Here is a 57,671-nt window from a genome sequence, read left to right as displayed (position 1 = left end):
ATTGGCAATGAAACCGGATATGTCACTTCCTGCACTGGTAAAAGATTCGACCATTACCCTTAATTGTTCAGGAGTCGCTCCGGCAGCAAAAACTGGAATGACATTATATCCATTTGATTCAAAATATTCCATTATTGCATTGCACGGATGTAATTGTTGGGATGAAATATACATAGTACTTTCCAAAATACCGATTGTACGATTATTTTCAGGCTTGAAAAAAGTATTCATATACTCATCTAAAGAATACCATTTATCCCTATATATTCCATATAGTTTAGAATCTCTAAAGGCAGGTTCCTTGTATGGAATATCCATACCAAAATAATTTAATACATATAAAATCTGATTTTTTAAATTATCCTTATCATGAATGTCTTTATAAAGAACCATCTGATTAAACATCTCATTGAAATCTGAACCATAATTTTTTATTGCCTGTTCTACATCAGTATAGGTAGTTCCTCTTTTTGTACTTTGGAAATAGGCTATTAACTCTTCATTAGAAAATGAATTAAAAATTTTATTATAATTTAATGTGGACTGTTTAATTAATTCGATAGAAGAAGATTCAGAATTCAAATTACCAACAGGAGGTTCCAAAATAAAGAACATTTTTTTATTGGATAAAGTAGAATCTTTACTTAAAACACTGGTTAAAACTGCATCAACATCGGCACTAATCCATTCTCCAACAAATGCATCGCAATCATATAACAGCCGGGCGAATTCAGTTTCATCCATTTCTTTAACCTGATAACCGCTTCTTACAACTAAATTTACATTTTTTAAATCATATTCATCATACAATTCTTTACATGCAGCATCTAAAATATTAGTTCCAGGATTATCACTGACAAGAAAGATAGTTAAATTATCGGATGATGAAAGTTTTTCATTATTTAAATTAGCATTATCACTGCATAGGTTATTATTATCATCAGAAATTCCATTTAACTGATAATCATCATTTGTTTGAACCTCAATAACATTAGCGGAATTAGAATTTAATTCTAAATTTGTTTCATTATCATTTTGAGCAAAAACCATTTGCGACGAAACAAATATTAGTCCGATAATGATGAAAATCAAAACAATTTTTTTATTAATTTTGAACATTCTACCACATCAAATAAATATTAATAAAAAATTTATTGATAATTATTAATAAATATATGTAAAGTATTAAAAAACCCCATAAGGGAGTAATAATTAATTATCATGACAACTTCAACAATTTCCCTCTTTTGATAACAATAATGACAAATTTAAAAAAAAAATTGAAAAATAGAGACATAAATCCCTATTTTTTAACAGTTATTTTAACTTTTTTCACTGATTTATTAAAGTATTTTGTAGCTTTGAAAGTAATTGTAGCATCAAATTTACCTTTTTTAGTTAATTTAGTTATTTTAAATGTAGCTTTACCTTTAGAAGTAGTAGTCGCTTTGTATGTCTTACCGTTGACCTTTAGGGTGAGTGTTACTTTTTTCATCACTGCACCTTTATTGTTCTTTAAGGTAACAGTGTATTTTTTAGTTTTAACACTTAATTTGTAGGTTTTCTTTGAAGCAGATAATTTAACACTAGCTTTTTTAACTACAACTTTACTGCTGGCAGATGATTTAGCATGAGTGATATTACCATCGAAAGAAACAGTAGCAGTATAAGTTTTAGGAACTAACTTTGACGGGACATTCAAAATAACTTGACCATTTTTATCAGTAATAACCTCTTTTTTAACACCATTTAAGTCAACAGTAACCTTAGCATTGGCAATTGCATTTCCATCAGTATCGTTTAAGGTGGCAACTGTCTTTTTATTATTTGTATTGTAGACTACTGTTATTTCATTAGGAGTAATTTGAGTAGGTATTTTCTCAACTACAAGATTTATAGTCATAGATGATTCCTTATGAGTTTGATTGGCTTTAAATGAAATAACAATTCCATAGGTATCTGGAATCAAACCGGCTGAAATAGGCAAAGTAATTTTACCACCATTATCTGTAGTTAAAACAGTTGAATCACCATTGAAAACAACATTTAGCTCCGCATTAGGAATAACATTACCATTAGCATCACTTAAACTAACAATTAAAGAAGCATTCGTATTATAAGGGATTGTCAAATCAGATGCATTAATTTGAGTAGGGACCTTTTCAACAATTACTTTAATATCTTTAGATGATTTTATGTAATTATCATCACCCAAATATGAAATACTTACATCATATGAATTCGGAAGTAATGTGGAAGGAATAGCTAAACTAACTTGACCATCTTTATCTGTAGTTAAAACAGTTGAATTACCATTGAAAACAACATTTAGCTCTGCATTAGGAATAACATTACCATTTCCATTATCTAAACCGATAACTAACGAACTATCACTATCATAAAATACTGTTAAATCAGATGCGACAACCTGACTTTGAGATTTTTGAGTAGTTACAATTATCTGCTGTAAGGCCAGTATTGTATCATTTTTAGCTACAAATGAAACTTCATTAGTATTTTTTATAGTGTTGGAAATATCTAAAGTGTATAACTCTGTACTAAATTCATTGCCTTTCCAAACATTTTCATAGAGTTTACCATTGAAAACAATATCTCCATCCCTATCTTGAGCATTAGCTGCAAAGACATGTAATTTAGCAACATCCTTGATAAAATCAACGTTTATTGTTGAATCAATGTGAACTAATCTATTAGAATCACTTGAAAGTAAATCTGCGCCGTTAGAAATATAAATATTTTTAATTAGTGTGCTGCCTGTAGTATTGTACATGTAAATTAATGTAGATGGATAAACCTTTGGAGTAGGTTGAGCCTTATTTAATTCAAATGTGTTTTCACCATTTTTCAAAAGACCTGTTACATCATAAACCACTAAACCATGACCATATTTGCCGTATTTGTCCAAATTATTCTGATCCCTATACAACTGAAGAGCTGCAACATTATTGCCATTGAATTTAACATTGAACATGTCATTTTCCTGTATAAGGTTTATATTAGCTGAACTGTAAGGAACATAAACTAAAGCTTTGACAACACTGGATTTACTATCTAAGTTAACATTCCAAACATCATTACGTTTAATATCAAAATCGCCAAGATAAGATGAATCATCCTTAACATCAACAACAATATCCCCATTTACTGTTATATTTAAAAATGAGTCAATGCCACCGACAGGATAAGCCAAATCTTTACCTAAATACCCGTTATACAAAATAGGAAGAACAACAGAAGATGAATTTATTAAATTACCATTAGATGACACCTCAACAGTGTAATTGACTTTTTTATTTTCAGCTCCATTAACCGTGAACTCATCAACTGGCCTAATAGTAGGATCAACAAATGTAAAATTATTTAATCCATAAACTAAATCAATTTCACATTCATCTACAACTTTTCCATCAGCCAACAATCTGGCAATTACCTTATTATTCTTAACAGCATCGAGATTTACGGTTATGTAGTTGTTTGTACCTGCATAGCAAGTATTTGGATATTCACTTTCTAAAGAAATTCCTAACTCCTCTAAATTTTTTTCAAGAACCATAATTTGCTGCAATGCTATTATTCTATATCCTGTTGATACGAATGAAACAGAATTGCTATCCTTTAGACTATCAGTAACGTCTAAAGAGTATACTTCATAAGAAGAACTTGTTGCATTCCAAATATTTTTGTATTTTTCACCATTGAATATTAAATCTCCCTCATCAGACTGTGGACCCGCTGCAAAAACATAAAGAGTTGCATTTGAAGTTAATTTTGAATTAACATTGATTGATGTATCTGTATGCACTGTTCTTTCTGCAACATTACTTGAAATGGCTTCCAGTAAATCTGCACCATTATAGATATAAATTTCTTTAATGGAACTGCTTCCAGTAGTATTATACATATAAATCAGTGCACTTGGATAAACTGCAGGGGTATCAAACTCCTTATTTAGTTTCAAGTAATTTTTTCCATTTCTAATTAAATCAGTCACATCATAAACTAATACACCATAACCTGAATAATAGCTTCTGCCTAAATTACTTTGATCTCTATAAAATGCAATCGGAATAACATTTACATCATTGAATGCAACTTTAAACATATTCTCATCTTCAGGATAAGATTTGGAATTGAATTCATAGTAAGGTATGTAAATAAATGATTTTACAATATTTGAATTTGCATCCAAATTAACATCCCAAACTTCAGTCCTGTTAAGAACATTTGCACTTATATAATTTGAATAATTTTGAGGAGCAATAACAATATCTCCATTAACAGTAATATTTAAGAAAGAATTAATTCCCTCTGTAGGATAAGCCAAATCCTTACCTAAATTACCATTATACAAAATAGGAATACTGATTGAAGAAGAATTAAGAATATTACCTTTTGATAAAACTTGAACAGTATAATTAACTTTTTTATTTTCAGCACCGTTTACAGTTGATTCATCAACTTGTCTGATAGTCGGGTCAGTTAACAATAAAGTATTGATTCCTTCATTTAAATTCTTTTCAGTTTTATTAACAATTTTACCATCGGCCAAAAGTCTAATAACATAATTTCCTTCTTTAGCAGTAATTTTAATGGTTAAAGTATTGTTTGTACCTGCATAAGCAGAAGGAATTTCATTAAATTCAGGTGTTAATGAAATCTGAACAGTATCATCATATTTTGGAATATCCTGAATTAACAAGATAGATATTAAATTCTTAAAAGAAGGACCATAAGCTCCTCCAATTGCTTTATAACCTAATTCCAAAGTGCCCGGTTCAACATAATTACTTACATCCCATTTATGATATTGATAATATGCACCGTTTATATACTCATCAGCATCATTTTCAGAAAAGAAGGGCATGCCATTGATTAAATAAAATGCGTCAGTACTCGAAGCGGCTACATTAATTAGAGTAGACTGCTTTTCACTAAAATCAAGATCTCCTATATTTTCAAATTTATGGGATATGCCATTTTGAACATCATTTGTCCATGCTTGACCTGCATTTAACCAATAATAAATTTCATCACTATCACCATCATCCCAAGCAACAAATAATGATATCAATTTAATTCTACCATCAAAACTTTTCCCGGCCATAGGATAAGAAAGAACATCGACAGATACTGAAGTTCCATTCAATCCCTGAAGTAAATCTGTTACATTATAAAAAATCATGTAATCAGAATACACTTTGGTAATATGGTCATTAATAATATAAACAGTAGGGTCATCCTGTTGATTGCCGGTGAATGTTAAGTTCTCACAACCTAATGTTACTGTTGAATCAGTAGTTAAAGTAACGTTAGAATGCAATCCATAAACATCAGAATTTCCACTTCCGGAATAAATATTGACATAAATATAAGCAGATTTAATATTAGTTGCAGAAGAAGGAATTTTATAAGTTATTTTTCCTTTATTACCATTAACCGCATCAGAAGGTGCCCATGGATGAATATTTGTAAAATCTACACCTCCAGAGACAACACCTGTTTCAATATTTGGCATTGGATCTTTACTCATATCAGACATTAACTCTTCATTTGTACTTGACAATACATCTTGTAATTCTTGATCAAAAGTATCTGAATCTATACTCCCTCCGTCAAGATTAAAATCACTTGTTGCAGTATCATTGGCCATGGATTCCATGACATTTTCAGCCGAAATTGATTCAATGCTTAAAAAAATCAATGAAATCAATAATAAAACCAAAACAATTTTTTTATATTTCATTTAATCACCAATTATTTCCCTAAATTAAAAAAGAAGTAAATTTATACTTCCAAAAATCTTTATCTTTTAATAGTTATTTTTTTATTTAAAACATCCTTTCCATAAGTAATTTTATATGTATAACTTTTACCAACTTTAAGATTTTTTACCATTGACTTTTTAATTTTCCAAATTGCTACACCTTTCTTATTTGTTTTGATTTTGTAAATTTTTCCTCTAAATTTAACTTTTATTTTCTTATATTTAAGATATTTTCCATTAACTTTCTTCAAGGAAATTTTTACATTTAAACCGCTATGTTTTTTTACTTTTTTGTTATATGCTTTTATAACATGTTTAATTTTAACTTTATTGGATACGCTTACATCCTTATATTTTGCCTTAATGATATATGTTTTAACTTTAATATTGGTTTTAAGTTTTAATTTTGCATATCCGTTGCTATCTGTTTTAACTGTGGTTTTTTTACCGTTGTATGTGATAGTAACACTTTCACCAGCACCCACAGATTTGCCATCTTTAGTTATGCGAACTCTGTAATATTTACTATTTGAATAGGTAACGGAAATATTTTTGTTCTTTGTAATTTTATATACCGGAACTTTCACATTTAAAGTAATAGATTTTAACACTTTAGAGTATTTACCATCACCGGTGTATATAACAGTTACATTATGATTGCCTTCAGATAAATTAAGAACATTAACACTGGCAAATCCATTATTTAAACTGGCATTATATTTCTTTCCATCAACATAAACTTCAAGAGATCCACCGGCATCATCAGGCAAGTTAATTGAGTATGTTATTGAATCAGTCTCTGTATTCTCAGGAATAGTTAAAACATTATTATAACTGTTTGAATTGATAGTTAAATTAGCTGTTTTTGTTATAGAATCATACTTATCATCACCAGTGTATGTAAGATTTACGCTATAATTTCCGGGAGCCAATCCAAGAAGTATAACTGATGCACTGCCATTTTCAACTGGAACAGAATACTGCATACCATCAATATCAACCAATAAATAACCTGTAGCATCTTCAGGTAAAGAGATACTGAATATACCATCATTAGAAGTTTCAGGGACAGTTACATTTACTTCCCTCTTATCAGAATCATGTGTTTTTGTCACATCAAAGGAATTTTCATCAACGGCAGGCATGTAATTTTCATCACCATCATAACTTACTATATATGAATGAGTACCTTCCTCCAAGTCAGACACATAGAATATTGCACAACCATCATTTAAATTTTCGCCGGATGAAACAATTCTGCCATCTACTGAAAGTGATACTCTGCCCTCAGCATCATGCGGAGCATTTACAGTAATAGTAACAGTTCCACCAACAGTATTGTTTTCAGATGCAACTGATGTGAATTCAGGAGTTGCCCTTTCAACATTGAATGTAATTTCATCACTAGAACCAGAAATATTTTCATTTCCAACAATGGTAGCACTGACAGTATAATTGCCGGCAATTAATTGTTTTAAAACAATTTTACCATCAGTAAGTATGAAATCAACAATGCCCATATTATTTTTAACGCAAATGATTGATTTGCCATTATTTTCTGTGTAAGTTATATTAACGCTGCCCATATATTTAAGGGATTCATTGACCGGATCAATTTTAACACTGGAATTAAGAGGATTAACAGTAAAATTAAAGAGTTTGAAAGCAGATTCAATATTATCATTGCCTTCATAAGATACATTTACATTATTGTAAGAACCCACAGACAGACCTTCAATAACACCTAAACCTGCATTATTAGCATCGACAACTATAACAAGAGAGTCATCGTTAACTTTAATGGTGTAATTACCGGAAGTTCCATTGATTAAAACATTAACTCTGCCCAGATAATTTGTTTGACCAAACTCAACAGTGAAGTTAACAGGTTGCTTTAAAATTTCAAATTCATTTTGAATTGTAGCTTCTTCAAAGATTTCGTTGCCTGAGAACCTTACAGCAGCATTATATTTACCTGCATTCATTTCCTTGAATGTTCCTTCTCCAAAACCATCAACAACACTTACTTCAAGATTATTATCGCCAATGATAATATTATAAATGCCCTCTACATTAGATAGGATATTAAAAGTTACAATGCCCGGATAGTATTCATCAATAACAACAACATCAACAATCATATCAACAGATTTTTTATTAACTGTCACATCAACACTAGCACTAGAAGCAACATAATTATCATTACCGGCAAAAGAAACAGTAATAACAGCACTACCAGCATTCATAGCAACAATCCTACCATCTTCAACAACAGCTACAGAAGAATTACTACTAACATAAGACAATTCCCCAACATCAGGACTCAAAACAGCACCAATATCAAAAGTATCACCAATAGACAGAGAAACATCATCACTAACCACAGAAATATTAGTAACAACCTTATTAACAACCACATCAACATTAGCACTAGAAGCAACATAATTATCATTACCAGCAAAAGAAACAGTAATAACAGCACTACCAGCATTCATAGCAACAATCCTACCATCTTCAACAACAGCAACAGTCTCATTACTACTAACATAAGACAATTCACCAACATCAGGACTCAAAACAGCACCAATATCAAAAGTATCACCAATAGACAAAGAAACATCATCACTAACCACATCAATCCAGGTAGCTTTCATATCAACAGCAACATTTATAATAGTTTTGGATGCTAAATACTTGTCATTACCTGCAAATGAAATAGTTACAATAGCACCGCCCTTAGAGCCTGCAATAATCTTACCATTATCAATTATTGCAACTGAAGAATTACTAGTATTATAACTCAGCTCACCGACATTAGGAGTTAAAACAGCACCAATATCAAACACCTCACTAGTATTTAACTCAATGGTTTTATTAACAACATAAATATTAGTAGCAAGTTTATTAACAGTAACAACGACCTCAACAGACTTAGCATTAAACTTATCTGACTCAGCAACACTAACATTCAAAATAGTACTACCACCTTTCAAACCAGAAACAACACCCCCATCAGAAACAGTAGCAACAGACTCATCAGCAATACTATAAGACAAAACACCATCACTATCAGTAGAAACACCAACATCCACAGTACCATCAACATCAACAGATAACGAATCAGAAACAGTAATAGTAGCATCCAACTTATTAACAGTGACATTAACAGTAGTGCTAGATCCTAAATAATTAACATTGCCTGCAAATGAAACATTAATCACAGCATTACCCGCTTTTTTTGCAACAATTTTACCATCTACAACTGTAGCAACAGCATCATTACTGCTACTATAAGTTAATTCACCAACGTTAGAAGGTATTAAAGTAGCGCCTATGTCAAATTCATCATCAATTCCTAATTTGACACTATCATTAACCACATTTATTGAAGTGTTACCCTTATTTCTTTCAACAACTAAAACTTGTTCGTAAGCGACTGTTGTTGATGAATCAACACTTGTAACGAACCATGCTTCATTATCAGTTTCAATAAAACTGGTTACATTAAAAACATATGGACGGCAATCGTTAGCTGTATGGCCATTAAATGGATTAACTACAACTCCATTATTAAATGTTAAATTATCTTTTGCACTAGATGAACCTGTAAATACATACAATGTGGCATCAACTAAATTATCTACATTGATGTCATTATAGAAAACAACAGTCTTGAGTAAATCATCATAACCAAAATAATTGTAATTAGGATAATATACATCACAAATATCTGAGAAATATACGTCTTTTACAGAATTACTGCCGGAAACATTATATAACACATATAATGTAGATGGGTACAATGCACAATTACCAGTTTTAGTAATAATAAAACTATTTTCTTCATTCACTTTGTAGTAATCTGTTACATCAAAGACCAATAGACCATAATTATATGCGCCCCATCCGCCGAGATTACCTCTATCCTTTTCATAGCTAATCTCTGTACCTATAAGATTTGCCTCATTGAATTTTAAATTCCAGCCATTAGGATAATATGATGTATCCCAGTTATAGTTAAAGTATAAAAAGACTTTTACGATTTCAGCGTCCTGCGGTGTTTGAACATTCCAGGTTTCGGTTCTCTCTCTTGAAAACTGATCACAATAAACACTTACATCCTGTGTTGCAATAATAAGGTCTCCTGAAATTGTGTAATTCCTATTGATTATATTATCATGACCGCCATACACATAAGTTTTGTTGAAATAACCGTCATAAGCAAGAATTTTATCAACACTTAAACTAGAGGCTACATCTTCACCCCTCATTAAATTAAATGAGAATTTAATTTTATTATTTTCAGCTTCTGGCCATACGGTTTGTTCGGTTATTGGGCGGATTGTAGGGTCAGTTACTAAAATTTGTGAATTTCCACTAACTAACGAATCAATATTATAACTAGCTATCAACTCACTTGATTCATTTGAATAAACTTCAAGAACTAAACCCCCAACATTTCCATTTTCTGCATTATCTAATATAATAGTGAAAGTATTGTTAACGGCAGGATAAATACCATCTTTCCATTGGGTTTTAACATCGGTGATTGAAACTCTTGGAAGTGTCTCTTTTACAGAGAATTTAACTTCATTTTTAATGCCTAAAACATCAATAGTGATTACTGCATCACCAATTTCAGTAGCATCATATATAGATACAGAAGTAGCGACTAAATCAGCCATAGGAGCAATATTACCTATATTGCATCCAAGAATTACCGGTAATTCAACTACATTGTTTTCTAAAGTAGTAGTTACTGTTACCAAATCACCTCTGTAAACCTTATCTTGCCCAATTTTAGAGGATAAAACTAAGTATGAATTTACATCAGCATTTGTGTATTCCAAATCTTTCGGATTTATACTTCTAGTACTTTCATCGTTTCCCCACCAGTTATTTTTTAAAGTAGTAGTGCCAGAATTAACCCATACACTTTTTTTACCATCCAATAAAATAGAATTAGTAACTGTTAGCCTTCCTGAACCATATTCATAGATTGATTTCCCATTTTTATCTGAAGTTTCAAAGCTATTTCCATAAAATATAGATTTATCAATCATCACAGTATTATAAGAGCAAATTGCTGCACCTAATCCGCTGCTACCTGAAACAAGGTTGTTTTTAAATGTTGAAGTGGAAATATTTAATAAAACATTATTATTTTCAGCATTAATAGCGCCACCCAAATAGAATGCATTATTATTTTCAAAATAAGACTCAGTGATAGAAGTTGTACTTGATTTTAAATTGATTGCTCCACCATATGATGAACCGGTGCCTGCAGTATTATTAATGAATTCACAATTACCAATAGTTAATGTAGCACCATTAACATTCAAAGCGCCTCCACGTTTATTACTAGTACTACTCGCATTTCCATTAATAAATATTAAATTAGATAATTTAACAATGAAATCGCCAATATTGAATATTCTACCATTATTATTGGCATCTATAACAACATTATCTCCCATTCCTATAATATTTACATTTTTATTAACTGTTACACCGTCAACACCAGCATCATCCAAATAATTAATTCCATCTGCAATATAAATTGTTTTACCTTCTCCTACTATTTCTAAAGCGTGTTTAATTGTTTTAACTGCAGTATTCCAGTCGTCACCAGCATTTGTATCTAAACCTCCAGTATAATTAACAAATACTGTTCCAACTTCAGCCAATACATCAAAATTGAAAGTTTCGGCTAATGAATAAATATTGGTGGTTACAGAACCTTCTCCCATTAATGCAGGAGAATATATTGTTGATGCCTCACCATTTACAAGTTCTGTTTTTACAGGATTAACATTACCATTAGCAACAGCGAATGTTAAAGGAACAACATTAGGAAGTGACTCAATGTCTACAGTTTCACCATTTTGATTTTTAGTTAAATCAATATTTATTACTGCATTATCTCCCACATGCAATTCATTGTTATCTGAAGTTATGGTCAATATTAAATAATTATTGTAGGTTATTGCACCGTTCTTGCATAAAGTGCTAAAATCAGGAGTATTTGTTCCCCAATAACAATTATCAAGAGTTAATTGACATTTAGCTGTTTGTTTATCAACAGGACATCCATTTGAATCCCTATTATTGATAAATATACAATAGCTAGCTGCACCTTCATATTTATTTCCGGCAAGATATAATGCTCCGCCTTTCACTGCCTTGTTATCAGCAAATACATTGCCTGTTCCCAACTCAAATCCATTAGAACATATGGCACCATAACCATATTGTCCAGAAGCATCGTTTCCATAGAATAAATTGTTTTTACCTATAATTACCTTAGATTGAGAATATATGGCAGAACCACGACCATTAGCAGTGTTATTGACAAATTTGCAGTTATCTCCAATTTTGAAAATACTGCCTGTACCTTGAATATATAAAACACCGCCAGAATTAGCACTATTATTAATAAAGGTTACATTGTTAACATTATCAATTGATCCATATTTAGTACCGATTGCACCACCATACGGAGCATAAGAATTTGATATTACTGAATTGGATATTATTAATTTTCCGGCAGATATAGGGTTAGTATTTCCTTCATCCTCAATTAAAATGGCGCCACCATATACTTGACCGGAACCTGTAATGTAGGCATTTGTTAAAGTTAACTTATCAATATTTAACGTATTGCCCTTTCCAATAGAAAAAATTCTTTTTGCATTATTGCCTGAAATAATGGAGTTTATACTCTGACCAATGATTGTAACATTTTTGGTTATGGCAATGCCTGTTGTTGGAGTTGAATCACTTAATCTGTAAAGGCCATCTGCAACATGAATAACACCATTTTCATCCACAATACGTATTGCTTTTTCAATTGTTTGAACCGCATTTTCCCAGTTAACACCAGAGTTTGAATCTGATCCTCCAGTTGAATCAAGATAAATAACTTCAGTTGAAATAACATCACTTGCTGATAAGGTATATGTATCCTGAATTCCTAAAACATTAGCAGTGACTGAATTAGACCCTGCAGCTGTGATTGTATACTCACTAGAAGCCAAACCATCCATTATAACTATGCTATATTCATTCAAAACACCATTTACAGCAGTTAAATTAACTGGAAGATTGCATACATCAACTTCACTGCCCTCAGTTGAAACTAACATGACATTAACCGATGCAGTATCGCCTACACCCATTCCGCTAGCGAACATGACAATGTTAAGGTACAAGTAGGAATTTACATCTACATTGATGTATCCTAAGCTTTTCGGATTGGAATTTTTATTGGTGTTTGTGTTTCCCCACCAATTGTTTTCCAAACAAGCTGTGCCCCCATCTACCCATACACTCTTTTCACCATCCAATAAGACAGAATTTGTGATAGTTGTTGTACTTGACTTTAGATAAATTGCCCTACCATCTGTTGAACCTGAACCTGCAACATCATTGGTGAACTTGCAGTTATTAACAGTTAATGTAGCACCATCAACATATAAAGCGCCTCCTCTTTTATCACTGGCGCCAACCACATTAGCATTAATCAATGTTAAATTAGATAAGTTTACTGTACAAGCACCAATATTAAAAATTCTACAATTATTGTTAGCATCAATAATAGCATTTCCACCTAAACCAATAATAGAAATATTTTTATTTACATCTAAACCATTAACGCCAACACCATCTAAATAATTAGTGCCGCTAACATATATTATACCATTTTCTTCAACTTTACTTAAAGCACGACCTATAGTTTTAAAAGCGCTGGAGCTATCAGTTCCTGCATTTCCATCATTACCATTATAATAATCAACATAAACTTCTGTTAAAGATTCAATTTCACTTGCAATTAATAAAACAGTACTGGTTTTATAGGCACCACTACATTCAAACCAGAAATTGGTGTCCATTCCTTTAATAAAATTAGATGAAATATTATTCCACCTAATGTCTTTATAATTAAAAACTCCAGTAGTTGCTGAATCATAATTAGATTCCATATTGTTTATTTTATAGGTATGGGCTGCCTTACTGGTTAAAACAATTTTTCTTAACGAAATGTTATCTGTTTTGCCGGCATAATTTTTTGTATCAAAATCAAAACTGGCAGTACTTAGAGTCCATAATTGACCTGCATGTAACCAGTAAGTATAATTGTCGTTGTCTCCGTCATCATATGCAAACAATAAGCTAATTAATTTTATCCTTCCGTCAAACTCTTTAGACCCATAATTAAAGTTATCAACATTAATTGTTACTTCATCCCCGGAATTCAAGTTGCTGACCTTATCCGTGATATCATAAATCATTTGAAACTCAGCGCCCTGTTTAGTAATATGGCTGTTGATGCCGTAAACATTCGGATCATTTTCTAAATTTTTATCCAAATATAATGATTCGTATCCTAATACTTCCAGCCCGTTAATGGTATTCAAAGTTACATTTGAATAAAGGGCATAAGTATTATCATAACTGCCTGAATAAATATTAACAATTACAATTGCCGATTTAACATTTGTCATGTCTTCAGGAATTGTATAAACTAAATTACCGGATGTAGTAGCAGGATGAATGGCAGTATAATCAACACCTCCTGAAACAACACCAGCATCAACTTGAGGCATTGGTTCAACTATTTGACCATCATCTTTCAATCCTTCATCTTTTACTAAAGACACTGCATCAGTAGTACATCCTTCTTTTTTAAAAATTATATCCCCTTGAGGGTCCATTGATATCATATTATCAGTATACATTTTCAAATCATTAGTAGAATTATCCAAATCATGTGCAAACGTGAATGACATGGATGAAACTAATATAATTAGAAACGTGAATAATAATAACGAATTTTTAATATTTTGTTGCAACACAAAAACCACCAATTGATATTAAAAAATGAATAAAAAAGTAATATTAATAACTAATTATTAATTAATATTATTCATTTAATAAAAAAATATAAATATTTATTAAATTGTATTTTATTTATTAAATAATATATCCTTTTCTATAACTTCATCTATGGTTGTAGAAATAACTTGACTTCTATAAGTTGAGGTTTTGAAAATTTGAGTGTTGGCAGAAATTATTGAGTATTATTTTCTGTTCAATCTTTAACTAATTTTGAACATATTCGATTGATAGGACAATTAAAAGCGATTACAATTCTCCTTTCAATATAATTAAAGAAAAAGATATTAGATTATTAATAAAGAATTATATGGTTGAAGAATTGTCAAATGATGAATTAAAAAGTTTAGAAGAACAGCACGAGAATTTTTAGAAGATAAATCAAAATCAGATGAAGAAAAATTCAAAATTTTATTTCATTGGTGGACTTTAATTCCAGCAAAAAGCAAAATAGACAAAATTCAGGAAAGCTTCCTAACAATCCATTTGCTGTTGATTATTTTATTTTTGATGAGTATAAAAATGTTTTAATTTGTCCCAATAATGAAAAATTGACTCTTAATGGAACATATACGTCTCCACAAGAAAAATGATGGAAAAATAAAATCAAATTAGTCTATTCCAATTATCAAACTTGAAAAAATTATAAATACAAAGGAATATGCTACACAAACAACCACAGAACAATAACAAGATACATTCACAAAGTTACATACAAAGTAAAACGATTAATGTCAAGTAAAGATGGAATAAAAGACTATAAACTACGTTCAAAGACAGTAAAAGCACACAACGGAACTTTCAAAAGAATCTACAACTACGACCACATCCAAATTATTGGTTTAAAAAGAGTACAAAACTTAATATTCACAATAGTAGCTTAATATAACTTAATAAGACTATTCAATCTCATTAAAGAAAATAAAATGGATTTACATTCAGTTATTAATTCAATGCAATTAATATCACAAACTTAAAAAAAATGATAAAAAAATCAAAATGAAGAATGAAAAATGTTCAAAATGAAATAATTTCTGCCAACACTCTTCAAATCGGAAAAAAAACGAATTTTTACTATAAATAATCTGAAACCCTGTCTTTGATAATTTCATATAGACGTGTATCGATTCCTAAAGGATCTGTCAATACGATTTCACTATCGAATTCAATTTTTTCGTCATCATGGTCATAATGGTGGTGAAAATGACCTAATACCACATCTTCATCAAAATCACTTTCAATTCCAAGTAATCCCGGCATATCCAATTTTGTGTGGAGATCGTGAGATTCAAATATCGGAAGCAAAATGATTCTGTCCAAATCATCAACCTGTTCCTTTAATATTTCAAAGCACCGGCTATTGTAGGTTCTGAAACCTTCATGATATATATCAAAATACAATACAATTGTCTTGAAAATTTAGTAAAAAAAATAAAAAAATATACTCTAATACACTGAATTTAAATAAAACACTAAATTAAAACCCAGAAAAAATAAAAAAAAGTATAGTGAGAGCATAATCTCACTATTTGACTGTTAAAGTTACAGTTTTTGTTGCGGCTTCGTATGTAATGTCACCTGCGTAACTGATTTTAGCCTTATATTTGGCCTTTTTATTTAAATTAGTTATTTTGAAGGTGACTTGTCCTTTGGAGTTGGTTTTTCCAGAGAATATTTTACCGTTTACCTGCAGAGTAACTTTCTTACCGGATTTAAGATACACCTTGCCATCAGCAGAAGATCCCACAATAGTCTTAAGAGTTACAGTGTATTTTTTTGTTTTTTACACTTGCTTTATAGGTTTTTGCGCTTGCTTTGATTGTGATTGGTTTTTTATCCAAATCAACGCAGACAACGGCAAATGTACTATTGTAGTTATCATCTCCTCCGAATGAGAATGCCATTGTGTATCTTCCAGCCCTAATCATATCCAGATTATATGGAGTAAAGCTTCCATTTTCATTGGTTGTTCTTTTGTATATTTTGTTGTTTACTCCAAACTGTATTTTAGCACCTTCTATTGGTTTTCCGTTTGCATCAAGCAGTTCTGTAGCATAAGGAATACCTTTTTCACCAGCTTTAGTATCAACCGCATATCCGTTAATTGTTATTGCATTACCCGGAATGTTGAAGTGAGTGTCTGTTTTAACAACAACAGGACCAACCGGAACATTGAATGTCAATGTTAAATTAGTAGGCAGGATTGTTTCATTTCCAGCGTATTTAATTTCAACTTTTGCACCGTTTACTGCATTGATTGTAAATGAACCGTCAGCAGCAGTAGTGGTTGTACCTGCAGTACCGTTTACTACATACGTAATAGGAGCATTTGCAATGACATCACCGTTTTCATCTTTAAGGACAATATTTATGCTTAAATCATCGCCGATAGTTATGTCACTGAATTCAGAAGCAATTGGAATGATTACAGGTTCTTTTTCTACATTAAATGATGCAAGTGTAGTGTTGGAATTGAAGTTTTCATCACCCATATAAGTAGCAACAACAGTATAATCACCAGCAGAAAGGACATCTTCCATTACTGCTTTGCCGTTTAAAACATCAGCATAAACAGTATACTCCTCAGCACCAGTAACTTCAAACTTAACAATACCTGTAGCCTCCTGATTGATATTTCCACACTAAAATATTAAACAATTTAAAGAAAATGCATATTTCTTGGTTATTATAATATAACTTTTAAAAAAAAATGAGTATTGGCAGAAATTATTTGGATATTATTAATATAATAATTATAATACAAAAACAACATTTAATGTTAAAACAGTAAGATATAAAAAAAATAATAGAAATGAATTAATATAATTCAAATCAGAAAAAAGAATTTCTGCTATAAATTATCTGAAACCCTGTCTTTGATAATTTCGTATAGACGTGTATCGATTCCTAAAGGATCTGTCAATACGATTTCACCATCAAATTCAATTTTTTCGTCATCATGGTCATGATCGTGGTGATGATGATGTCCATGACCGTGGTGGTCATGATCGTGGTCATCGTGTCCGTGATGGTGGTGATGATGACCAGATGCTGCTTCTTCATCAAAATCACTTTCAATTCCTAGCAATTGTGGAATATCCCTTTTTGTATGTAATCCATGAGCAACGAATACAGGTACAACAATAATTTTTTCCAAATCGTTTTCTGAAGTTAATTTTTTGATTGTTTCCGGAATGCCCGGTTTTCTGATTTCCATAAATCCATATTCAACAGGCATTTCTGGAAATTCTTCTGCATACATTTCTTTATAAGCTTTAATTACTTCCTCACCATCGTCAAGTCTTGAACCGTGGCTTAAAAGTAAGATTCCTGTTTTTTTATCAGACATATTTTATCATCCGTTAATATGATTATAATTAAATTTTAAGTTAAATTTATTTAAGTTATATTGAAATCAAAATTTTTCAAAAAAATATATGAAAAATTATAATTTTTCATTTACCATTGAAACCAGAATATCTATCAATATATCGTCCGCCTTGATAGGCTCAGGATATAGGATTTCACCATCAAACTCGACCGGAGTCAGGTCATGAGTGTGATCATGTCCATGGTCGTGACCGTGGCTGTGTGAATGTTCATGTTCATGGTCTTCCAAAAATCCTAAAATATGTGGAATATCATGAGTGGTGTGCATACCAGGAGCAATGAATACCGGAATAACAACCAATCTTTCCAAATCATTCTCATCAACCAGTTTATTAATGGATTCTGGAATGCTTGGACCGCATAATTCCATAAAGCCAAAGCTTGACGGTAATTCGCAGGTTTTTTCAAATTTATTATATAATTCAGTTGCAAATTCCTTGTTGTAATTTAGCCTTGAACCGTGGGTAACAAGTAAAATTCCGGTTTTTGCATCATCATCTAATTTTGAATCCTCAAGAGCTTCATTAATTCTCTTATCAATTATATCCAAAAGTTCATCACGAGACCCAATTGAACTTAACAGTTCAATCTCGCCATCGAAATCAACATCGTCTGCTATTGACAAATAATGTTCCGGCGGGTAATTTCCATCAGGACATCTTGGATCAACTTCCAAAGGTTCAAGACCCAATAATTGAGGAATATCGATGTTAGTGTGAATACCAGGAGCCAAAAATACAGGAAGTGCAATGATTTTATCCAAATCATCAACTTGTCCTTTTAATATTTCAACTGCTCCTGCAATAGTAGGCTCGGATACTTTCATGTATCCTATTTCAGTCGCTAATCCTGATTTTTTGATAAATTTTTCTTTAATTTCTGTAAATACTTCCTCTGCATAAGGCAAGGTACTTCCATGACTTACGAGAATGACAGCAGTATTATTTGATAACTTTGAATTTGTATCCATAAGAGATAACTCCGTCTTTTCCATCCTCTCTGATTTTTCTAAATACCATTTCTACATCGTCACCAATTTCAATATCATCAACATCACAATCTACAAGTTGAGTTGTTAATTTTGCACCTTCTTCGAGTTCAATAACAGCTACAGCATAAGGAGCTGCTTTTTTAAAATCGTCAGGAGCTGACCTGATAACTGAAAATGTGTGAATTTTACCTTTTCCACTGAATTGGAACGGTTCAAGATTACCTTTTCTCCTGCAGTTAGGACAAACTACACGAGACGGGAAGAATAATTCCCCACAGGTGGTACATTTAGAACCAATAAGATTATATCTCTGTTGAATATGACGCCATGTTCTTACAGTATCTGACATGTAATTCCTCCATATATTTTCAATATGTATAATATTTAATTAGTAATATAAAAAAGTATTTTTTTTATTACTTATTTTGAGTTTTTTTTTAATAATTATTACTTTTGCACATGTGCATAAAGTCGCACTTTGAAAAAAAATTTATGAATTTAAGTTTAATTTTTAATAATGAAAATCGATTCAAAAGGAAATTTAATACTGGGTACAACTGTTATTTTGATAACAGCATTGTTATTGGTTGCAATTTTTGTTTTTACAACCTTAAATTATATTGAAAATGAAAATATCGATTCAACGGAAAATGACAATTTCAAATATATCGTTGATGACTATAGCGATAATCTGGAAATTTTAGCAAGAGCTTCTATTGAAGATGCCTGCACCAAAGTCTATCGCAGCCTGAAATTACTGAACAGCGAAGACCAAATCAAAAAGAATTTGAATGGAAAACTAACAAAGAAGAACAAGGAATTCGGCGAAAAATACGATGCAAAAATATCTTCTGAGGTTTTGTCCGTTAAACCTACAGACACACCATGGAAAGTATTGTTTAAAGTAAAACTGGGCATTGAAAAGAACTCTAACAGGTTTCATAAAGTTATTGAAAAGAATGTTTCAGTCGAAGGTCTAAGAGACCCATTGCCTCCTGCAAAACTGACTGCGGCATCCGGAATATATGTCGATGGAGACCAAATAAAATACAAAAATGCCCTTGCAAGATACCTTAAGCTTAGAAATCTGGACTCTCCATTTTCTTACCTGTTTGCATCATCTCCGCTGACAATCAAAAAATGCCCATATGATCCATATACTCACCATGGAGATCCCGGAGTATTAAAAGACTGCTTGAAAAAAGGCTATTTTCATGAAAGCAGAGATGGAAGCTGTTATTTATGCAGACTTGAAGGAAAAGGGACATGTCCTCATTATGGATTTGAAGTATTTATTCAAACCCACACACCACTGACGAATGATTCAATTTCCTGTTCGGACCATGTTGTATACCATGACCACTATACAGGACAAAAAATCGACAAGACAGACATGAACAGCCTAATTTTGGACAGTTCCCATAGGAAAAAATACGGGTTGTGGGAAGATGATGGACAATAGAGGAAATATTGTTATAGAAATAGCTATTGTCTTAATTATTATTCTATTCATTAGCGGAATTGTTCTTAATGCATCAGAATTACTGACAAATAAGGCTATAACCTCAGCGGAAAAGGAAAATACTGAAAACCTAATCAATGAATTCACAGACAATTTAATAAATAACCCAGGAATCCCGGATAACTGGGAAAAACACGGCAAAGGAACGCCAGGCCTTGCAATAATCAATGAAGAAGGAGAAATTATTCCAAACAGCATTTCCTATTCCAAATTTATTGCACTTAAAAATAATTATAAAAATCTAGTGGATAAAAAACTGTTCAACTCGAAAATCAAAACATCAATGGAACTGATTCCACAGCAGAGCAGTATTTCAAGTGTAAAAATCGGAGAGAATAATGAAAATGGAGATATATTTGCTGTAAATAGAGCAGTTAAATGCGATTTTTATAAGAGATTTGTCATAAGCGAATTTCAATACGGAGGTAAATGCAATCACAAACACGACCAAAATAAGCACAGCTGCAACTACTTTAAAATATTTAAGGGCAATCTGGAAAAGTCCAACTATTATCTACTCATAAATCCTAAAGACAAGGGCGATTTAAAATACATAATAGATACTACACGGGTTGTCAAACAACGTCCGTGGCAAACACCAGGCTCTGAAAATATCAACCTGAACAGCGAGATTAACTTCTATGACGATACAAGTGCAGTGGTGTTCATCCACTTTAACAGACCAAACGTAAAGGCTGTGCTGGTATCGGTTCCCAAAAATTTCAAAATGTACAATTTAAATTATGACTATTTTAGAACAAATGATTGTAATTTAATTGTAAAGGCATGGTTTTAAATAAGCATGCCCAAAACAAGCAATGATACACCTATCAATGTTAAACTAGAAATTGAATCAGTAATACTTGTTGAAATAGGAATCACAATATTATCAGGATCCAAATTCTTATTGTAGGAAATTGTAGATACATAATATACTAAAAATACCATTATAGTGACTAAAAGTAAACCGGCAATTGTACTTATCAAAAGAATATTTGCAAATCCGACACCTGCGGTTTTAAGAATTACAGATGAGCTTTCGGCTAAAAATCCTATGAACGGGAATACAATAATAGCTAAAATAAAAGAAACTATAAAGTTATGAATTGAATTTCCTTTAGGTATTTTTAGAGGTTCCACCAAACCGGAGTGAAGACCGGAAGACAGTTTAGCACCTAAAATACTGATTAAACTTCCGCATTCTCCTGAGAATAAAGGAAGCAATGTCAGCAAACTTGGATTGGTAAGCAGTGTTTCAACTGAACTGTTAAGAATACCTCCCGCTGAACCTCCTAAAAAGGAACATACAAGCAATACAGGAGTGGACTGTCTTAAAATTGTTTTGGTTTCATAGGATAATTTATAACAGTAGACAAAACTGACTAAAACTCCGATAAGGATAACTGCAAGAATAACATCCTTAACTATGAAATTAATATTCAATAGTGTCAGGATAAAAATTGATGCAATAATAGCGGGCAAAGTCAGCAGATCCCCAAAAGCCGCAATGATTGGGCTGGTAATGTTATCCGGATCCCAGCCATGCTCAAAGCTTTTAAATGAAACCAGCATTGTTATTGGAAGCATAATCAGATTGGAAATTATTCCTGCTATAGTACAAATCAATATGAAATCTATTAACTCCATTGAGGGATAATGGAGCAGCAGACAGAAAATTTTACCAACAATGCCTAAAAATATGGATAAAACTAATGTCAAAACAAAAGATGTGAAAATATTAAAGTTCAATTGCTCTGAAAACTCAAATTGCGGGGATATTATACCAATGTGTAAATTTGATGATAATCTTGAAGCAAAAGAACCGAAAATATTTCCTCTCATACCAATGGCTCCAGGAATAATAACTAAAAGTCCTGGAAATGCTTCAAGGAAAAAGGTCATTTTACCTAATATAATACCGGCTATCAAATCCCCAACTGCACATATTAAAAGAGCGATTAATCCTTCCTTAATAGAACTTTTATGAATTTCATAAAATTCTGAAAAGGCTGATTTGGATAGTGAACTGCGAATCCTCTTCTGTCTGTCTTTCACAAGTATCACTACCTATCATTTAATCACGCTCTTAATTTTCATCTTCTAATTCATCTGGAATATCATCTAAAGAACAGGTTCCTGCTGCAAGTTTTTCAAGCAAGTCAGCTCCTTCATCTGTTCCTTTTAAAATTAATGTATCTTCCGGCAATAGAGTTGTTCTTTTATCCGGACCATAAATCCAGGATACACCTCTTCTAATTGCAATTACTCTCATACCGGTACGATTAACTAAAAGTAAATCTCCTAAAGTATTGTTGGCCAATTCTGATGATTCATCAACAACCACTCTAACAATACTTTTATCGGATTCTTCCATTACCATCTTGAATACTGGATGTGGTTTGAATCCTTTAATAACCAAATCGGCTAAGTCTTTAGCTGCATTAGCTATACTTTCTGCAGCTTCTGCAATTTCAAGTAAAGCTGTTAATTTTTCAGCATCTTCATAAGATCTGGCTGCAACTAATGATTCTTTCTTAATTTCGTAATTCATTGTATTAACTTGATTTTCTAATGTGATAACTTCCTCAGCAGCAGTTTTACTGTTAAATAAAACAGCTGAATAAGCTAAATCGACCATTAGCTCCGACATATTCTTCATTTCGATTAATAAATTTTTGATTGTCAATGAACTCACCTAAAGGTCATTTGGATTATTTTTCAATAAGCATGCTCTTCTAAGCTTTAATAATGTTTTTTTCTTAGCTTTTAAATCTTCAACTTCTTCGATGATATTTTCTAAAGGTTCTCTTAAACATTCAACCGCTTCTTTTTCATGCAGCCACATGCATTCCTTACAGTTCCAAACGTTTTTACCTTTAATCCACTCTCCGCCAGTTGAAGAATCACCGCATGGATAGAAAGGACAATAACAGAAATCACAATACTGTCCTTCATAGTGACATGGATAATAGTCACATTCGCGATTTGGACCATGTGGTATTTCACCATTTAATAACTTTTCATAATGATCTTGTGATAATGGATGAATCTTGGATCTTATTACATATCCTCTCGGTGTTACAAGCTTTCCTTCCTGTTCATAAGTTAAATCATTGCCTACAATTAATGTGCAGGACATGTTAACTATATCTTCAGTCAAATCTTTAACTTTGACAATTGTAGTTTTTGGAGGTTCATAAGTACTGTCAATGATACCAATCAAGGTGTCTTCACCTTTTATGTCTAAAACGCACTGTTTAAATCTTCTAAAAGGCTCTTTTCTAGTTTTGCTTATTGGATTATAAATAGCTACAATTAAATTAGCTTCAAGTGCAAATTTTAATTTCTTTTCTATTTCGGATAAAGGTGTTAAAATGTTACTTAAGCTAATTGCTGCAAAATCATTTAAAGGAGCACCTAAATGACTGGATGCATAATTTAATGCAGAAACACCAGGATAAACCTTAATTTCCACATCTTCATACTTACTCACTATCTGATACAATACATTAGCCATTCCAAAGACTCCAGGGTCTCCAGAACTTATTAATGAAACTGTTTGGCCTTCCAAGCTTTTCTGAATGGCAAATTCTGCTCTTGCAATTTCATCTCCCATTCCTTTTTTAACAATTTCTTTATCAGCTATTAAGTCTTCAATCTGTTCAATATATTTTTTATAGCCTATAATTACATCTGACTCCTCAATAGCTCTAACAGCTCCTAAAGTCATGTTGTCTCTATTCTGACCAATACCAATTACATTAATCATTTTATATCATCCTTTTTAGTAAAGCTTTAAAACTGAATTTATTGTAACAGTGTCCTTGTCTACCATTAGCCCTGTTCCTTTATTTGAAGCAATTCCTTTTGCTATAATCTTATATGAAGGGGTTTGGGTAATGACAATTTGGCCTGAAGTTGAATTAGGTGATGCATAACCTAATCCTTCAATAGTTACATTAAATTTACCATCATCTGGATCTTCAGTTGTTGTTACATTAATTGAATCGTAATTAACTCCATCTACCTTCGACAGCGCCTCCATTTGAAGTGCGATGTCTTTTTTATTAGAGATTGATACTGGAGTCGGGTCTTTAATCAAAACCTGATTAACTTTTTCCGGATTCAAAAATGAAGATACTTTTGAAATTTGCATATCAATCAGTCCCTGAACATCCGGAGCTTCAGCTGTAACAATAGTATATGAGCCGAAAAGACCTAATTCAAAAAATACAACAAATAATATAATAATTAAAACAATTCTAACTATTTTATTCGCCATTTTTATCACAATCAATACTTTATGTTATTAAATAACAATTATACTATAATGATATAAATTTAGTTTTTAATATATAATAAAGATTACCTATAATTTCAATTCAAATAAAATTTCTTTTGTCAAAATCAAAATTATAATCAAAAATTCTCAAAGTTTAATTAAGATAAAAAATAAAAATTTTAACCAGTATGTCAACTAATAAAATTCTATTAAAATTTGCAAAAAAGGGAATCAACCTATCACCTGAAGCATTTGATAAAGTTATTAGTGCTGAAAATCCTCTAGATTTTGCATCTTCAATAATAGTTAAATTAAAAGGTGATAAATTTTCCTCAAAAGATTTAGTTTCGGTCAGTGGAGAAACTATAGATGAAATTACAGGAAATGTTAAAAAAACAGACAATACCAGTCAAAAAACCCTAATAAATGATTCACCTGTTGAAACAGAAAAACCTAAAGAAGTAAAAACAGAGCAAACACCACAAAAAACAATTACCTCAAATGATAATAAACCTGTTAAAACACCAGAAGCAGAAGAAAAAAAAGAAATATCTTCAATAGATAACTTGAAAAAAGAAAGTGATAAACCTGAAAAATATGTCAATCAGGAAATTATAGAAGCTTCTGAAACAGTTAAAGATGAAAAAATTCAATTCAAACGTAATCTTCAAAAAAGTAATGTTGAATACGATTTTGAGATTATTCAGGATACAAGTAAAAAATCATATACAAGCGGAGAACTTGAAAATTTAATCTCCTACTTTAAAAGCAGATATGAAAAACTGGAGAATATCCTTTCAAAAAGGCCTGAACTTAGAAATTACACTAAAATCGCAGACATTGATGATTCACAGGAAAGCTTAAGTCTAATTCTAATGGTCCGTGAAATAAGAACCAGTAAGAACGGTCACAAAATTGTAGAATTTGAAGACGACACCGGAACCATTTCAATACTATTTTCCCAGAACAAAGAAGATTTGTTTGCAGAAGCAGAGAAACTTGTAAGGGATGAAGTTGTTGGCGTTATTGCAAACAAAAGCAATGACAGCAATTTTGCATTTGGTCAGGAAATCATTAATCCGGGTGTTTTAAGAGTTCCAGATAAAGAAATGGACTTTGGAATCGTATTTTTATCAGATGTCCATATTGGCAGCCTAACATTTCTTGAAGATGCATTCAACAGATTTATCGATTGGATTAACTGTGAATATGGTGATGAAAATCAAAGAAGAGTTGCTGAAGATGTTAAATATCTCATCATTGGAGGAGATATTGTAGATGGAATTGGAGTTTATCCAAACCAGGATCAGGAACTCGTAATTAAAGATATTACCGAGCAGTATAATGAAGCTGCAAGATTTTTAGGAAACATCAGAAGCGATATCAAAATCATCATTGCCCCTGGAAACCACGACGCTTCAAGGGTGGCAGAGCCACAGCCTGCAGTTCCTGAGGAATATGCAAAGGCATTATATGAACTCGACAATGTGGAATTCATATCTAATCCGGGCGTAGTTTCTCTTGACGGTATCAACGTCCTAATATACCACGGACGCAGTTTCGATGATTTGGTTATGGCTGTTAAAGAATTTACTTATGAAAAAAGTGACTTTTTAATGGAAGAATTACTCAAGAAACGACATCTGGCACCAATATATGGTGAAAGAACACCATTAGCTTCAGAACTTGAAGATTATCTTGTAATTGATGAAGTGCCGGACATTTTCCATACCGGTCACATTCACGTGAATTCTTATAGAAGATTTAATGGAATACATCTGATTAATTCAGGTACTTTCCAGACCCAGACAAGCTTTCAAAAAATTCACAACATTGAACCTACACCTGCTGAGGTTCCTGTTATTCATAAAGGACAATATAAACATTTCAAATTTTTATAAAGTGATAAGATGAAAAAGCATATTCAGGAAATAATTGATGTTGGAAATAACATTTATAATAAGAATCTGGTTTCAGGAAAATCAGGAAATATCAGTAAACGAATTAAAAGCACTAATGGAGATATAGTTGCCATTACTCCTACATTAACATCCCTGGCAAATTTATCTCAGGAAGAAATTGTTTTAGTCGATTTGGACGGAAATTTACTAACAAATGGAAAACCTTCATCTGAAGTTAATATGCATTTGGAAATTTATAAAAAAAGAAATGATGTCAATGGCATTGTGCATACCCATTCTCCTTATGCTACTGGATTTGCATTTTCAAACAAAAGAATAAAAAGACTGGAAGGTTTTGGAGAAATAAAAGATCCTTTCTTACCAGATATTGAATATGAAAAACCCGGAAGCAACGAACTTGCCTTAAGCGCAAGCGAAAACATTGGAAATAGTGATGTGCTTATATTAAAAAAGCATGGTGTGATTTGCGTTAGTGAAAATTTAAAAGAAGCCGAATCTCTTGCAGTTTTCATAGAAGAGTCTGCAAAAACACAATTTATTACTTATATGTTGAATTCAGCTGAAGATATTATCTAATCTTCACCTGAAATTACATCATTCTTATTTCTTGATGACATTCCTTCTTCAATCATTTTTATGATTAAACCGGATAATGATGTATCTTCATCGATTGCAATTTTTTTTAATTCTTTTTTCAAATCTTTAGGTAAATTTATAGTTGTTTTGCTTATATCTGACATGTATAATAATTCATTTTAATTTAATATATATTTTTCTACTGATAATTTTCACATATACCACAAAATATTTAAAGAGATTACGAATAAATATATAAATTAATAGATTTGACTTATTTTTAAATTATATTTTTGGAGGGAGTATTATGAGTAATCAAACTATAGAAGAAGTATGTCAAATACTTGAATATATTTCAGAAAACAATACTGTACCTCGTAACATTCGAGAAGCAGCTAGTGAATCTAACGATTTATTAAAAGATGAAGAACAAGATCAATCCGTTAAAATAAGTACTGTTTTAGGAAAATTAGATGAAATCAGTAATGATCCTAACATACCAGTACACGCAAGAACTTTAATTTGGGAAGTTCTCTCTAAATTAGAATCAATCTAATTTAACTCTTTTTTTATTTTATATTTAATTTGAGATAGCGACAGCTATTGTCACGCCATCATATGATGTTTTCTTATAAATTAATTTAGAATCAAAACCTGCAGTAATCAATGCTGAAGGTTCACAAACACCATAAATTCCGAATTTTGACTTTACGAATTCAGACTTCTGAACATCCTGAGATTCAAACAGCTTCAACCTGTCCAAATCAACAAAGTTAACCGGAATGTTTAATTTTTCTGATAATTTTAAAATTCCTTTTTCATCCTTTTTGATTTCAGCTGATGCCAGTTGATTGACTCTTGATGCATCAATGTTTAATTCGTTTATTGATTTGGAAAATCCTTCATTAATCTTTTCATATTCCTTGCCACGTCTGCAGCCAATTCCCACAACCATTTTCTTTTCTTTTAAAATTATTTCATGACCATCCAAACCGACCTTGATTTCATCTTCACTGACATTATCGCAATTAACTAATGAAACATCCATTTCAAGTGTATTTTTTTCTAAATAGTTTAGAAGATATTTCTTTTCATTTTTCATTGTTAATGTGATTTTTTGACCATCTAAAATTGCCTTGTTGAAAAATAAAATTTCCTTTGGCTTGTCGATTGATAAATATAAATCGCTTGCAAGAACATCAATGCCTAATCGGTTGTTAATGTCGCTTGAAGTTGTGATAACAGGTGTAGCATCTATTAATGTAGCAATTTTATTGGTTAACTTGTTTGCTCCTCCCAAATGCCCAGAAAGAGTTGATATTACAAAGTTTCCGTTATCGTCAATGTTAATCACTGCAGGATCTGTTGTTTTTGAATTGATGTATGGTGCAATTGATCTTATTAAAATACCGCTGGCCATGATAGCAACTATTGCATCATATTCATAAAATGCAATTTTTAAATATTTCTTAACGTTTTTATGAAACAAATCAGCCCTAATGACTGTTGAATCATCATCCAGGTGCTTTTTAATAGTCAATGCTAACTCTTTTCCTTTATCTGAAACAGAAATGATTGCCACTTTCATAATATCACATGAATCAATGTTAATAAAATTAATATTGTTAATGTAAACAGAGCTATTGTCATTTTTGATAGATTGACAGCCCTTGTAATGTCATCCTTGCCAATTTCCCTATTGGCATCCCCCAGAATATATGTGTCTTTTTTTATCAGCTGAATGTCAAGTGCTCCTGCAGTTGTTGCCATGGTGTATCCTGAATTTGGACTAGGACAATTCCTGGCATCTCTTCTCATTATTTCATAACTGTTTTTACCATCCAATTTAAGTAAATAAGCAGAAATCACAACATAAATACCTGCAATTCTTGACGGAACATAATTCAAGATATCATCTATTTTTGCCGGAACAAAACCAATGTCTTTAAGCTCATCACTTTTATATCCGACCATTGCATCTAAAGTGTTGAACAAACGATATAGCATTGGAACCAGCAAGAGATAATACAAATGATTATTAATTGGATTTAACATAATAATTATTCCAAAAATTGCATAGTAAAACACCGGAGCAACATATGAGTCAGTTATGTTTTCCGTCAGGCTTTCAATAACAGCTGATACAATAAAACTTTCTGTCAACTCATCAGTACTTCTGCTGACCAAATATGAAACTGACTCTCTGGCTTTTTCAATACTGATATCCAAATCTGATTTAACATCAACAGCAGTCTTTAAAAGCATATTGACAGAAAATGTTGATGATAATAATATAATAAATATAATAAACAATAATAAACTGTTAAATGAGAATATATAACAAATAATATACAAAATTATACTGACAACCAGTACTGAAGATAAAACCAATAACAATCCTGATATTCTATTTTTTATTTTTATAAATATTTTTTTGAAAAAACTTATGATTGAACCCATAATAACAACAGGATGTATTTTTGTTGGTAATTCGCCAAACAGAACATCTATTGCAAGTGAAAGCAATAATGCTAAAACAATAAAATAAAATAATTCAATCATACTTTATAATATATATAAATAAAAAAATAAATATTTTATTATTAATTAATAATTTATGATGATATTATGAATATCGAAGAACAAGTTGAAAAATGGTTACTTGATGAAGATCTTTTAAGAGAAATGAAATATGATGAAAATGCGGATTTTCATTTTATTGTTGAATTTCCCAAGGAAAATATAATGGATGTTGTAAAACCTAAGGGTAAAGATTCAGTTATTATTGCGTGCGCTACTCAGGTGGCTCCACAGCATAAAACATTGATGGAATCTGCTGACATTAAAACTAAAAAGGATTTTATTCTAGATTTGAATTTCGGTTTGAATACATTTCTAGTTGATTTTGAACTGCAGATAAACAATGACATATTGCAGCAGTTTGTAATTACCGAACAAATTTTTGAAGATGGATTGACCAAGGATATGCTGATTAGAACTATGAAAAGAATTTTTAAATCTAAATTGCATTGCATCTGGTTAATTGACAAAAAATTCGGAACACTTCCTGCTCCTTCAAATCAGAATGATATGTTCATTTAGAGAGGGAGAGGTGTATTTCAACTGAAACGTTTTCGAAGGTATATTAAGAATGAAGGGGTATATTTCAACTGTAAACACTTGAAATTTATCTCTCTGATTTTTCTTTATTTTTTCATTTTGAGACCGTATTTTTATTTTTGCTAAATTTTTTAATTTGAACTCATTTTCACACGAATGTTACACTTGCAATACATGTCTTCATTTTTGCTTTTCGCATGAAATTCTTACACTTGAAAAGCACCTCTCTGTCTTGATTATAAATCATGATAATTTTTTCAAAAATCATCTTATTCAAGCCATCTGAGAGCTTATTTTCACTGTCTATCCTTGATTTTTACACTTGAAATCGTTATTTTATATTGGAAATAGTTATATTTCATATTTTAAATTTAATTTGATTTAAACAAATTATTTTGTTAAATATTAGTATATACATTATATTACTTTATAATAATCATTTTTAATATGTTAAACTAATTTTAGCTGATTTTAGCTGATTTTAATTTTTGCATTTCATCGCTTTTTAATAACTTTTTACTATATTTGTAATAAAAACCTTTATTTATTAGGTTCAAAATATTATTAACACTGGAAATTATACTAATTTATTTTTTCATAAATTTTATTGTGGTGACTATAATGTCAAATGTTTTTGAAGATTTGGAAAATGACATAGAAAACCTTTCGTCCACCAGCATATTCAAGGATAAGGAACCTTTGGATCACAGGTATCTGCCTGACAAGCTGGTTCACAGGGAGGATCAAATAAGACAAATAGCTAAATATTGGGTCGATGTCTTGAGTGATGTTACTCCATCAAATGTTACTCTCTACGGTAAGACAGGAACAGGAAAGACAGCGGCATCCAAATTTGCACGTGAACAGCTGATTGAAATTGCAAACAAAAAGAAAGTTTTCGTTAAAGTTCTGCATATTAGATGTACTGATTTCACTACTGAATATCAGGTTATTGCAGAAATTTGTAACAAGCTAGGTCGTGATGTTCCAAGCCGTGGATGGACCAAAGGTGAAGTGGTAAACGCTTTTAGGGATATTTTTAAAAGAAGAAATACTTATGGTAAAAAACTGCAGCTAATTGTTATATTGGACGAGATTGACATTTTGCTTGACAAGGACGGCGACGGAATTTTATACACATTGACCAGAACTGACAATGTTTCTGTTTTATGCATCAGTAATTATCTGGACTTTAAAAACCTCATTAAATCCAGGGTAAAAAGCAGCTTGAACGATAAGGAAATTGTATTTCCTCCATATGGCGCAGATCAGTTATCTGACATTTTGTCTGAAAGGGCACAGTTGTCTTTCCAGGATGGTGTTTTAGAAGATGATGTGATACCTTTATGTTCAGCGATGGCCGCTAAGGAAGAGGGTGACGCTAGATATGCTCTTGATTTGCTTAAAAGCGCTGGTGAAATAGCTTTCGATGAGGATTGCGATAAGGTTACAGGCGAACATGTCAGAAAAGCAAAAGATACAATCGAACACAATAAGGTTATTGAAATCATTTCCACTCTGCCATTGCAACAGCAAAGGGTTTTGGAAGCTATTCTAATTTTAACAAAACAGGGTGAGGAAATATCTTCAGGAAAACTGTATGACGAGTACAAGGAAATCTCTAAAAAGGATGCAGTAACCTACAGAAGAATATTTGACTTTATAAACGAACTTGAATTATTGGGTATAATTTCAACAAATACAATTTCACGCGGTCGTGGAAAAGGAAGAACAAATATCATTAAACTGCAATGTGATGAAACATTACTTGAAACAACCCTCTATACTATTTAGGGTTGTTATTTATTAATGTTTTTAAAATTGCCATCCTTACAGGAACGGCATTTGCAGCTTGAGTGAAATATTTGTTGTATTTAGTATTATCCACATCTGTGTCTATTTCATCGATTCTAGGTAAAGGATGCATTACAATCAAATCCTTACCTTCAATCATTTTCCTATTAACGATATAAGCTCCTTTTATTTTCAGATAATCATCAATATCTGCAAAACGCTCCTTTTGAATCCTTGTTACATATAATACATCAACGTCATCAATGATTTTTTCTATTGAATCTGTTTCTTCCCATGTTACATTGGTTTTGTTAATGTCGTGTAGGATTTCCTGAGGCATTTTGAGCTCAGGAGGTGATACCAAATAAATTTTGACATTTTTAAACAGGCCCAGTGCATTTGACAGTGAGTGAACTGTACGTCCGAATTTCAAATCACCAATCAAAGCTATTTTTAAATTATCGATTTCACCAATTTCTTTTTTGATTGTGTATAGGTCGAGCAATGTTTGGGTTGGGTGTTGACCTGCTCCGTCACCTGCATTGATAACAGGGACATTTACAATATCAGAAATAAATTTGGACACTCCTTCAAGTTCATGTCTGATTACTAATGCGTCACTGTAACCTTCAAACATTTTTGCAGTATCCGCAATGCTTTCACCTTTTGAGACAGAACTGGATCCGCTGTTTTCAAATCCAACACATTCTCCTCCCAAACGTTTCATTGCAGTTTCAAAGGACATTTTTGTCCTTGTTGAAGGTTCAAAAAACATCAATCCAAGGAGTTTACCTTTTAATTCTTCAGATATTACTTTTGATTTGGCAACATCTTCCAGCTTTGCTGCTTCATCTAAAATGTATTCAATATCTTCTCTTTCAAAATCTTTTATTGAAATTATGTTTTTTAGTTTAAAAATTCTAATCAACCCTTTTTTTAATCATATTATTTATATAATCGGCAAATTTATCGATTTCATCCATGTTAAGAACGGGAAGATTTTTCCCCTCTTTTTGATATTTATTTATAATTTTATTTATTCTTCTTTTTTCAATTAAGTTTCCCTCATCCGGATCTAATTCATATCCAAAGTTTGAGTTAATGTATGATGAATCCACCAGTTCCTCTGTGAATGTTTTATTCAATCTGTCTCTTGTATCAATGCCCTCTTCACAGTTCAAAACCAGGGCAACAGGCTTTTCTTTTAAAGTTTTAATGTTTCTTGAAACATATCTTTTCAATGCGCTTTGCACTTTACCATTCATCGCAGACCCTGCAAGTATAATAAAATTATACTTTAAAAGACATGCAGTTTTTGCCTTTTCAATAGGTATAAGCTGTACATTGGCATTTATTTTACTGGACAGTATTTTACATGCCTTTTTTGTTGTTCTGCTTGAAGTTGAATAGATTATTGCAATTTTCATATGATTCTTTCGATAGGCACAACAAGAATGTCCATTGCACCTGCATTTCTTAAGTCATTTACTAGTTCAAATACTTGTTTTTCATCAATAACAGCTTGAACTGCAACTGTTTTTTCTGTTGATAAAACTTCTGAGATTGTCAAACCACCCATTGACGGCATGACTTCTTTAACTTTATCCAAATCAACGCTTTTCACGTTCATCATGATTAATTTTTTCCGGTCCGCATCAAGAACACCCCTAATGCTTGTGCTGACAGACTCTATTAATTCTTTTTTATCGTTTAGACTGTCTTTGTTAGCGATGAGTTTTATGCTACTTTCAAGAAGGGTATCTATGATTTCCAGATGGTTCATTTTTAGTGTGGTTCCTGTACTTGTCAGGTCAGTAATCAAATCAGCTATTCCGATGAACGGAGCCGCTTCTGTTGATCCACTTAATTTGACGATTTTTAAATTAAGACCTTTTTCATCTAAATATTTTCTTGTTAAAACAGGAAATTCAGTTGCCACCTTCATATCTTCAGTTATGTCTTCAACCGAATTCACATCTGATTCTTCCGGTGCAGCAAGAACCAGTTTTGTCTGTCCGAATCTTAAGTCCAGTAGCTCCTCAACATCCGCTTCATTTTCATGGATTAGGTCAACACCGGTAATTCCCATATCTGCCACTCCATCATTCACAAATTCAGGAATGTCGGATGCTCTTGCAAACATTACTTCTATATTCTCATTAAATGTTTTTGAAATTAATTTCCGATTGTTTTTATCGATTAAACCTAAACCTGCCTTTTCCAGGATGTTTACGGACGGTTCACTTATTCTTCCTTTCGAAGGAACAGCAATTTTAATATTCATCATTTCACTCAAAATTATTTTTATCTTATATTAATTTATTAATTATTTGTTAAATACTTTTAAGTATTAATTTTTTATTTTTTTAATTTATCCAATTTTATTTTTTTAATTTGGGGCTAATTTTGCAAAATATTTAAATATTAAGATATCTTAAAATGTTATTTAACTTATGATTTTGGCTGTAAATCATAAGTTTTAATAAACTTAAGTGAGGTGAAAAGTATGTCTGAAATACCAAAAGCTCCTGTTGCAAGAATTATCAAAGAATCTGGCGCTGAAAGAGTCAGCGAAGATGCAAAAGAAGAATTAGCTTTATACTTAGAAGAAGTTGCTCGTGAAGTTGCTAAAGAAGCTAACAAAGTTGCTAAAGTTGCAAAACGTAAAACTGTTAAAGCTGATGATATTAAATTAGCTATTAAAAACTTATAAATTCTAAGTTTTTAACTTTTTTTTATTTTTTTAGGTGTTATTATGTCAGATAATACTATTTTAATTAAAAATGCATTAATTTTAAACCCAAATAATTTTGAAGAAAAAAAACAATCTGTTTTAATTGAAAACGATTTGATTTCTGAAATTTCAGATGTAATCGATGAAAGCAATGTTGAAAAAATTATTGACGCTGAAGGCAAAATTTTGCTTCCTGGATTTGTAAATACTCACACTCATTTATCAATGACTTTATTTAGAGGATTGGCTGACGATTTAAGTTTAGACAGTTGGTTGAATGATCATATATGGCCAATGGAAGCTAATCTCAATGGCGATTATTGTTATATAGGTGCTCTTTTAGGAGCGGTCGAACTTATTAAGTCTGGAACAACCACATTTTCAGACATGTATTTTTACATGGAAGATGTTGCACGTGCAATTGATGAAGCTGGAATAAGGGCAGTACTTTCATATGGAATGATTGATTTCGGTGATGCTGAGAGAAGGGAAGCTGAAATCAAGGAAAACTTAACCTTATTTAAAAATTGCAATGGAATGGCTGACGGAAGAATCAAGGTATTTTTCGGTCCGCACTCACCATATACAGCTTCAGAGGAATTGCTGATTAAAGTTCGCCAGTTAGCAGATGAATACAATATGGGTATTCATATTCACGTTTCAGAAACACAAAAGGAAATTGATGACGTTAGTGCTGAAAAAGGCCTAAGACCATTTGAATATTTGGATAAAATCGGATTTTTAGGTCCTGATGTTGTTGCTGCACATTGCGTATGGTTAAGTGATGATGAAATTGAAATAATTAAGAAAAACGGTGTCAAAGTTTCTCACAATCCATGCAGTAACATGAAATTGGCTTCAGGAATTGCTCCAGTTTCCAAATTGATTGAAAATGATATTTGTGTTTCTATAGGTACTGACGGTGCCTCTTCAAACAATAATTTGGATTTGATTGAAGAGCTAAAAACTGCTAGTTTACTTCAGAAAGTTTCAACCCTGGACCCTAATGTGTTAAACTCCTATGAAGCTATTGCTATGGCTACCATTAAAGGTGCAGAAGCTTTGGGTCTTGATGATGAAATAGGTTCCATTGAAGTTGGCAAAAAAGCGGATATTATTTTGATTGACACTAATAGTGCCAATATGGTTCCGGACAGTTCCACATTGACATCCAATATAATTTACTCAGCAAACGGTTCAAACGTCGACACTACCATTTGTAACGGTAAGATATTGATGGAAAATAAGAAATTGACTGTTTTGGACGAACAGGAAATTTATGATAAGGCTCGCAAAGCCATAAAGAATTTAAAAGAAGCTATCTAGCTTCAAATTCTATTTTATTTTTATTAAACACGATACTCTTTTTCCATTCATCCAATGATTCAGGGAAATCTGATCTGAAGTGTGCTCCTCTACTTTCTCTACGTATTATTGCGGATTTAACGACTAAAATACAGATTTCAACCATATTTATTACTTCAAGAGCGGTCACCAAATCGGTATTATATTGTTTTTGGCTTGAAACATCCATGTTGTCTAATTCTTTTTGCATTTCAAGCAGTTCTTTCAGTCCTTCGTTCAGTGTTTTCTCATCACGAACGATAGCAACTTTTTCCCACATTAATGATTTGATATTGTTTTTGAATTCTTTTGGTTTTATTGTACCTTTTTTAATTAGTCCTTCGATTCTTGAAGCTTCTTCATTGACTTGCTCATCATTTGTTTTAAGTTCAGTGTTTTTTGCAGCATTGGAAGCGCTTACACCGGATATTTTACCGAATACTTGAGTATCTGCTAATGCATTACCTCCCAGACGGTTGGCTCCGTGAACTCCTCCGCAGACTTCACCTGCTCCGAACAGGTTTTTGAGTGAAGATGATCCGTCAGTATTTATCTTTAATCCGCCCATGAAGTGATGCGCGGTTGGTGCCACTTCTATCGGACCGTGCTTGATGTCCACGCCTACATTTTCAAATTGCAATACCATTGTTTCAAGCTTTTCTTCAATGTAGTCGTCATCAAGGTGGGAAATGTCCAGGTATACTCCTCCTTTTTCTGTTCCTCGCCCTTCAATGATTTCCTGATAGATTGAACGGGCGACAACATCACGGGTAGCCAATTCCATTTTTTCAGGTGCATATCTGCTCATGAATCTTTCTCCATCCTTGTTCATGAGTTTTCCACCTTCAGCCCTAACGGCTTCAGTTACCAAAACACCTTTTTTGGATTCGGGAGCAATCATTCCTGTTGGATGGAATTGCACCTGTTCCATGTCAACCAAATTTGCCCCGGCTCTATAAGCTATTGCAAATCCGTCCCCATTTTTTTGGAAAGTGTTGGATGTTACAGGGTATAGCTGTCCAGCACCTCCGCTTGCCAGAATTGTTGCTTTTGCCTTGAAGTAGATTAAGCTTGAATCCTTTAAGTTTAAACCGGTTGCACCGATTACCTCATCGCCATCAGTTACCAGAGATGTAATCATCACTTCTTCGATACATTCTATATCTCTTCTGATGATTTCTTCTTTAAGTGCATTCAATAGCTCTGCACCGGTCCTATCTCCCTGATAGCATGTTCTCCTATAGGTTTGCCCACCAAATGGCCTTTGGTCTATTTCACCGGATTCTTGTCTGTCAAATAATGCACCGTAGTTTTCTAAATCAATTAATCTTTTTGGTGATTCGTTTACAAGAATTTCAACAAGTCTCTTGTCGTTCAAGTAGCTTCCGCCTTTTAATGTGTCGTTAAAGTGGGCTTCTATTGAATCGTCCTTGTCGACGGTTTTAAATACGGCATTGTATCCTCCTTCTGCCATTCCAGTACAGCCAGACCTGAATGAAAGACCTTTTGATACGATTATTGCTTTTAGTCCTGCATCATCAACTTCAATTGCAGCTCTTGAACCTGCTCCACCAGATCCGATAATTAATACGTCTGTTGAGATAGTTTTAATTTCCATTTCGATTACCCTGTAAAATCTTATTATAGTAATACTTTCTTTTTCAATTCTTAAATAAATTTCTTCAAAAATATTTATTAATTAAAAATGATTAACTTATACTATCGAATCTATATTTCTTAATTTAAATTTCACTATAATTTTTTATAATGTCATTAAATTAAAAGTATAGTTAAAATTTTTACATTAATATTGAATGTTTGTTAATTTAATTAGAGGTTATTTCATGAAAATTGATGGTGAAGTTAGATCCGGTATGGGAAAAGGCTCATTTTTTCTATCACAGGAAAGTTACACAAAGGAGTTTGAAAAAAATTTAGGTTTTATCCCATTTCCAGGAACATTGAATGTCATGGTAAGTGATGAACATTTGGACGAAATTAATGAAATTAAGGATAATTGTGAAAATTTGATAAAGCCGGATGATGGTTTTGGTGCCGTAAAATACATTGAAGCTAAATTGAATGAAAAGGTTGATTGCGCAATAGTATTTCCTGCAAAAACCACTCATGAAGATTGTCATTTGGAAGTTATTTCTGAAAATAAATTAAGGGATGAATTAAATCTCAGTGACGGAGATATAGTTTCCCTTGAATTTTAAATTTCATCTCAACTTTTTCAATTTCTTAAATATTTACCGCAAAGTATTTTATACATGTTTAATATATTTGATAATACGTTCTCAGGGCGGGGTGCAATTCCCCACCGGTGGTGATTTTAATAAAATAAGTCCACGAGCACGAAAATATGTGTTGATTTGGTGAAATTCCAAAACCGACGGTTACAGTCCGGATGGAAGAGAAGTAATAAATTGTAGTTATTTTTAGCCCTGGTTCTAGTAAATTAGGAGATATTACTATGAATCAAGAAACAAACTTAGATGCAGCTCTAGAAGCTATTAGAAATGGTGAATTCGTACTTGTTTTCGATGATGATGATAGGGAAGGGGAAGTTGACATGATTATAGCTTCCGAATTTGTAACCCCTAAATCAATTGCAACAATGAGAAATGATGCAGGCGGTTTAATCTGCAATTGTTTGCATGCTGATTTTTGTGATGCAATTCACTTACCTTTCATGGTAGATATCATGAAAGCGGCAACAGAAAAATTTCCGGAACTTGCTGAGCTTGCACCAACTGATATTCCGTATGATGAAAGGTCATCATTTTCAATTTGGACAAATCACAGGAAATCTTTCACTGGTATAACAGACCATGACAGAGCAATGACAATTAGTGAAATGGCAATAATGATGAAAGAAGAAAGATTTGATGAATTTGGGGCAACATTCAGATCACCTGGCCACGTATGTCTTTTAAGAGGAGCAGAAGGACTTGTTAAAAATAGACAAGGACATACAGAAATTGGTCTTGCATTATGTGAAATGGCTGGTGTTACTCCTGTTTGTGTAGTTTGTGAAATGATGGATGGTGAAACCGGACAGGCTACATCAGTTGCAGATGCTCGCAAATATGCAGAAGAAAACGGATTGGTTTTGCTTAGAGGCGAAGACATCATTAATAAATATATAGAGGAATAGATTAATTCCTCTCATTACATTTATCAGCAATGTATTTTGCCATAAATTCCATTATTTGCTGGTATTTGTAGGAATTGTAAATGCTGAAGGTGACATATCTCCCGTCACGCATTTTTATTTCCAACGCGTTTCTTACTTCTTTTGACTTGTTTATTTCAGATATTTTAGCCCATGGAATTCTTAATGTTTTACTTGCTAGAGCTTTTTCAATATGTATTCCGTCATCCATGATTTTAACAATTCTAACTATTCTTCTGTTTTTTTCCAATCCTATTTGGATGTTTCCATCCTCATCAAAAACGTAATCCGGAATTAGGCAGGTTGCCTTCCATCCCTGTTTCATCTTATTTGAAACATGTGCCCTATCTTTTTTTGTAAGTTTAACGCCTTTTTCAGGACTTAAATTAAGAGCCATTATATCACTTTACTTTTAATTTCTTCAAATGAATAGATTCTATTGAACTCCACTTCACGAGCCATTCCTATAATTTCATCTATATTTAGGTTGTTTTCTATCAGTTCCATTGCATATGAAGTGAATAGTTCGTATCTGATTTCAACTTCAGGAATAAACCCTCTCATATCTGCATTTTTTAGTTTAGGAATTTTCAGAACTTTTTCGACATTTGTGTTGTTTTGAATATACGGCACTACATTGTCGAATATATCGTCATTGTATACCTTATTGAGCAAAACTGCTGGAACTGAAACTCCAAATTTTTCAAGCATATTCGCATGTGAAACAATGTCAATGGCTGCAGATTCAATACCTCCTTTGTTCACGCCTGTAGCTAATATCATAGGAATATTTGATGACATTGCAATCTCAGCAGCAGAATAAGGTACCTTTTCATTTAAAAGGCCGGTAAATACACTCATAACGCCTTCAATAAGAACAATATCGTAATCGGATTTGTTAAGTTTTGCTACTGTAGATTCGATATCCTTCCAGCCAAGGTGTCCAATTTTTATTGATGCGAAATCTTCCATCTTTCCTTTTGTCAAGTATAATCCAGGTATGATGTCACGAACATCTGGACCTACTTTTAGCAGTGCAACCTTATATCCTCTTTTCCTGATTGCACCTGCAAGACCTGTTAGTATGAAAGTTTTACCGGAGTCTGATCCGTTGCTTCCAATCATAAGGTATTTAGGTTTTGTAAGAGGTTTGATTTGAGGTATCTTTATGTCGGTGTTGATTCCGACTTCGCTTAGAAGATATTTCTTGACTTCTGTATTTCTATTGTAAACATCATCCATGTCTTGTATATCTATTTGTTCCTTGATGTTTTCTACAAGAATAGGATTTTCATCCAAAATTCCATGAATCATTGTTCCTATAACATTACCGTCGTCATTGCATGCTCCGGAAAATATGTTATAGTCACCTTTTTTATTTGTATCGCCGTAATTCATTCTCTGAACTTTAGAATAGAACAGTGGCTTTGCGTCTCCTTCTACTTTACCGTAGGTATGTGTGTGAAAACCGTCCACATCTTCAGTTTGATTTTTAACCAAAAATGAGTTGTCAAATACTTTTGCCTTTACACGGTCACTTGTAATCAGGGGAGAAAAGTTAACATCTATCAGACCAAGGCCTTCTTTTACAATCGGTACAGGTGATTTTCGGCCGATATCGATTTGGTTTGAAAGCAGTTGAAAACCGGCACATATTCCGATAATCGGTTTTCCATCACGTGCCATCTTTCTGATTTCTGTATTTAAAGGTATGTTAATGTCGTTTGATTCTATCAATGTTCCACCTGGAATAATTAAAGCATCCAGTTCCTGTGAAGCTTTAATACCATTAACAAGACCATTTTCTTTCACAATGTCTGTAGGCAGATTTCCAAAATCTTCAAATCCCGGAACAGATCCGTTCAAATAAGCAAGTCCAATCTTTGTCATAAAAAACCTCTCTTGATAATCTATTGTATTTTTTTACTATATATTTTAGAGGCGGATTTCAAGTGTAAAAATGTTTATAAAAAAAAGAAATTATTGTGTGTTTTCAAACACACTCAAAGCTTTGATAATTTTCAAGTCATCCAATGGTTTTGCCTGAATTTGCAATCCAACAGGAATACCTTCAACTTCACCGGCTTTTATACTTGCTGCCGGGATACCTGCAAGGTTAGCAATTACTGTTAGGATATCGTAGGCGTACATTTCCATTGGTTCCAATTCAGTGCCGATTTCGTGAGGAAGTTTAGGCACAGTTGGTCCTACAATCAAATCAACGTTTTCAAGCATAGCAGTGATTTCCCCTCTGATCACGGATCTTGCTTTTAATGCTTGTTTGTAGTATTTTCCACTGAATTCAGCTTCTGCAATATGGGAACCTATTTTGATTCTTCTTAAAACTTCATCTCCGCATACTTCTTCAATTCTTGATCCGTATTCTCTTCCGTCATATTTTCTGGTAGCTGAGAAGAATTCCACATAGTTAATCAGGTAGTATGTCGGTAAGCACAAGTCAATGTAGTCAAAACTTACTTCAACAAGTTCAGCGCCGGCATCAACCAATTTTTGAATTGCCTTGTTAACTGTTTTGTTGATTTCTTCATCGGTAACATCAATGAATTCCTTACATACTGCAATTTTCATGCCTTCAAGGGATGTATCGCCAAGCACTTCAGTAAAGTCAGGTTTTTCCCAGTCAAGTGTGGTACATTCGGTTTCATCGTATTCTGCAATAGTATTTAATGCCAATGCAATACCGCTGACATCATTGGCCAAAGGTCCGATTTGGTCAAGACTCATGGATAAATCCAAAAGACCTTGTCTTGAAACTGCACCGTATGTTGGTTTGAATCCGACAACTCCACAGTGTGAAGCAGGGTTCCTGATTGATCCTCCGGTATCTGATCCGATTGCGATGTCACACATTTCAGCTGCAATTGCCGCTGCACATCCTCCGGATGAACCTCCTGGAATTCTGCCCATTGCAGCAGGGTTTTGTGTAGGTCCGTAGTAGGAAGTTTCAGTTGAACTTCCTGCTGCAAATTCATCCATATTTAAAATACCAATGATTATTCCATCTTCTTTAAGGATTTCATCAACAACAGTAGCATTGTAGCTTCCATAATAGTCTTCTAAGGTTTTGGAAGCTGCAGAAATAATCATATCTTCAACATTAATGTTTGCTTTTATACCGAATACCAAACCAGCTAAAGCACCGACATCTTCGCCGTTAGCGATTTTTTCATCAATAGCTTCTGCCTGTTTTAATGCATTTTCATAGTTTAATTCAATGAATGCATTAATTTCTTCGTTATTTTCATCAATAACTTTAATGAAGCTTTCTACATTTTCTTTAGCTGTCATTTCTCCATTTTTAATGGAGTTCAATTTTTCAATAACGTTCATTAAAACACCTAATAATCGTAAATTATAATATTATTAGTTTATTTTTCAATGTTTATATAGGTTGTTTTTTTTCAATGTAAAATGTCATAAGACAAATACTAATTTTCGAAATGCACTAAAGTATGCATATGGAAATTATCTAAATTTGGTGTTTTTCACAAATTTTAAATATTTTTTATTTCAATTATTAATCATGAAAAAAGCTGTCGTATTTGATAACTCAGGAACTTTAATAGAAAGGTATAGGGTCATTAAGGACGTTATTCATGGAAATATATTCACAGATATTAATTCCCTGGATTTGATTGACCAGGCTGATGCCCTTGCTTTGGTGGTTTTACAATTCAATACTAATAAACTTTTAAAATTGAATCAAAATACCCTTGTTTCCGATGTTATCAGGGAATATGATATTGACTTTGACATTAGCTTTTCTACCAAACAGGTTTCAAAGGCAGAAGTCAAGGATATTCTGGACAATGAAACATCCACTACAGTTTCTGACATTACCGATGGATTTGAAATTCTTAAAGAAAAGATCTCAGAAATGGAGCTCTGCAACGGTTCGGCTTTGATAGTCGACATGGATTTGGGTGTAGTTGCATACACAATTACATCTGCAGGAAGATTTTTCCCAAAAGTTTTTGAAACGGTTGAAACATTGAAATCCCGTGGAATTGAAATTTTTATAGCTTCAGGTGACAGAAAGGGAGCCATTAACAGGCTGGCTAATATGCTTGATGTTCCTGAAGACAATGCCTTCGGCACCGTTTCTACCAGAGGCAAATGTGAAGTGGTTTCCATCCTGAAGGACAGCGGCTATAAGGTCATGATGGTCGGTGATGGACTCAATGATATATTGGCATTTAAAAAGGCGGATGTCAGTGTTCTTACTATTGAGCAACAGGAGGAAGTGTCTCCTAAAATGATGGATAAGACAGATTACGTTATTGAAGACATTTTTGAAGTCACTATGATAGATTTTTAATATTATTTTTTTTACATATATAACTTATAAGTTATAACTTATAACTAATAACTTATAAAAAAATAAAAGTTAAGTTATAAGTTATCAATAACTTCCTTACTTTTTAAGATGTTATCAAAGTTATTTAGCTCAATTATTGCAGTATCTATCTTTTTTAACAAATTCAAGTCCAGTGTACCTTCACCCAATGTAATATGCTGATCTTTAACACCATCATTATCGTTTAAATGACAATAGCTAATATTTTTTAATTCAAGCATTTCTTCTATGTTTCCACATGTGTTTCCGTGACCGGTATCGATTGTCAAACTGCAGCCGGTTGCTTCCTGAATCATTTCGATTTCTTCTACTGTATTTCCCAGAAATTTTCCCCGGACAGGCATGTTTTCTACTGAAATTTCCACATTGGTGTTGTCAATGATTTCTCCAACACTTTCTATAGCTATTTCCAATGCCCATTTCCTTAGATGAGGTTCGTTTCGACCTATGATTCCCGGATGAACTGTTATTGTGTTTGCATTAATACTTTCTGCATATTGTCCACAGTGAATCATTTGCTTAACACTTTCATTTCTTATTCCCTTGTTCAGGCTTGCAATATTAATGTCTACCGTAGCCGCATGCATTCTCATGTCAATGCCGCAGTCTTTAAATTCACCGTTGTCCTTTTCAAAGAAAGGTCCTTCTGCAAGAATTTCAATTATTTCAAATCCATGTTTTTTAGCTAAATCGATGATGTCATTGTTAGGTTCCATAAATAAAGCCAGTGTTGTAAAACCTAGTTTCATATTTATATATTAGTAATGTAAATATAATAAGTGTTTACATATATCAAATTTTGACATAAGGTGAAATATGACAGATGAAAATTTTGATTATAGTCAAACTAAATTAATAAAGCATTTCTCCAACGGATTAACTCGTAATTTGATATTATGGATCATTTCCAAGGAAAAAATCCATGGATATGGGATTATGAAAAAGTTAGATGAATTTTTTGATTTTGGCGAGTTGGACTGCGACATCAAAAATACGTCTAGCAAAGTCTATCCGATTTTGAGAAAAATGGAAAGCAACGGCTTAATCGTTGGTGAGTGGGATATTAATGAAAACAATAAACGGGTAAAATATTACACTATTACAGATGATGGTTTGTTGATTTTAGATCGTATTGGCCTAGTCATGAGGTCTATAGTAAATAACCCCACATGGTTAATGTTTTATAAGGATATGGCTGGAGTTGAGATTAGCTATGAAAAACGCAATAGAAACCAAGAATCTAACAAAAATTTACAACAATAACTTTACAGCTGTTAATTCTCTTAACCTTGAAATACCTGATAAGACAATTTTTGGAATGTTGGGCCCTAATGGAGCAGGCAAAACTACAACAATCAAAATGCTTACTTGCCTTATACAGCCAACTTCCGGTCAGGCTACTGTTGGCGGATATGATGTTCAGAAAAATCCGGATGAGGTAAGAAACCTTTTGGGAATGGTTCCTCAGCAGGTTAGCTTATACAAGGACTTAACCGTTATGGAAAATTCGCAGTTGTGCGCTGATTATTACGGTGTTCCTAAAGATGAAAGGGATTCCCGTATTGAGGATTTAATGGAGCTTGTTGATATCAAGTATGCAAAAGACAAAAGGGTAGGTCAACTTTCAGGTGGTCAAAAGCAAAAGGCATCCCTTGTAGCCAGTTTGGTTCACAGGCCGGAAATTTTGTTTTTGGATGAGCCAACAATTGGGCTTGACCCAACTACAAAGCGTACTTTATGGGATCTGATTAGGGAATTGAATGACAGTGGACACACAATTATTTTATGTTCCCATGATATGCATGAGGTTGACATGCTTTGTGACAATGTTGGAATCATCAACACAGGCAATCTTGTTGCTTATGACACTCCACAGGGTCTTAAGGATGCCCTTTTGGAAAGCAATAAGCAGGAATTGACAAGTGCTTTAAGCAAGATTTCCGAAGAGGATGAAAGCATTTCATCAACCGAAAGGGATTTGGAAAACCTCAGTTTAAAAAAGATGTCAGTACTTTTAAATAATCAGGAAGACAGTATAATAGAATCCATTAAGCAGTCAAGCCATGTTAAATCTTTTGAAATCGCCCGCAATGGACGTATCAATTTAAGGATTGACAGTTTTGATGATATGGCAGTTCATAATGTATTAAGAGATATTATCTCATCAGGAGGTATCATTAAGTCAATTTACACTGAAGAGCCTTCCCTTGAAGATGTATTTATTAAATCAACATCAGAGGTGATTGAAAATGATAGAGCCTAATAAATTCTGGTGGATGATTAAAAAGGAATTGATTTCTCTTAAAAGGCATCCTGCAAGATTAGTATCCATTCTGGCATTTCCAATAATAATGATTCTGCTTTTTGGATATGGAATGGGTGGAGAAATGACAGACCTTCCGATTGTTGTCGTTTCACAGAGTGACGGTGATTTGACCGATTTGACTCTTGATACAATCAAGTCTACAGAAACCTATCATGTTGTTGAAGTGATAGACAGTCTAAGCGATGGAAAACAGCGTGTTGATTCGGGGGAGGTTAAGGCAGCCATCATACTGCCGCCGGATTATGATTCGAATTCGACTCAACAGAAGGGTGTAACGCTTTACATTGATTCGTCCGATCAGATGGCATCACAGATTATTGAATCATCCACTCAAGGTATATTCTACAGGCTGTCCAACATGGTTGCTTCACAAACTAGCGTTTCCACCCAGGATGCAAACATAACCCCTTCTTTGGGCCATTCATTGAACAATTTCAAGGATGACATTAGCCTTCATATCAACAGGATTTATGGAAACATCAAATACATTGACTTTTTGGTTCCTGCAATTTTGGGAATGACAATAATGATGAGCTGTATGATGGGAATGGGTTCCACAATAGCAGGTGAAAGGGAAACTGGTGAACTTGCCAGGCTGTTCATGACTCCAACTTCAGTTGCTACTGTTATCGGAGGAAAAATTGCAGCAAAATTACTGATTGAATTGGTAAGGGCTCTGATATTGATATTCATGGCTGTATTATTATTTAATGTCAGCATTAAAGGCGGAGTTCTTCAAACATTTATTGTTTTGGTGATTGGTGCTCTGTGTTTCGTTGGATTCGGTATTATGCTTTCGGCAAGAACATCCACTCAGGAAGATTATGCCCAGGTTTCACTTCCGTTTTCAATGCCGATGATGTTCGTTTCAGGTGTATTCTATCCGATTGAGACCATGCCATGGATTTTACAGAAATTGGCATATATATTCCCATTGACTTACTTGAATGATGCTATGAGGGGAATAATGCTTAAAGGACAAACCTTAGGTGATGTATGGATCGATTTGGTTGTTCTTTTAGGATTTACATTATTGTTCTTTATAGTGGGAGTTAAAAGATTTAACAGAGATGTATAGGAGGTTTAAAATGTATAAGAAAGTATTGATTGGGTTAATTATTTGTATTTTATGTTTATCTCCAATAGCTGCAGAGGATTGGAATTCTTTTGCTGGAGATGTTAATCACACTGCCTACAGAGATGAAAGTTCAGATTTTGTAACTAATCTTTGGACATTCAATATGCCGTCTCCTGTTCATTCATCTCCTGCAATTTACAAAGATTATGTATATATAGTTTCAAATGATGGAATTTTAAAAGTCATCGATATGGAAACCGGTGAGGAGCAATGGGATTTTGATTTGAAAGCAAAAACCAATTCATCTCCTATAATTCATTCTAATATTCTCTATATCGGAACTGATGAGGGCCTTAAGGCTATAAACATCAGCAGCCATGAATTGAAATGGGATTATGACTGCGGCAATGTTGAATCCACTCCGTTTTTCTATAAGGATGATATTTATTTCGGAAGTGATGACGGTCATTTGTATGGACTGGATAAGAATGGTAAAGAGGTTTTGGATAAAAAGTTGGATGGCGAGCTCAAATCATCCCCGATTGTTGTTGACGATTCAATCTATATAGGTTCAACCAACGGAAAATTATATTCTGTTGGTACAGATAAGGACAAAAATTGGGAATTTACCACAGGTGATGAAATCTTATCTTCCCCTACTTATGTAAATGATAGTGTTGTTTTTGCATCAAATGACGGAAGCATATACTCTTTAGATGAGTCCAACGGTGATTTAAACTGGAAAGTTGATTTAAACAATAAAGCTATATCTTCCCCGACCGCCGATGAACATGATTACAATATTTTCATAGGTTCTGATGAGGGTAACATGACATGTCTTGACTCACGTGATGGAACCGTCAAGTGGAGTCATTCCATTGGAAGTCCTGTTCGTTCAACAGCTGCTCTTAAAGACAATCTAATTGCATTTGGATGTAATAACGGTTATCTTTATGTTCTGAATAAATACACAGGCATTGAAGAGTTTACATACAATCCCGGAACAATTCTGTTTAATTCAGCTATTACTTCATCTCCTGTTATCAACGGCAACAGTTTGATTTTTGCTGATGACGGTGGAAATGCATATTCCCTTAACATCAACAAATATGAAGTTCCTTTATCAATGCAATTGTATTATTCCCTTGGCGTTCTGATAATTTTAATTGTTCTAGCTATTGTCATTGTTAAAAAGGTAAGGGGTAGAAAATGATTTTTACCTTTTACTTTTAAATAAATTTATTTATTTTAAGGTGGAAGTAATATTATGAATGAAATGGAAAGTCTCAAAAATGAAAATATGAATTTAGCCGAAAAGATTTATATTTTCGATACAACATTAAGGGATGGTGAGCAAACACCAGGTGTTGCCCTTACAGTCGATGAAAAGATTCAGATTGCTCAAAAGCTCAATAATTTAGGTGTCGATAAGATTGAGGTTGGCTTCCCGGCATCATCTAAAGGTGAAGTGGAATCCGCCAAAAAGATAAGATCAATGGATTTGGATTCAACTCTTGTCGGATTGGCACGTTCACTAAAAAATGATATTGATGCCGTTTTGGATGCCGATTTGGAATATGTCCATACTTTTATAGGCACTTCCCCCTTGCATCGAGATTATAAGCTTAAGATGGATAAGGACAAAATTATCGAAACAGCCGTTGGCGCCGTTGAATATGCAAAAGACCATGGCCTTACTGTAGAGTTTTCTGCTGAAGATGCTACAAGAACTGAAAGAGACTTTTTGTTTGATGTTTACAGGGAAGTTGTTTGCGCCAAAGCTGACTTTTTGGATGTTCCGGACACTGTTGGTATCCTTACACCTGTTTTGACACGCGAACTTATTACAGACATTAAAAACAATTTCAAAACTCCAGTCAGTGTTCATTTTCACAATGATTTTGGACTTGCAACTGCCAATACTCTGACAGCTATTGAATGTGGTGCAAATCAGGCTCACGTTACTGTCAACGGATTAGGTGAAAGAACAGGGAACTGTTCACTTGAAGAGCTTGTCGTTACTCTTAAAGTTGCCTATGGCATTGATTTGGGTCTTGATACTACAAGACTGTACAGTTTATCCAATCTCGTCGGTCGTTTTACCGGTGTTAAAATGCCTGTCAACAAGCCTATTGTAGGCGACAATGCATTCGCCCACGAGTCCGGTATTCATGTTCATGGAATCTTAAACAATTCTTCTACTTATGAACCGATGTCTCCTGAGATGGTTGGCCATTCACGAAGGATAGTTTTGGGAAAACATACTGGTGCCAATTCATTGAAGTCAAAACTCAAGGAATATCACATTGATTTAAATGAAGAACAGTTCTGTAAGGTTTTTGATGAGATAAAATCTTTAGGCGATAGCGGAAAATGCGTCACTGATGATGATTTGATTGCTATAGCTATTACCGAGCTTTCCTCAGCACGTGAAACACCAATTGTCATTAAAGGCTTAAGCATTTCCATGGGTGCTAACGTTTCCCCTACCGCTACTGTAAAGTTGGAAATTGATGGTGAGGAAAGTGAAACTGCAAGTACTGGTGTAGGTCCAGTTGATGCCGCTTTAAACGCTATCAGACAACTCATTCAGGGAACTATGGATATTGAACTTGAAGAATATAATCTGGAAGCTATTACAGGCGGTACTGATGCATTAGCGGAGGTATTTGTTATCAGTTCTGATTCACACGGCAACAAATCGACCGGAAGATCAACCAATCAGGATATTGTCATGGCAAGTATACTTGCGGTGTTGGATTCTATCAACAAATTATTGCTAATACAAAGAGCACAGTAGTTTAATTTTTTTTTAAAATCTTAGTTAAATTTTTATTTTTTTCTTATTTTTTTGGATTTATTCAATTTTTTCCCAATTTTATCATTTTTTTTTATCAAAATTAAATAATTATATTATTATTATCAATTTTTAATCAAAAAATTCTTATTTGTTTAATATAATTTTTTAAATTTATGTAAAATTTTATATACATTGGATTACTAATAATTTAATTGGTGAATTAAATGGAAAGTAATACAATTTTTGTTGGTAGCAAACCTGTTATGAATTACGTTTTAGCTGTGGTAACACAATTCAACGAAGGTTCCGATAGTGTTTTACTTAGAGCTAGAGGAAAAGCTATTAGCAGAGCTGTTGACACTGCTGAAATTGTAAGAAACAGATTTGTACCTGATTCCGACGTTACTGATATTCAAATTTCAACCGAAGAAATAGAGAATTATAACAGTGAAAAAACCAACGTCTCCATAATAGAAATTTTAATTGAAAAGAGTGAATAGCTCTTTTTAATCAAATTTCTTTAATACATTTTTTTCAAATAGATATTTGGAAAGTAGGATATTTGATGTTCCCTTTCCGCAGGCTTTTGTATTTCCTTTTTTTATTGCCTTCATAACGCTGTCAATATCTTTTTCACAATCGACTAAACTGTAGCAGTCACCAACAAATTTATAATAGTGGGCATCACTCGCACCCAATTCTGAAATTTGTTCAGTTTTTGATAATTTTTTTGCTTTACCATTACAATATCCTACTATGAATCTGGCGTTTTTTGTCTCGATGGCATCTATCTTTAAATTTTTATAGTCGGTTTTGTGAAGAAGGCCGTGTCTGTAAAAACAGTATGGGTGTGGTATAATTGCAAGGCCTCCTAAATCATGAATTCTGTCAATAGTATCTTCAGGTGATAAGTCACGAGGTATGTTTTCCTCACACCCAAAACCAAGAATATGGCCTTCACTTGATGAAATTTCTATAGATGGTATGGCAAGTATATCTGTATTCCTTGTTTTTTGCATAACTTCGCTGGTTCCATCAACGGTATTGTGATCGCTTATGGCAATAATGTCAATGTTTTCATTTTTTGCAACTTTTAGTATATCATCTATTTTCGAATGTGAATCAGGTGAGTATTCACTGTGAATGTGGGAATCCATTTTAAGCATATTATCTTCCTAAAGCTGTTTTTATCAAACCGACAGTACCTGTCATCATCACATCTCCTCCAGGAGCTGCGTGATGCCAGTCCAGATTTGTTTTTTCAATAAGTTCTCTTTTTGGTCCACTGACAATGACCTTTTCAATTTCTGATATAGGATTTAATACATGTGCGCCATGGCCGAAATCTTCATGAACCTCTTCATGAGTGATTTCACCGGATGCCAAACGTCTGATGTATCTTTCAAGAGATTCTCCGGTAAGGCTTGATGTGTGATGTTCAAACACTCCCTGGATTTTCCCGTTTTCTATTGATGCAGCTGTGGTATGGCCGTTTCCTATATCGATTACAATGTAACTGTCAAGCTGTTTGGCAACTTCATCAAAACACATTCCAGCTATTGAAGCAAATTTCGTATCCATTACAAGTGGTTCCTCTTCAATTCCTTCGCTTCTGACCTGTCTTCTGACTGCCTGCATTCTTGTGAAATATTCCGGAACCTCATTTTTGAAACCGAATTCCAATGGTGAAATAGGATGTGATACTTTTTCTCTTATTTTTTCAAATCTGAAGTCCCTGTCACCCATATTTTCATTATATCCATGATCCTGAACCGCAATAGCTATTTTATCAAAGTCAAATTCCAAATCATAGCCTAAAAGAAATTCTGATAATTTTGTAATGTTGATGTCTCCAAGGGTTATTTTTGTGTAATCCTTATAGTCTTTAGTTTCATCAGCTATTTCAATTCCTATTGCTTTTACCTGTTCTATGTTGTCCCGGATTGTTTTTGCACAAAGTGGTTCCATAACAACTTTATATCCTTTCTCCATATGTTCCAGGAGGGTTTTTTTGATTTTTCCCCCACCCATTATTTCCCCATTGAAATATATGTCATTTTCTATTTCCCTTATTTTTTGGGATATATACAGGTGTGGTGAAGGCAGGACCAGTTTTATAGAATTTTCCAGTTCCTTTTCAGTGTCATATATCATTATATCCTGTGTTCCGGTTCCGACATCAATAGCTAAAATTCTCATAGTTTTAGATTGTTTTTTATATTATTAATAATTAAAGTGTACATTTTTGTACAACAAAGCTTTAAATAGTACATTTAATTAATTATTATATATGACATACAAAATTGAATTATCATCAGATGAAGTGCCAAAGCAATGGTATAATATGCTTGCAGATTTACCTGTTGAACTTCCTGCACCTAAAAACAGTGAAGGAAAAGATCAATTATCATCCTTACAGATCGCTTTTACCAAAGCAGCTTTAGAACAAGAATTTGCAAGTGATCGTTATATAAGTATTCCAAAAGAAGTAAGAGAATTATATATGGAAATGGGTAGACCTTCTCCATTAGTAAGGGCAAATAAATTGGAAGAATATTTAAATACTCCTGCTAAAATTTACTTTAAAAGGGAAGATTCTTCCCCTACCGGTTCCCATAAGTTGAACTCTGCAATCCCTCAGGCATATTTTGCTAAAAAAGAGGGTGTTGAAAGATTAACCACCGAAACAGGTGCAGGCCAGTGGGGTACTGCTTTATCACTGGCGTGTAACCTCCTTGATATAGAATGTACTGTATATATGGTTAAGGTTTCTTTTAACCAAAAACCTGACAGAAAAAATATCATGAGCATTTATGACAGTAACGTTTTTGCATCCCCTAGTGAAAATACCAAGGTAGGCCGTGGAATTTTAGCTGAAAATCCAGATCATCCGGGTTCTCTTGGTGTAGCTATTTCCGAGGCCATGGAAGAGGCTCTAGAAAATGACAATGTCAAATACTCTCTTGGAAGTGTTTTAAACCATGTAATGTTACATCAGACTGTCATCGGTCAGGAAATGAAGACTCAGCTAGAAATTGCTGAAGAGGAACCTGATGTCATGATAGCATGTGCAGGCGGAGGAAGTAATTTAGCTGGTTCATTATTCCCATTCATTAAAGATAAAATAGATGGAAATTCCGATACCCAATTCATTGCTGTAGAACCTAGTGCTTGTCCTACTCTAACAGAAGGATCCTATGAATATGACTTTGGAGATACCAATGAATTCACTCCTATGCTTAAGATGTTTACCCTAGGTCATGACTTTGTTGCTCCTTCAGTTCATGCAGGAGGTTTAAGATACCATGGAATGTCACCTATTGTTTCACTTTTAACCAAAGAAGGTTTCATAGAACCTAGATCTGCTCATCAAGTTGACTGTTTCAATGCAGGAATCACTTTTGCACGTAATCAGGGAATTGTACCTGCTCCTGAAACCACTCACGCTATCAAAGTTGCAATTGATGAAGCTCTTAAATGCAAACAAACCGGTGAAGAGAAAACTATTGTCATGAACTTCTCAGGTCATGGAATGTTGGATTTAAAAGGATATGCTAGCTATTTTGAAGGAACTATGCAAAATGCTAAATAATCCTTCTTATTATTTTTTTTGAATATTTTTACTTATAAGTTATAACTTATAATTTTTTATTCTTATAACTTATAACTAATAATTTTTAACTGTTAAGTGTTAACTTATATGTGAAAACAAATACTTTATAAGGAAGAAGTTATAAAATATAACTTATTTGTTAAAAGTTAGTTATGATAAGTTATTTCTTAAAACTTATTTTTTATAACTTCAAAGTTTTAACTTAAAACTTAATTCCTATCCCTTAGAAGTTAGAACTTAGAAGTTATTTCCCTTAAGTTTTCATTTAGAAGTAATAACTTAATCCTTTTAACTTATACTGAATAACTTATTTGTTATTCTTTAAACCTGAAACTTTTTAAGTTATTACTCATAACGGATAACTTAAAACTTACAATAGGAGAATTCTAATGAGTGAAGTAATTGCGGTGATGAATCAAAAAGGGGGCTGCGGGAAAACAACTACTGTTGTAAATACTGCGACATCCCTAGCGGTAATGGGAAAATCTGTTTTAGTTGTAGACATGGATCCTCAGGCTAATGCGACAACTAGTTTTGGGATTGATAAGACTAAAGTGGAAAATTCTATCTATGAAGCTATCATAGGGGATATAAATGTAAAAAAAGCAACAATTCCTACGTTTATTAAAAATTTGTTTATTATCCCAAGTAATATATCCCTTAGTGGTGCTAGCATGGAGCTTTCTCAACGTGAAAACTATCACATAATATTGAAAGAGACTCTAAAAGATGTTGTCCCATTATTTGATTATATATTCATTGATTTACCTCCTTCCCTTGGCGTACTTACTGTCAATGCATTAGTAGCTTCAGATAGTGTTTTAATACCTATCCAAGCTGAGTATTACGCATTAGAAGGTGTCGCTGATTTAATTAATACAATTAAATTAGTCGAAAAAAGACTCAGAAGCCCTACTCCAATCAAAGGAATTCTCCTCACACTCTATGATAAGAGAACCAGACTCAGTAAAGATGTTCACAAGGAACTTAAAAATCATTTCGCTGAATCAAATTTACTTTTTAAAACTATTATACCTAGAAATATCAGGTTGGCAGAGGCACCAAGTTTCGGTAAACCTTGCTTAATTTATGATCCTGACAGTACTGGTACAAAAGCATATCTTAAATTAGCTAAAGAAATTTTAAAAAGAGATGAGGAGGACCAATAAATGCCAAAGAAAGGCCTTGGAAAAGGATTAGATTCTTTAATCCCTAATTTTTATGATGAAGATTTCGACAGTAATTCTACCCAATCTCTTGAAGATATGTTAAATGATATTGAAGAGAAAACTCCTGATGAAGAAAAATCTAGTGAAGAGAAAAAAAATATATTCGAAGAACTAGAGGAAGAAAGCGGTAAAAAAGTTGATTCAACTTCCACTGGAGATGAAGAAAATGAAGAAGAGGCACCGGAAGAACTCCCAAGCGAAGAACCTGAAGAGGATGGTGAAACATCCGAAAGCATATCTGGCGATAACGGCGGTGAAGACAGCGTACAAACTTCACAAAAAATACAAGTAGACCCTTCTCATATAGAGGAAGTTAAAGAAATTGTCGATAAGAATCCAAGAATCACTCTTTGGTCTGCTAGATCTTCTGCGGTATTCAGGTATCTGCGTAAAACCGAACCGGAATTCAGTATTTCTAAGGAAGCTTCTACCTTGATTGATGAAGCAGTTTCTAAAAAATATCCCGAAATATGGGAATTGTTCGATGATTACTAATTAATCTATTTTTTTTATATTTGCCAATTTTTGATATATTTTAGATTATATTTAACAAAAAATTGTAGTCAATATATTATTTTAAAAATATATTGTAATCAAATTTTTTCTATTAATATTGTCAAATGTGCAATTTTTCTTTTGAAAATAAATTCTTTTATATGCAGAATAATTATAGTTAAATGCTATAAATCAAAAGTAGTTTGATATTGTCCGCTTATTTTAATGTATGGTTCTGCCCTATCCACTACAACGCCTAATTTTTTCAGCTGTTCTTTATTTGAAAATGGTAATTTTTTTCGAATAGAAATTATTTTTCTTGCAGATTTAACACCGATGCCGGGAACCCTAATCAGTTCAACAAATGGTGCACTGTTAATTTCTACAGGGAATATGTCCATATTTTTTGCAGCTAAAATTTTTGGATCCTGAGTAAGTGACAGCTTATCATTTTCATCAAATACCAATTCCTTTACCTTATAATGATAATCGTTAAGCAGACTGTCTGCATTATATAATTTTGCAGTTCTATCTGTGGAGCATGCTTCCTTATTGTCCAGTTCAGTTTCTGCAATTGGTGTAAATGCCGAGAAATATGTTCTTTTTAAATCAGATTTTTTGTATATTTTTTCCATTCTACTCAATATTTCCTTATCACTTTCACCGTTTGCACCTACAATCAGCTGTGTAGTATGGGTAGAATTTGGATATGTTGTGCTTTTATGCTGTAGAGAATTAATCCAGGAAAGCCTTTTCAATATATCTTTATTGTAATCCTTAGTAGATGATAGTTCAGCTAGGCCTGAAGGTGTAGCGGCTTCAATGTTTATGCTTACCCTATTTGCCAGTGCCATTGCCCTTGTAATGGAATCCTTGCTTGCTCCAGGCACAACTTTAAGATGTATATAATCATCATAACCATATTTGTTTCTCAGTAGATGAACTGTTTCTATCTGCTTTTCCATTGTAGAGTCTACATCTCCTGAAATCCCTGAACTTAAAAATAATCCGTTTACCAGTCCTCTATTGTAATATCCAAGAAATGCCTTTGCAAGCTCTTCCGGGGTTAGCTCAAGTCTTGTGAAGTTTCTTTTTGACTGGTTTATGCAATACTTACAGTCGTTTTTGCATTTGTTTGTCAGGAGTGTTTTAAAGAGAGGAATCTTACATCCGTTATGACCTATTGCTTCGTATATTCCCGGTAAGTTTACCTGAGAACTTTTGTTATGACTGACATAATCGCAGAGATCATACTGCGCTGAATCTGTTAAGATTTTCATCCTTTCCAATGTAGACATGATAATATTTATGTAACTTATATTAATTAACAATTCTTTTTGGAATATAATTTCATTTATATTGTAGATACTGATGTAAAATACTAGTTACATTTAAAATGAATATGTAATGTATTTTATACAGGAATTGATTAGATTAATATATAATATACAAAAATTTACTGAACAAAAAATCATTATTATTTTTATAAAAAATTAATAAAATATGTAAATTTATATTCATTGTTTAATTTTTTTAGTAAATTTTTGTTTTATTAAGTATAAAGATATTTGTTTCATTATATAAAAACAAAATTTAAATCGTAATCTTTATATTATACAATTTAACATAAATTAATATGCATATGTGTTTGGATTATAGCAGATATGATTAGGACATGTATGTTAATGAAAAAATTTGTTTGAAAATAGTATTAAATATTTGAAAAAACAGAAATTAGATGGCTTCCTGATTAATTTTGGGGAACTGTCGAAAGGCTTTTGACACATGTCTTAACCATGAGCAATTATGGTTCAGTTGTAGGACATATACCTAGTAAAAAAAGATCAATTAAATTTAGGACATATACCTAGTAAAAAAAGATCAATTTACTTTCTATTTAGTTAGGGTCCAAATATAATTAAATAGAAAGATTTGTAGGTTTACTTATCCTATAATAAGTAATCATTAATTTAATAATAACTATGCTATGTTATCCAGATATAGTACAGGCTTTTAGAGTCGGATCAGTTATTTTAAATCAATCAGGTTTGGTTTTTATATGGCTGATTTAGTTATTTTTTTTATTTTTTTAACTTTTTTTATCAACTTCAATGAATTATCTTCGAATTTTATAATTTTGTTTATGACATATAAATATAAAAATTTATATATGTTGAAAATATATATATCAATTGATACTTAAGACACTAATTTATTTA

General features: G+C 32.7%; 48 protein-coding genes, 1 pseudogene and 1 riboswitch (1 of these 50 running past the window's edge). Of the genes and pseudogenes, 22 read left to right on the top strand and 27 right to left on the bottom strand.

What is annotated here, in order from left to right:
* The 3 genes from ACJMLH_RS01785 to ACJMLH_RS01775 all read right to left on the bottom strand — a co-directional run.
* Positions 1-1,119: the 5' end (the start) of a cobaltochelatase subunit CobN gene (locus ACJMLH_RS01785; protein ID WP_405274221.1), read on the bottom strand. Its footprint begins 4,086 nt before the window's first position; 1,119 of the gene's 5,205 nt are visible here — the first part of the coding sequence; it begins with the start codon at positions 1,117-1,119; its stop codon lies beyond the left edge, outside the window.
* Between the two features lie 184 nt (positions 1,120-1,303).
* Positions 1,304-5,764 (bottom strand): DUF3344 domain-containing protein, encoded by a 4,461-nt coding sequence (locus tag ACJMLH_RS01780; protein ID WP_405274220.1) that lies wholly within the window; start codon positions 5,762-5,764, stop codon positions 1,304-1,306.
* A 59-nt stretch (positions 5,765-5,823) separates the two neighbouring features.
* On the bottom strand, positions 5,824-14,574 hold the full coding sequence (locus ACJMLH_RS01775) for a DUF3344 domain-containing protein (protein WP_405274219.1): 8,751 nt from the start codon (positions 14,572-14,574) through the stop codon (positions 5,824-5,826).
* 765 nt (positions 14,575-15,339) lie between these two features.
* On the opposite strand from ACJMLH_RS01775, the gene ACJMLH_RS01770 reads away from it, so the two are divergent.
* Entirely contained in the window at positions 15,340-15,564 is a 225-nt protein-coding gene (locus ACJMLH_RS01770) for a transposase (RefSeq protein WP_405274224.1), read from the top strand.
* A 190-nt stretch (positions 15,565-15,754) separates the two neighbouring features.
* On the opposite strand, the pseudogene ACJMLH_RS01765 reads toward ACJMLH_RS01770, so the two are convergent.
* The 6 genes and pseudogenes from ACJMLH_RS01765 to ACJMLH_RS01740 form a co-directional block, all read right to left on the bottom strand.
* Positions 15,755-16,006 (bottom strand): annotated as a pseudogene (locus tag ACJMLH_RS01765) (sirohydrochlorin nickelochelatase); the annotation flags it as partial.
* A 199-nt stretch (positions 16,007-16,205) separates the two neighbouring features.
* The gene (locus tag ACJMLH_RS01760) at positions 16,206-16,427 is read right to left on the bottom strand and encodes a hypothetical protein (protein ID WP_405274218.1); all 222 of its coding nucleotides are present in this window, start codon (positions 16,425-16,427) and stop codon (positions 16,206-16,208) included.
* A gap of 7 nt (positions 16,428-16,434) precedes the next feature.
* Positions 16,435-17,220: a carboxypeptidase-like regulatory domain-containing protein gene (locus tag ACJMLH_RS01755; protein WP_405274217.1), complete on the bottom strand. Its 786-nt coding sequence runs from the start codon at positions 17,218-17,220 to the stop codon at positions 16,435-16,437.
* A gap of 311 nt (positions 17,221-17,531) precedes the next feature.
* A complete protein-coding gene (gene cfbA, locus ACJMLH_RS01750) occupies positions 17,532-18,029 on the bottom strand; it encodes a sirohydrochlorin nickelochelatase (protein ID WP_405274216.1) in 498 nt (165 codons plus the stop codon).
* Positions 18,030-18,125: 96 nt separating this feature from the next.
* On the bottom strand, positions 18,126-19,040 hold the full coding sequence (gene cfbA, locus ACJMLH_RS01745) for a sirohydrochlorin nickelochelatase (RefSeq protein WP_405274215.1): 915 nt from the start codon (positions 19,038-19,040) through the stop codon (positions 18,126-18,128).
* Complete coding sequence (locus ACJMLH_RS01740; protein WP_405274214.1) at positions 19,012-19,410, bottom strand: Zn-ribbon domain-containing OB-fold protein; 399 nt, start codon at positions 19,408-19,410, stop codon at positions 19,012-19,014. The genes cfbA (ACJMLH_RS01745) and ACJMLH_RS01740 overlap by 29 nt, the downstream gene beginning before the upstream one ends.
* A gap of 168 nt (positions 19,411-19,578) precedes the next feature.
* Here ACJMLH_RS01740 and ACJMLH_RS01735 point away from each other — a divergent pair, with 168 nt between their 5' ends.
* Positions 19,579-20,523 (top strand): hypothetical protein, encoded by a 945-nt coding sequence (locus tag ACJMLH_RS01735; RefSeq protein WP_405274213.1) that lies wholly within the window; start codon positions 19,579-19,581, stop codon positions 20,521-20,523.
* A complete protein-coding gene (locus tag ACJMLH_RS01730) occupies positions 20,510-21,379 on the top strand; it encodes a hypothetical protein (RefSeq protein ID WP_405274212.1) in 870 nt (289 codons plus the stop codon). Before ACJMLH_RS01735 ends, ACJMLH_RS01730 begins: the two co-directional genes overlap by 14 nt.
* On the opposite strand, the gene ACJMLH_RS01725 is transcribed toward ACJMLH_RS01730, so the two are convergent.
* Genes ACJMLH_RS01725 through ACJMLH_RS01710 form a run of 4 tightly spaced genes read right to left on the bottom strand, consistent with a single transcriptional unit; the run spans position 21,376 to position 24,865 of the window.
* Positions 21,376-22,638, bottom strand: coding sequence for a magnesium transporter (locus ACJMLH_RS01725; RefSeq protein ID WP_405274211.1), 1,263 nt, complete (start codon positions 22,636-22,638; stop codon positions 21,376-21,378). The genes ACJMLH_RS01730 and ACJMLH_RS01725 overlap by 4 nt on opposite strands.
* Before the next feature lie 31 nt (positions 22,639-22,669).
* Entirely contained in the window at positions 22,670-23,269 is a 600-nt protein-coding gene (locus ACJMLH_RS01720; RefSeq protein WP_405274210.1) for a potassium channel family protein, read from the bottom strand.
* A gap of 9 nt (positions 23,270-23,278) precedes the next feature.
* Positions 23,279-24,352 (bottom strand): precorrin-3B C(17)-methyltransferase, encoded by a 1,074-nt coding sequence (gene cobJ, locus ACJMLH_RS01715; RefSeq protein WP_405274209.1) that lies wholly within the window; start codon positions 24,350-24,352, stop codon positions 23,279-23,281.
* A 15-nt stretch (positions 24,353-24,367) separates the two neighbouring features.
* Positions 24,368-24,865 carry a hypothetical protein gene (locus ACJMLH_RS01710; protein WP_405274208.1) on the bottom strand — a complete coding sequence of 166 codons (498 nt, stop codon included), beginning with the start codon at positions 24,863-24,865 and terminating at the stop codon, positions 24,368-24,370.
* 188 nt (positions 24,866-25,053) lie between these two features.
* On the opposite strand from ACJMLH_RS01710, the gene ACJMLH_RS01705 reads away from it, so the two are divergent.
* A complete protein-coding gene (locus ACJMLH_RS01705; RefSeq protein ID WP_405274207.1) occupies positions 25,054-26,766 on the top strand; it encodes a DNA-directed DNA polymerase II small subunit in 1,713 nt (570 codons plus the stop codon).
* Positions 26,767-26,775: 9 nt separating this feature from the next.
* Positions 26,776-27,363 carry a class II aldolase/adducin family protein gene (locus ACJMLH_RS01700; protein ID WP_405274206.1) on the top strand — a complete coding sequence of 196 codons (588 nt, stop codon included), beginning with the start codon at positions 26,776-26,778 and terminating at the stop codon, positions 27,361-27,363.
* Here ACJMLH_RS01700 and ACJMLH_RS01695 read toward each other — a convergent pair.
* Positions 27,360-27,527 (bottom strand): Met repressor, encoded by a 168-nt coding sequence (locus ACJMLH_RS01695; protein WP_405274205.1) that lies wholly within the window; start codon positions 27,525-27,527, stop codon positions 27,360-27,362. The genes ACJMLH_RS01700 and ACJMLH_RS01695 overlap by 4 nt on opposite strands.
* A gap of 143 nt (positions 27,528-27,670) precedes the next feature.
* Between ACJMLH_RS01695 and ACJMLH_RS01690 the strand changes: the two genes are divergently transcribed.
* A complete protein-coding gene (locus ACJMLH_RS01690; protein WP_405274204.1) occupies positions 27,671-27,919 on the top strand; it encodes a UPF0147 family protein in 249 nt (82 codons plus the stop codon).
* A 24-nt stretch (positions 27,920-27,943) separates the two neighbouring features.
* Here ACJMLH_RS01690 and ACJMLH_RS01685 read toward each other — a convergent pair whose 3' ends face one another.
* A complete protein-coding gene (locus tag ACJMLH_RS01685; protein WP_405274203.1) occupies positions 27,944-28,951 on the bottom strand; it encodes a cobalt-precorrin 5A hydrolase in 1,008 nt (335 codons plus the stop codon).
* The gene (locus ACJMLH_RS01680) at positions 28,948-29,925 is read right to left on the bottom strand and encodes a cobalamin biosynthesis protein (protein ID WP_405274202.1); all 978 of its coding nucleotides are present in this window, start codon (positions 29,923-29,925) and stop codon (positions 28,948-28,950) included. Before ACJMLH_RS01680 ends, ACJMLH_RS01685 begins: the two co-directional genes overlap by 4 nt.
* Before the next feature lie 66 nt (positions 29,926-29,991).
* Between ACJMLH_RS01680 and ACJMLH_RS01675 the strand changes: the two genes are divergently transcribed.
* Both ACJMLH_RS01675 and ACJMLH_RS01670 read left to right on the top strand, forming a co-directional pair.
* Positions 29,992-30,465, top strand: a complete 474-nt coding sequence (locus ACJMLH_RS01675) for a DUF2299 domain-containing protein (protein WP_405274201.1) — start codon at positions 29,992-29,994, stop codon at positions 30,463-30,465.
* A gap of 639 nt (positions 30,466-31,104) precedes the next feature.
* Positions 31,105-32,277, top strand: a complete 1,173-nt coding sequence (locus tag ACJMLH_RS01670) for a Cdc6/Cdc18 family protein (protein WP_405274200.1) — start codon at positions 31,105-31,107, stop codon at positions 32,275-32,277.
* On the opposite strand, the gene pyrB is transcribed toward ACJMLH_RS01670, so the two are convergent.
* Genes pyrB through hisG form a run of 3 tightly spaced genes read right to left on the bottom strand, consistent with a single transcriptional unit; the run spans position 32,270 to position 34,561 of the window.
* Entirely contained in the window at positions 32,270-33,205 is a 936-nt protein-coding gene (gene pyrB, locus ACJMLH_RS01665; RefSeq protein ID WP_405274199.1) for an aspartate carbamoyltransferase, read from the bottom strand. The two genes, ACJMLH_RS01670 and pyrB, sit on opposite strands and share 8 nt — an antisense overlap.
* Complete coding sequence (locus tag ACJMLH_RS01660) at positions 33,198-33,704, bottom strand: flavodoxin family protein (RefSeq protein ID WP_405274198.1); 507 nt, start codon at positions 33,702-33,704, stop codon at positions 33,198-33,200. Before ACJMLH_RS01660 ends, pyrB begins: the two co-directional genes overlap by 8 nt.
* On the bottom strand, positions 33,701-34,561 hold the full coding sequence (hisG, locus tag ACJMLH_RS01655; protein ID WP_405274197.1) for an ATP phosphoribosyltransferase: 861 nt from the start codon (positions 34,559-34,561) through the stop codon (positions 33,701-33,703). Before hisG ends, ACJMLH_RS01660 begins: the two co-directional genes overlap by 4 nt.
* A 222-nt stretch (positions 34,562-34,783) precedes the next feature.
* On the opposite strand from hisG, the gene ACJMLH_RS01650 reads away from it, so the two are divergent.
* Both ACJMLH_RS01650 and ACJMLH_RS01645 read left to right on the top strand, forming a co-directional pair.
* Positions 34,784-34,990, top strand: coding sequence for a histone family protein (locus ACJMLH_RS01650; RefSeq protein ID WP_405274196.1), 207 nt, complete (start codon positions 34,784-34,786; stop codon positions 34,988-34,990).
* A gap of 42 nt (positions 34,991-35,032) precedes the next feature.
* Entirely contained in the window at positions 35,033-36,337 is a 1,305-nt protein-coding gene (locus tag ACJMLH_RS01645; protein WP_405274195.1) for an amidohydrolase family protein, read from the top strand.
* On the opposite strand, the gene tfrA is transcribed toward ACJMLH_RS01645, so the two are convergent.
* Positions 36,330-37,973, bottom strand: coding sequence for a fumarate reductase (CoM/CoB) subunit TfrA (gene tfrA, locus ACJMLH_RS01640; protein ID WP_405274194.1), 1,644 nt, complete (start codon positions 37,971-37,973; stop codon positions 36,330-36,332). The genes ACJMLH_RS01645 and tfrA overlap by 8 nt on opposite strands.
* A 226-nt stretch (positions 37,974-38,199) precedes the next feature.
* Here tfrA and ACJMLH_RS01635 point away from each other — a divergent pair, with 226 nt between their 5' ends.
* Both ACJMLH_RS01635 and ribB read left to right on the top strand, forming a co-directional pair.
* Positions 38,200-38,574, top strand: a complete 375-nt coding sequence (locus tag ACJMLH_RS01635; RefSeq protein ID WP_405274193.1) for a DUF120 domain-containing protein — start codon at positions 38,200-38,202, stop codon at positions 38,572-38,574.
* 72 nt (positions 38,575-38,646) lie between these two features.
* Positions 38,647-38,781, top strand: a riboswitch (FMN riboswitch).
* A 50-nt stretch (positions 38,782-38,831) separates the two neighbouring features.
* Positions 38,832-39,515 carry a 3,4-dihydroxy-2-butanone-4-phosphate synthase gene (gene ribB / locus ACJMLH_RS01630; protein WP_405274192.1) on the top strand — a complete coding sequence of 228 codons (684 nt, stop codon included), beginning with the start codon at positions 38,832-38,834 and terminating at the stop codon, positions 39,513-39,515.
* Between the two features lies 1 nt (position 39,516).
* Here the strand turns inward: ribB and ACJMLH_RS01625 are convergent, their stop codons facing one another.
* The 3 genes from ACJMLH_RS01625 to gatA form a co-directional block, all read right to left on the bottom strand.
* Positions 39,517-39,930: a hypothetical protein gene (locus tag ACJMLH_RS01625; RefSeq protein ID WP_405274191.1), complete on the bottom strand. Its 414-nt coding sequence runs from the start codon at positions 39,928-39,930 to the stop codon at positions 39,517-39,519.
* Positions 39,930-41,423 (bottom strand): glutamine amidotransferase-related protein, encoded by a 1,494-nt coding sequence (locus ACJMLH_RS01620; RefSeq protein WP_405274190.1) that lies wholly within the window; start codon positions 41,421-41,423, stop codon positions 39,930-39,932. Before ACJMLH_RS01620 ends, ACJMLH_RS01625 begins: the two co-directional genes overlap by 1 nt.
* Positions 41,424-41,513: 90 nt before the next feature.
* On the bottom strand, positions 41,514-42,884 hold the full coding sequence (gatA, locus tag ACJMLH_RS01615; protein ID WP_405274189.1) for an Asp-tRNA(Asn)/Glu-tRNA(Gln) amidotransferase subunit GatA: 1,371 nt from the start codon (positions 42,882-42,884) through the stop codon (positions 41,514-41,516).
* Between the two features lie 193 nt (positions 42,885-43,077).
* Here gatA and ACJMLH_RS01610 point away from each other — a divergent pair, with 193 nt between their 5' ends.
* Positions 43,078-43,872: an HAD family hydrolase gene (locus tag ACJMLH_RS01610; RefSeq protein ID WP_405274188.1), complete on the top strand. Its 795-nt coding sequence runs from the start codon at positions 43,078-43,080 to the stop codon at positions 43,870-43,872.
* A 74-nt stretch (positions 43,873-43,946) separates the two neighbouring features.
* Here ACJMLH_RS01610 and ACJMLH_RS01605 read toward each other — a convergent pair whose 3' ends face one another.
* Positions 43,947-44,660 (bottom strand): sugar phosphate isomerase/epimerase family protein, encoded by a 714-nt coding sequence (locus tag ACJMLH_RS01605; RefSeq protein WP_405274187.1) that lies wholly within the window; start codon positions 44,658-44,660, stop codon positions 43,947-43,949.
* Positions 44,661-44,727: 67 nt separating this feature from the next.
* On the opposite strand from ACJMLH_RS01605, the gene ACJMLH_RS01600 reads away from it, so the two are divergent.
* The 6 genes from ACJMLH_RS01600 (at position 44,728) to albA (ending at position 50,615) form a co-directional block, all read left to right on the top strand.
* Positions 44,728-45,174, top strand: coding sequence for a PadR family transcriptional regulator (locus tag ACJMLH_RS01600; protein ID WP_405274186.1), 447 nt, complete (start codon positions 44,728-44,730; stop codon positions 45,172-45,174).
* Positions 45,125-46,174, top strand: a complete 1,050-nt coding sequence (locus ACJMLH_RS01595) for an ATP-binding cassette domain-containing protein (RefSeq protein ID WP_405274185.1) — start codon at positions 45,125-45,127, stop codon at positions 46,172-46,174. The genes ACJMLH_RS01600 and ACJMLH_RS01595 overlap by 50 nt, the downstream gene beginning before the upstream one ends.
* Positions 46,161-47,315: an ABC transporter permease gene (locus ACJMLH_RS01590; RefSeq protein WP_405274184.1), complete on the top strand. Its 1,155-nt coding sequence runs from the start codon at positions 46,161-46,163 to the stop codon at positions 47,313-47,315. The genes ACJMLH_RS01595 and ACJMLH_RS01590 overlap by 14 nt, the downstream gene beginning before the upstream one ends.
* 10 nt (positions 47,316-47,325) lie before the next feature.
* The gene (locus ACJMLH_RS01585; RefSeq protein ID WP_405274183.1) at positions 47,326-48,528 is read left to right on the top strand and encodes a PQQ-binding-like beta-propeller repeat protein; all 1,203 of its coding nucleotides are present in this window, start codon (positions 47,326-47,328) and stop codon (positions 48,526-48,528) included.
* 54 nt (positions 48,529-48,582) lie between these two features.
* Positions 48,583-50,115 (top strand): 2-isopropylmalate synthase, encoded by a 1,533-nt coding sequence (locus ACJMLH_RS01580; protein WP_405274182.1) that lies wholly within the window; start codon positions 48,583-48,585, stop codon positions 50,113-50,115.
* A gap of 224 nt (positions 50,116-50,339) precedes the next feature.
* Complete coding sequence (albA, locus tag ACJMLH_RS01575) at positions 50,340-50,615, top strand: DNA-binding protein Alba (protein WP_405274181.1); 276 nt, start codon at positions 50,340-50,342, stop codon at positions 50,613-50,615.
* Positions 50,616-50,621: 6 nt separating this feature from the next.
* Here albA and ACJMLH_RS01570 read toward each other — a convergent pair whose 3' ends face one another.
* Together ACJMLH_RS01570 and ACJMLH_RS01565 are read right to left on the bottom strand one after the other, a co-directional pair.
* Positions 50,622-51,281, bottom strand: coding sequence for a PHP domain-containing protein (locus ACJMLH_RS01570; protein WP_405274180.1), 660 nt, complete (start codon positions 51,279-51,281; stop codon positions 50,622-50,624).
* A 1-nt stretch (position 51,282) separates the two neighbouring features.
* Positions 51,283-52,314 carry a DUF1786 domain-containing protein gene (locus ACJMLH_RS01565; protein WP_405274179.1) on the bottom strand — a complete coding sequence of 344 codons (1,032 nt, stop codon included), beginning with the start codon at positions 52,312-52,314 and terminating at the stop codon, positions 51,283-51,285.
* A gap of 91 nt (positions 52,315-52,405) precedes the next feature.
* Here ACJMLH_RS01565 and ACJMLH_RS01560 point away from each other — a divergent pair, with 91 nt between their 5' ends.
* The 3 genes from ACJMLH_RS01560 (at position 52,406) to ACJMLH_RS01550 (ending at position 55,452) form a co-directional block, all read left to right on the top strand.
* Entirely contained in the window at positions 52,406-53,707 is a 1,302-nt protein-coding gene (locus ACJMLH_RS01560) for a TrpB-like pyridoxal phosphate-dependent enzyme (RefSeq protein ID WP_405274178.1), read from the top strand.
* A gap of 410 nt (positions 53,708-54,117) precedes the next feature.
* Entirely contained in the window at positions 54,118-54,897 is a 780-nt protein-coding gene (locus tag ACJMLH_RS01555) for a ParA family protein (protein WP_405274177.1), read from the top strand.
* Positions 54,898-55,452, top strand: coding sequence for an AAA family ATPase (locus tag ACJMLH_RS01550; RefSeq protein ID WP_405274176.1), 555 nt, complete (start codon positions 54,898-54,900; stop codon positions 55,450-55,452).
* A 185-nt stretch (positions 55,453-55,637) separates the two neighbouring features.
* Here ACJMLH_RS01550 and ACJMLH_RS01545 read toward each other — a convergent pair whose 3' ends face one another.
* A complete protein-coding gene (locus ACJMLH_RS01545; protein ID WP_405274175.1) occupies positions 55,638-56,750 on the bottom strand; it encodes a radical SAM protein in 1,113 nt (370 codons plus the stop codon).
* Positions 56,751-57,671: the final 921 nt, after the last annotated feature.

This window comes from Methanobrevibacter sp. (genome assembly GCF_045116495.1).
GTDB lineage: Archaea > Methanobacteriota > Methanobacteria > Methanobacteriales > Methanobacteriaceae > Methanocatella.
The sequence above is the reverse complement of the archived record's forward strand: the minus strand, read 5'-3'. Positions and strand labels throughout refer to the sequence as shown.

What these genes read in the sequence shown, in the direction of transcription:
- ACJMLH_RS01780 (WP_405274220.1), bottom strand. Translation starts at nt 5,764, where the DNA reads ATGAAATATAAAAAAATTGTTTTGGTTTTATTATTGATTTCATTGATT.
- ACJMLH_RS01775 (WP_405274219.1), bottom strand. Translation starts at nt 14,574, where the DNA reads ATGTCATTCACGTTTGCACATGATTTGGATAATTCTACTAATGATTTG.
- ACJMLH_RS01755 (WP_405274217.1), bottom strand. Translation starts at nt 17,220, where the DNA reads ATGGAAGATGTCCTTTCTGCTGGTGATTATACTGTTGTTGCTACTTAT.
- cfbA (WP_405274216.1), bottom strand. Translation starts at nt 18,029, where the DNA reads ATGTCTGATAAAAAAACAGGAATCTTACTTTTAAGCCACGGTTCAAGA.
- cfbA (WP_405274215.1), bottom strand. Translation starts at nt 19,040, where the DNA reads ATGGATACAAATTCAAAGTTATCAAATAATACTGCTGTCATTCTCGTA.
- ACJMLH_RS01740 (WP_405274214.1), bottom strand. Translation starts at nt 19,410, where the DNA reads ATGTCAGATACTGTAAGAACATGGCGTCATATTCAACAGAGATATAAT.
- ACJMLH_RS01735 (WP_405274213.1), top strand. Translation starts at nt 19,579, where the DNA reads ATGAAAATCGATTCAAAAGGAAATTTAATACTGGGTACAACTGTTATT.
- ACJMLH_RS01730 (WP_405274212.1), top strand. Translation starts at nt 20,510, where the DNA reads ATGATGGACAATAGAGGAAATATTGTTATAGAAATAGCTATTGTCTTA.
- cobJ (WP_405274209.1), bottom strand. Translation starts at nt 24,352, where the DNA reads ATGATTAATGTAATTGGTATTGGTCAGAATAGAGACAACATGACTTTA.
- ACJMLH_RS01710 (WP_405274208.1), bottom strand. Translation starts at nt 24,865, where the DNA reads ATGGCGAATAAAATAGTTAGAATTGTTTTAATTATTATATTATTTGTT.
- ACJMLH_RS01705 (WP_405274207.1), top strand. Translation starts at nt 25,054, where the DNA reads ATGTCAACTAATAAAATTCTATTAAAATTTGCAAAAAAGGGAATCAAC.
- ACJMLH_RS01700 (WP_405274206.1), top strand. Translation starts at nt 26,776, where the DNA reads ATGAAAAAGCATATTCAGGAAATAATTGATGTTGGAAATAACATTTAT.
- ACJMLH_RS01695 (WP_405274205.1), bottom strand. Translation starts at nt 27,527, where the DNA reads ATGTCAGATATAAGCAAAACAACTATAAATTTACCTAAAGATTTGAAA.
- ACJMLH_RS01690 (WP_405274204.1), top strand. Translation starts at nt 27,671, where the DNA reads ATGAGTAATCAAACTATAGAAGAAGTATGTCAAATACTTGAATATATT.
- ACJMLH_RS01685 (WP_405274203.1), bottom strand. Translation starts at nt 28,951, where the DNA reads ATGAAAGTGGCAATCATTTCTGTTTCAGATAAAGGAAAAGAGTTAGCA.
- ACJMLH_RS01680 (WP_405274202.1), bottom strand. Translation starts at nt 29,925, where the DNA reads ATGATTGAATTATTTTATTTTATTGTTTTAGCATTATTGCTTTCACTT.
- ACJMLH_RS01675 (WP_405274201.1), top strand. Translation starts at nt 29,992, where the DNA reads ATGAATATCGAAGAACAAGTTGAAAAATGGTTACTTGATGAAGATCTT.
- ACJMLH_RS01670 (WP_405274200.1), top strand. Translation starts at nt 31,105, where the DNA reads ATGTCAAATGTTTTTGAAGATTTGGAAAATGACATAGAAAACCTTTCG.
- ACJMLH_RS01660 (WP_405274198.1), bottom strand. Translation starts at nt 33,704, where the DNA reads ATGAAAATTGCAATAATCTATTCAACTTCAAGCAGAACAACAAAAAAG.
- hisG (WP_405274197.1), bottom strand. Translation starts at nt 34,561, where the DNA reads ATGAATATTAAAATTGCTGTTCCTTCGAAAGGAAGAATAAGTGAACCG.
- ACJMLH_RS01650 (WP_405274196.1), top strand. Translation starts at nt 34,784, where the DNA reads ATGTCTGAAATACCAAAAGCTCCTGTTGCAAGAATTATCAAAGAATCT.
- ACJMLH_RS01645 (WP_405274195.1), top strand. Translation starts at nt 35,033, where the DNA reads ATGTCAGATAATACTATTTTAATTAAAAATGCATTAATTTTAAACCCA.
- tfrA (WP_405274194.1), bottom strand. Translation starts at nt 37,973, where the DNA reads ATGGAAATTAAAACTATCTCAACAGACGTATTAATTATCGGATCTGGT.
- ACJMLH_RS01635 (WP_405274193.1), top strand. Translation starts at nt 38,200, where the DNA reads ATGAAAATTGATGGTGAAGTTAGATCCGGTATGGGAAAAGGCTCATTT.
- ribB (WP_405274192.1), top strand. Translation starts at nt 38,832, where the DNA reads ATGAATCAAGAAACAAACTTAGATGCAGCTCTAGAAGCTATTAGAAAT.
- ACJMLH_RS01625 (WP_405274191.1), bottom strand. Translation starts at nt 39,930, where the DNA reads ATGGCTCTTAATTTAAGTCCTGAAAAAGGCGTTAAACTTACAAAAAAA.
- ACJMLH_RS01620 (WP_405274190.1), bottom strand. Translation starts at nt 41,423, where the DNA reads ATGACAAAGATTGGACTTGCTTATTTGAACGGATCTGTTCCGGGATTT.
- gatA (WP_405274189.1), bottom strand. Translation starts at nt 42,884, where the DNA reads ATGAACGTTATTGAAAAATTGAACTCCATTAAAAATGGAGAAATGACA.
- ACJMLH_RS01610 (WP_405274188.1), top strand. Translation starts at nt 43,078, where the DNA reads ATGAAAAAAGCTGTCGTATTTGATAACTCAGGAACTTTAATAGAAAGG.
- ACJMLH_RS01605 (WP_405274187.1), bottom strand. Translation starts at nt 44,660, where the DNA reads ATGAAACTAGGTTTTACAACACTGGCTTTATTTATGGAACCTAACAAT.
- ACJMLH_RS01600 (WP_405274186.1), top strand. Translation starts at nt 44,728, where the DNA reads ATGACAGATGAAAATTTTGATTATAGTCAAACTAAATTAATAAAGCAT.
- ACJMLH_RS01595 (WP_405274185.1), top strand. Translation starts at nt 45,125, where the DNA reads ATGAAAAACGCAATAGAAACCAAGAATCTAACAAAAATTTACAACAAT.
- ACJMLH_RS01590 (WP_405274184.1), top strand. Translation starts at nt 46,161, where the DNA reads ATGATAGAGCCTAATAAATTCTGGTGGATGATTAAAAAGGAATTGATT.
- ACJMLH_RS01585 (WP_405274183.1), top strand. Translation starts at nt 47,326, where the DNA reads ATGTATAAGAAAGTATTGATTGGGTTAATTATTTGTATTTTATGTTTA.
- ACJMLH_RS01580 (WP_405274182.1), top strand. Translation starts at nt 48,583, where the DNA reads ATGAATGAAATGGAAAGTCTCAAAAATGAAAATATGAATTTAGCCGAA.
- albA (WP_405274181.1), top strand. Translation starts at nt 50,340, where the DNA reads ATGGAAAGTAATACAATTTTTGTTGGTAGCAAACCTGTTATGAATTAC.
- ACJMLH_RS01570 (WP_405274180.1), bottom strand. Translation starts at nt 51,281, where the DNA reads ATGCTTAAAATGGATTCCCACATTCACAGTGAATACTCACCTGATTCA.
- ACJMLH_RS01565 (WP_405274179.1), bottom strand. Translation starts at nt 52,314, where the DNA reads ATGAGAATTTTAGCTATTGATGTCGGAACCGGAACACAGGATATAATG.
- ACJMLH_RS01560 (WP_405274178.1), top strand. Translation starts at nt 52,406, where the DNA reads ATGACATACAAAATTGAATTATCATCAGATGAAGTGCCAAAGCAATGG.
- ACJMLH_RS01555 (WP_405274177.1), top strand. Translation starts at nt 54,118, where the DNA reads ATGAGTGAAGTAATTGCGGTGATGAATCAAAAAGGGGGCTGCGGGAAA.
- ACJMLH_RS01550 (WP_405274176.1), top strand. Translation starts at nt 54,898, where the DNA reads ATGCCAAAGAAAGGCCTTGGAAAAGGATTAGATTCTTTAATCCCTAAT.
- ACJMLH_RS01545 (WP_405274175.1), bottom strand. Translation starts at nt 56,750, where the DNA reads ATGTCTACATTGGAAAGGATGAAAATCTTAACAGATTCAGCGCAGTAT.